The sequence below is a fragment of the Pseudoflavonifractor sp. BSD2780061688st1 E11 genome, from assembly GCF_005844125.1.
In the GTDB taxonomy this organism is placed as follows: domain Bacteria; phylum Bacillota; class Clostridia; order Lachnospirales; family Lachnospiraceae; genus Sellimonas; species Sellimonas catena.
On the sequence record NZ_SPHM01000004.1, the window covers coordinates 1 to 57,671 of the forward strand.

Here is a 57,671-nt window from a genome sequence, read left to right on the forward strand (position 1 = left end):
TAAAAATTTGACACAAAAAAAGCAGGTTTTATGCGGCCTGCAAGGTATTTTTCTATTATTCAACTGTCAAACTCCCGCGCTCCTTTATGGCATTGTATGCTGGGAAATTTTGTGAGAGTTTCACAAAGATCAGGGAAATGAAAAAAACCGGTGGACAAAACTCTTAAACCGGTCTATAATGCATATCACAAAACAAAATTCTTTTGTTTTATCCGGATCACCCGGAGTCTTATTTGAAAAGCGTCGGGAAAGCGCTTATCTATATCAGAGCCGAATCGGCTGTAATGATTCATGAACAGACAAATGATTATATGCGGAGAAGAGGAGTTGTATGTACTGCGGCTTGCAGATATGATTGCCGACAGGGAAGAGCTGGATCTTCAGGTACAGGTCTGCACCTCTTTTGAGCAGGAAGAAAGACTGGAGGAGTTTCAGGAAGCAGAACTTCTGCTGATCGGGGATGAGATTCCCTACGAGAAGAGGCAGACAAGCAGAGCTGCCAGAAGATTTGTGCTGACAAGTCAGGAAGGAGCAGAGGTGGGGGAAGAGGAGGTCCCGGTCTATAAATACCAGTCCGTCCATAAGATTTTTGCCAGGATCATGGAAGTATGCCTGGATCACGACCGTGCAGGCCTGTTTCAGGTGCCGCGCAGAGATAATCAGCGTCTGATTGTCGTTTATTCTCCTATTCACAGAATCGGGAAAACACGTTTTGCGAGGGCGCTCGGATATGAGCTGTCCAGAGATGAAGAGACACTTTATATTAATATGCAGGAATATCCCGGATGGGGAATGCACAGGGAAGAAAAGAGCGCATCTCTGGCGGATCTTCTCTATTATTCCCGCCAGGAGCAGAATCATCTGGGGCTGCGTCTGACATCTATGGTGCAGGATCAGGAAGGACTTGCTGTTCTGGATCCGATACCGGTGAGCCGGGATTTGAAAGAGGTGGCATGGGAGGACTGGAATTCTCTGATTCTTCAGATCCTGAAGAAAGGTCCGTATCAAAATATGATCCTCGATCTCAGTGAAAGTGTCCAGGGCCTGTTTGAAATTCTGAAGATGTGTGATGAGTGGTACCTTCCCTATATCGAAGACGAGGACGAAGAGCGGAAACTGGAGCAGTTTTTTGACACACTGGAACTGATGGGATGCAGGAAGCTGCGGCAGAAGGCGCGGATGACAGAGATGAAGGGGGAGCCGGAAATATGTGTAAAGAAGGCATTACAGTATGATAAGAACACTGCATATGGAAAAGCTGCAGGAGCAGGTCATGGCGAAGCTGGATCTGTCGAGAGAAATCGAAGATGGCGAACTGGTCGAATTGATTTATCAGGTGCTGGAAGAGTATACCAAAGACAAGTACATTCCGCTCCGGATGAAGATGGAATTTGGTAGAGATCTGTTTAATGCATTCAGAAAGCTGGATATTCTCCAGGAACTTCTGGAGGACGAGTCGATCACTGAGATCATGATTAATGGACTGGAAAATATTTTTGTGGAAAAGGGAGGAGAGATTTATCAGTATGAAAAAAGATTTGTATCCCGGAAAAAGCTGGAAGATATCGCGCAGCAGATTGCCTCCGGCTGCAACCGGACAGTCAATGAGGCGGAACCGATCGTGGACGCAAGGCTTCCGGACGGCTCCAGGGTCAACCTGGTGCTTCCACCGGTGGCGCTCAACGGTCCGATTATCACAATCCGGAAGTTCCCGAAAGAAGGAATTACGATGAAACGGCTGATTGCCTGGGGAAGTATCTCCAAAGAAGCTGCGGAATTTCTGGAAAAGCTTGTAAAGGCAAAGTACAACATGTTTATCAGCGGCGGCACCGGTTCCGGAAAGACGACATTTCTCAATGCCCTTTCCCAGTTTATACCGGAGGACGAGAGGATTATTACTATCGAGGACAACGCGGAACTGAAATTACAGTCTCTGCCCAATCTCGTAAGGCTGGAAGCCCGGAATGCCAACATGGAAGGAGAAGGAGAAATTGATATCCGTGAGTTGATCCGGACGGCACTTCGGATGCGTCCGGACCGCGTGATTGTAGGTGAGGTACGAAGCGCAGAGACGATCGATATGCTGCAGGCTATGAATACGGGGCATGACGGTTCCTTAAGTACCGGTCATGGAAACAGTCCGAAGGATATGATAGGAAGGCTGGAAACCATGGTGCTCATGGGGATGGAGATTCCGATCGAAGCGGTACAAAGACAGATAGCATCCGGGATTGATATTATCATCCATCTTGGAAGGATGCGGGACAAGACCCGGAAGGTCCTTGAGATTCTTGAAATTACTGGATATGAGGAAGGCAGAATACAGATGCATACACTGTATGAGTTTCAGGAGAAAGGAAGCAGCCACGGGAAAGTGAGGGGAAGTCTTGTTAAAAAAGAGGAATTACAGAAAAAAGAAAAACTGCTGGCGGCAGGATATTAGAAAGGGAGAATATCTGACAGGATGCCTTGGAGCCGTGGGAGCGGCCGGGCTGACAGCGCTTTTATTCTACCGGTCCACAGTGGCGGCACTGGTACTTCTGCTCCCGGTGGGAGGAACATTTCTGTATGTCTGGGAAAAGGAAAAATTAAGAAGAAAAGAAAGAGAATTTACAAGACAGTTTCTGGATGCGCTTCAGTCGGTGTCCGCCGCCTTAAATGTGGGATATTCTCTGGAAAATTCTCTGCTGGAAGCGGGAAAGGAAATGCGGATCATGTACCGGGAGCAGGACCGGATCTTAAAGGAATGGAATTATATGATCCGGCAGATGAAGATGAATATTGGAGTAGAGCGGATCCTGGAGGAGTTTTCCGAACGGATAGATCAGGAGGATGTCAGAAATTTTGTTACGGTCACTGCGACTGTAAAAAAGAGCGGGGGAAATATGGCAAGAGTGATCCGGCAGACAATTTCTCAGATTCAGGAGAAGGAGGAGCTGAATCAGGAAATCGAAACTGTAATCTCCGCCAAAAAGATGGAGTTTCTTGTCATGGCAGTAATTCCATTTGGAATGATCGCCTATATGATGCTCAGCTTTCCGGAATTTATGGAAGTTCTTTATCAGGGAGTCCCGGGCAGGGCGGTCATGACAGGATGTCTCGTTTTATATCTGGCAGCGTTTGGAACCGGGTTTCGTATGATACAGATTGAGGTGTGAGAGGATGGACATAAAAGCAATAGCAGTGACCGGAGCAGCATATTTAATTTTGCTGGTCCTGCTTTGGAAAACAGGAAAAGGGAAGATAAGAAACAGGGAAAAAAGAAAGCGGATCAGAAAGGGAATCTGGTTTTTCTTTCTTGTCAACACAATCAGCGTGGCCGTTTTTATATGGACGGGACAGGACAGGCCGGTGAAAGACGGGAAGATTGGAAGAAATCAGAAAGGCGGCGGAAGCCGGAATGAAACGGTGTTTGCGACGGTCGAGGGAGTGGATGAAGATATCCCGATTCAGATCCGGGTGGATGAGCAGGGATATACGAAAGAGGAGGCAGAAAAAATCCTTACGGACGAGGCAGAGAAGCTGGAAAAGAGAATTCTGGGAGAGAATCAGGATCTGGAGCATGTTACGTCAGATTTGAATCTGTTGACTTCTCTTCCGGATTATCCGGTATCCGTTCAATGGACGCTGGACGATTATCAGTACATAAGTATAGACGGAAGTCTTAAGGAGGAAATCCCGAAAGAAGGAATCGGGGTTCAGCTGACAGCTGTTTTAAGCTTTGATCAGGGAGCGGATGAAGCAGTAGAGCGGACGAGGGATATAACAGTGACGCTGTATCCGCCGAAGCTTCGGAATCCGGATGAGATCATAGAAGCTCTGGAGCAGTTGGTGGATTCAGAGAACGAAATCAGCAGGGAGGACGAAGCGCTGTATCTTCCGGATGAAATTGCGGGAAGAAAGGTTTCCTGGGGATACCGGTCAACCGTCAACGGGTATCAGGTGATGGGAATGGGAGTGCTGGTCTTTGTGGCGGCCGCTGCATGGAGAAGGCAGAAGGTAAATGATGCGGCAAGAGCCAGAAAAGAGCAGCTTCTCAGAGATTATCCGGAGATTCTGGAACAGTTTTCCCTGCTGATTGGTGCAGGGATGACTGTGAAAGGAGCATGGTACAAGATTGTGGAAAACTATCAGGAAAGACGGGAGACCGGGGGAAAACGGCCGGCTTATGAGGAGATGATGCGGACATGTTTTGAAATGCAGGGAGGTGTACCGGAAGGAGAAGGATATGAGAATTTCGGAAAACGGTGTCAGATACAGGAATATATGCGACTTGGACTTCTTCTTTCCCAGAATCTGAGAAAAGGAACGAGAGGCATTACAGAACTGCTCAGTCTGGAAGCAGTTCATGCCTTTGAGGACCGGAAAGCGCGGGCAAAGAGAAAGGGCGAGGAGACAGGAACGAAACTTCTCGTGCCGATGATCATGATGCTGGCAGTGGTACTGGTCATTGTTATTGTACCGGCCTTCTGGAGCATGGGAATTTGAAGGAATCCAAAGACAGGAAACAAAGGAGGTTGCAAAATGTTGTGGTTACAGATGAATGCAAGACGAATTTGGAACAGGATAGAAGAATGTCTGAAAGATGAAAGTGGAATTGGAGTGGTGGAAATCATATTGATTCTCGTTGTACTGATCGGACTTGTCATTATCTTCAAGACCCAGCTGACAGAGCTCGTTCAGACGATTTTCAATAAAATTACAAGTGAAAGCGGAAAGATTTAGAAACATGATTCCGGCCGGAAAAAAGAAAGAAGATGCACAGCTGACAGTGATGATGAGCCTTTTGATCCTGATTCTGCTGACGTTTACAGCCGGGATTTTAGAGAGTGCGTCCATTCAGACATCAAAGAATATCAGGCGGGCAGACACGGAGCGGGCGGTGGAATCATTGTTTGCGGAGTATCAGAAGGAACTTCTGGAAGAGTATGATCTTTTCGGACTGGACGGTACGTACGAGACAGGAAATTATTCGGAAGAAAGAGTATTGAACCGTATAACCGTATATGGAGCGGTTGCAGGAGAGAGTCAGGTGGAAGCCGTCCGCTTTTTGAGTGACGGAGAAGGCCGGGAGTTCGCGGATCAGGTCTGCAGATATATGGAGAACAGGTTCGGAATCGATATTATCAAGGATCTGATCGGGAAAGAAGATGAGGCGAAAAAACAGGAAGAAGAGGCCGAAAAGTATCAGCAGCAGGAAGAGGAGACAGAAAAGAAGATGGATGAGATTCTGGCATCTCACGGGACATCGGAAGGCTCTTCCGAAGGAAGCGGGGAGGAGACGGAAAATCCGCTGGGGATTTTGCAGAAGCTGAAAAGGAAGGTACTGACGGAGATTGTTCTGCCGAAAGACCGGACCATTTCACAGAAAAGTGTGGAAGGAACTCCGGGAATTTCCGGTCGGGAGAGACGGGAAGGCAAGGGAGATGTACCTGCCACAGAAGAAACGGGAAACGAAAAGTTGTATTTTATTGCCTATATTCCAGAGCATTTTGGAAGCTATATCAGTCCGGGAGAAAATCGTCCGCTGGAATACGAACAGGAATACCTGATCGGCGGAAATACAGATGACATGGAAAATCTGCAGGAAGTACTGGATAAAATCCGAAATCTCCGAATGGCACCGAATTATTTCTATCTTCAGACAGACGAGACGAAGAAGACGGAAGCAAAAGTGCTGGCCGGTGTAGTAAGTACCCTGATGGGAAATCCGGAACTGACGGATGTAGTCTGCCAGATCATCCTGATGGCCTGGGCATACGGGGAGAGCGTGATGGATCTTCGGACACTGACTGCCGGGGGAAAGGTGCCGGCGGCCAAGAGTAAAGAGACATGGAAGCTGAGTCTCTCAGGCCTGCTAAAGCTTGGGACAAAAGAAGACTCCGGAGCTAGTGAAGCCGGAGAAAGCGGATTCGGGTACGATGACTACATGAAGATGCTGTTTCTTCTGGAATCCAAAGAAACGCTGCGGCTCCGGATGCTGGATCTGATTGAATGGAATATGAAGATGCGGCTGGACTGTCCGTTTTTTCAGGCCGATGCCTGTATTACAAAACTCAGGATTCAAAGTACATGCAGACTCAGAAGAGGAATTACGTACCAATTTTCGACATATTATGCATATCAATAACAAATCTGTGAAAACAGTTCTTATTTCATATCTGACAGATCAGTCTGATATACAGAAAGGAGGTAAAGCGAGGTGCCTTTTTGTGACAACTCAGGTGATTTAAACTACATACAAACCATGGTCAACGAATTTTCAGACCCTAAAATATATAGAAAGGAGACAGATTCTGATTCGCTTCATAGATGGAAGCAGCTTTCCCCACGAAATAAGAAGTGTACCTTAAAGGCACCTGTCTTTACCTCCTTTTCTGGAGGAAGTATGACTGTGGAAGCAGCCTTTGTGGTTCCTCTTTTCCTGTTTGCGGTACTGGCCTTTTTATACTTGTTTGAGGTGATGGCAGTACAGACAAATATCCGGGCGGGGATGCAGTATGCGGGCAGAAAATATGCGGAACAGGCTTATCTGAATCCATTTGTCAGTACAGAAGAACTGGAGGAGGATATCCGGGAGGAAGTCAGCACAGAACGGCTGGAGCGTAGCATGGTAAAAGGAGGTGCTTCCGGGATTGACTGCAGCAGTTCCTACGTGGATCTTATGAATCAGATTTTGTATCTGAACACATCGTATACGGTGGAGATCCCTGTTCCGGTATTTGGAATCTTCAATGTAGAAAAAGAAGAGAGCATCCGGATAAAAGGGTGGTGTGGCTATGAATCGTCTATCCCTGTCCAGGCGGAGCAGAAGATTGTGTATGTGACAGAAAACGGGGTAGTGTATCATCAGGACTACCACTGCTCCTATCTGGATCTGTCGATCCATATGGTTCCGTCCTCCGGACTGGAGGAATTGCGAAATGCGTCGGGCGGGAAGTATTATCCTTGTGAAAGATGCGGACAAAATGTGGCAGGAATGGGAGTATATGTCACGGACTACGGCAGTAAATATCACACGTCCATGTCCTGCAGCGGTCTGAAGCGAAAGATTTACGCGGTTCCGGTTTCGGAGACAGCAGGGAAAGGAGCGTGCTCAAAGTGTGGGAAATAAAAATCTGCAATGCCTTGTTTTTAATTTTTCAGGCAGTTTGTTCGGCATATGATATCCGCATCCGTGCGGTTCCGAGATGGCTTCTGCTTTGCGGAAGCGCGCTGGCAGCGCTGACACGGCTTATAGGAATCGGAAGCGGAACCTGGATTTATGTCTGGGGTGCCCTGGCCGGCAGTGCATTTCTGATCGTCAGCAAATGTACAGATGAAGCGCTCGGGTTTGCAGACAGCTGGATGATTTTTGTACTGGGTGTGTATATGGGAATCTGGAAACTGGCAGCCGCTTTGAGCATTGCCTTTTTTGCGGCAGGGATTTGGAGTCTGGGAAAAGTAGTACTGCAAAATGGCGGATATAAAGATACATTCCCGTTTCTCCCCTTTTTGACAGCCGGATATTTGGGAGTGATCGGATGGTAGAAGAAAAATGGAGTGGTAGTTTTACTGTGGAAGCAGCAGTTCTTGTCTCGGCGGTCCTGCTTTTGACTTATGGGGTCATCATGGCGGTTTTCTACTACCATGATAAAAATATTCTAACAGGAACCGCTTATGAGACCGCGGTGATTGCGGGAAGAAAGCAGAAAAAAGAACCGCCTTTTCAGAAAGAAGAAATACAACAATTATGGAAAGAAAGAATTTCCGGAAAGATGATTCTTTTTCGGAAAGCAGAGGTAGAAGTAGAATGTCAGAAGGAGTATGTGTGGATTTCAGCTCAAGCATCGAGGAAAAGAATGAAGATTACAGTCGAAGCAAAAGCAGCACTTGTCGAGCCGGAGAGAAAGATCCGGGATATGAGGAAACTAAAAAAGGCAGCAGAAACAGGAACCTGAAAATCGGATACCGGAGAGATCTGAATACATCCTATTTTATTGTCGAATCAGACAGGTTTTATCAATCGGACTATCAGCTGAAAATGCTGGCAAATAATGAAATCTGCGGACTTCTGCAGGTGAAAGGGCGTGGAGTAAACGGAAGAAGCCGGTATGAGTATGAAATCCAGGGAAAACATTCACTGGAATTTCTGACGCAGAAAGGACCGGTTACCTACGAAATGATTATAGCGATTATCGAAGATCTGCTGGCGGTTATGGAAGAAATGAGAGACTATCTGTTAAGCCCGAATCAGTTGCTGCTGGACCCGAGAAGTATTTTCTGTGAGAAAGGCCGGTATTATTTTTGCTATTATCCGGCCAATGAACAGGGAATCGCGGAAAGCTTTCATGAACTGACAGAATTTTTTGTCAGAGAGACCGATTATCAGGATCGTTCCGGGATTTATATTTCCTATGCCCTCCATAAAATGACGCTCGCGGAAAATTATCAGATCTGCCAGGTGATTGAGGAAATTTTAAATAATCAGGAGGAAGAATACGAGGATCAAGAAGCGGAAGAGGAAGATTATGAAGAAGATCTTTATGAATATGGAGATGAATATGAAGATGATGAAGAAGAGGAGCAATATGATGACTGGGGACTGGAGGAGAAACCGGTCGGGGATGTAATAAAGGAGAAAATAGGAGGCTGGGGGTTTGTGAAACGTCTATTCGGACGTGGCATGGAAGCACCTCAGGATGATATATTGAGAGAGCAACGGAATGTTGACTGCAGAAAAAAGTATTGAAAGAGCCGGCAGGTTGCGCTAGACTTAATGTATATAACAAAAAACTGCCGACAACAGGTATGTGTTACGGGAATAAGAGAGTCGGTATACGGGACATGGATCAATGCCATGTCCCGTATCGGCACAATCACTTTGGATCTCCGGAAAGCCCGGGATGTACCGGAAGAGTGATCTCAAAAGTCGTTCCAAATCCGGGGCGGGAATCCACGGATACTGTTCCGTGATGTGCGAGAATGATATTCTGAACGACAGGAAGCCCCAGACCGGTTCCGGAAGATTTGGAAGTGAAAAACGGTGTAAAGATTTCCTTTAGCTGTTCTTCGGATATGCCGCAGCCGGTATCCTGAATCCGGATATGGATCCGGCTGTCATGGAACCAGGCTTTCAGATTGACGGACCCGGAACCGTGGATTGATTCCACGGCGTTTTTTAAAAGATTTAAAAGTGCCTGACGGAGTTTGACAGGATCTCCGGTGATGACAGGAAGATCTTCCAGCAGGGAAGTAAATTCAATCTCCGTATTGGCGCAGGACGCGGCGAAGGAGAGGACCAGTTTTTCCATAAAGCTCCGGAATGAAAAAGTTTCCGGATGAAGAGAGCTGCTGTTGTTAAACAGTGAAAACTCTTCCAGAAGATGCATCATGTATTCCAGATCCTGGCAAAGGGAGTCCCAGTACTCGAAGGAGCGGACCTCGGGATGCCGGGATTCGATCAGCTGCAGCGTGCCGGAAAGAAGAGTCAGGGGATTGCGGATTTCGTGGCAGATTTTGTGACGTTCCATATCCTGAGAATGGAGCAGTTTCTGAAACAGAGCAGACGCTTCAGCATCCTGATTTACATAGGATTGAAGACGCTGCATCTCATCGGATGTAAAAGACATAGGAATTTCCCACCTTTCTAAACAGTTCGATGCTTTCTAGTTTAGCACTGGTGGAGGCAATATTCAAATATCAATGTAAAGGAGTATGAGATATGAGAGACGATAATTGTATTTTCTGTAAACTTGCAAACGGAGATATTCCGACTGCGACGCTTTATGAAGATGAAGATTTCCGCGTGATTTTAGATGCAAGTCCGGCATCGAAAGGACATGCCCTGATTCTTCCGAAACAGCACTATGCAGACCTTTATGAGCTGGATGATGAGATTGCTGCAAAAGCACTTGTGCTTGCTAAAAAGATGGTGAAAAAGCTTACGCCGATTCTTGGATGCGATGGCTATAATATCGTACAGAACAATAAAGAGGCGGCAGGACAGACCGTATTCCATTTCCACATGCACCTGATTCCAAGATACAAAGGAGATAAAGTAGGTCTTGGCTGGAAAATGGGACAACTTGATGAGGAACAGAAGAATGAGATACTTTCCAGAATCAGCGAAGAGTAAAACAGGGAATAACAAGAGGGTAAGGCGTAAGAAGCTCATATGGATGAAATACTATTTAATGATATCTATGATAAATATGTAAATATTGTCTGGAGAACAGCAAAGTATTACTCGGAAAATGAGACGGATGCCGATGAGATTACCCAACTCACTTTTGTAAATTTACTGACCAGTTATGAAAAGATCAGAAACAAGAACGCGATTGAGTCATGGCTTCGCACAACCGCTTATCGTCTGGCCTGCAGCCAGATGAGAAGGCGGAAACTGGAGATGCTGTTGGATGATGAGGGATTGACGGCACAGATGGGCGAGGAAGTACCAGGTCCGGATGAGCTGATTTTCATGCGGGAACGCCGCAGAAAAGAAACAGAATTGACGAGTACGATGCTGGAAGAGCTGTATCAGCACAATCCAAGATGGTATGATGCAGTTGTCCGCGCGTTTGTGCTGGAAATTCCACAGAAAGAAATCGCAGAAGAGATGGGTATCCGTCTGGAGGCATTCCAGTCAATGCTGTTCAGAGCAAAGAAGTGGATGAAAACAAAATATGAGGCAGATTACAGAGAAATGAAATAATATAAAAAAACAGGTGCCGATTCGACACCTATTTTTTGATTTCAGAGTTTTTATGGAACATTATTTTTGCGAAGCCCGGACAATGAGATCAATAATTGTCTCGATCGAATTCTGCATGCCGGAATCGCTCATTGCCTTTGTATATGTATCACGATCCTGATACAGGCGGTGGACAGTATCCAGAAGAATTTCGTCTGTAAGTGATTCTTCTTCCAGGACAATGCTGAATCCCTGACGCTCAAAGGAACGGGCATTGAGGATCTGATCTCCGCGGCTGGCGTTTGCAGGAAGCGGGATCAGGATATTTGGTTTACGCAGAGCCAGAAGCTCACAGATTGCATTGGCACCGGCACGGGAAATGACAATGTCGGCCAGCGCAAAAAGATCTTTCAGTTCTTTTTGAATGTATTCAAACTGTGCATAACCTTCCACCCGGGTCAAAGACTCATCCAGCTTTCCTTTTCCACAGAGATGGATCACCTGAAAGCTTTCCAGAAGTTTTGGAAGAATGTTCCGTACAGCCTGATTAACTGCAGCAGCGCCGAGGCTTCCGCCGATCACGAGAATAACAGGCTTTTGGGAAGTGAAATGGCAGAATTTCCTTGCTGCCTCCTTATCGCCTGTAAGCAGTTCCTGCCGGATCGGTGAGCCTGTGAGCACCGCTTTGTCTGCCGGAAGATTCTTTAATGTCTCCGGGAAATTGCAGCAGATCTTTGTCGCCGACGGCATGGAAAGCTTGTTGGCGAGACCAGGTGTGATGTCTGACTCATGAATGATAGTCGGGACATGATTCCGCTTGCCGGCCATGACAACCGGTACGCTGACAAAACCGCCCTTGGAAAAGATCACATCCGGCTTCAATGTCTTGATTAACTTATTTGCCTCATAAAATCCTTTTAATACACGGAACGGATCCGTAAAATTTTTCATGCTGAAATAACGGCGCAGCTTGCCGGAAGAAATCCCGTGGTATGGAATATGAAAAGGTTCGATCAGATCTTTTTCAATTCCATTATAAGACCCGATATAGTGAATGTCATATTGAAGTTCTTTCAGGCGGGGAAGAAGGGCGATGTTTGGTGTAACATGCCCGGCAGTACCGCCGCCGGTTAAAATAATACGTTTCATGGCATGCCTCCGAAAATGCTTTTATGATTATTTATATTAAACAGAATTGAAATAAAGGTCAAGTCGGAGGAAAGAAAACGCAAAAAAGGGGGACGAAATGAAAAAAGAAGATGAACTCATGAAAGAGTTCCTGCAGGAAGAGCTGGAGAAAGAGTCAGCACGGATAAAAGAAGAAGTAGAGCAGGATCCACCTCTGACAGAATCAGGGCCGGATCCGGAACTGAAAAATAAAATATGGAAACAGGCAGAAGAAATCCGGCGGCAGAGAGAAGCATATGAAAATCTGTCAGAAGCAGATAAGGAAGCCCTGCGCCTCGGAAAAGAACTGCAGCTCCGCCGGGAAGAGAAGGCACGGGAAGAATTCTCCGAAGAACTCGCCCCGGAGTCACTGGAACTGGCGGCAGGCGCAGAAGAAAGGCAGCCTGAAAGTCAGCCCGAAATCCAAACCGCACAGGGAAGCCAGACCCCAAAAGTACGCGTGAGAAAACGAAGGAAAAAGACGATCGTTGCCCTGGCCGTGGCGCTTATCGCAGTGCTTGGGGTAGGGATGACGAGTTTTGGTGATGGGGGATTTGTGGCTGAGACGGTAGACAGAATATTAGGTGGAAGGAAAACAACAAATATAAATTCTGAAAGCGAAAACACGGATGTTACACAACAGGAAGAAATTGCAGAAGAGAAAGTATTTCAACAAATCAAAAATGAATTTGGATTTGATGCTGTAAGGTTGGATTATAAGCCTAAGAAAATGAAAATGGTTGATTCGATGGTTGATCAAACTTTATTAATTGCAAATATTTACTATGAATTAAATGATCAACAGATTACTTATACCATTATTCCGGTGTATAGAGATTCATCTTCTGGGTATGATGTAGAAGATGAAATAGTAAGTGAATATATTAAAGAGGTAAAAGGCACTCAAATTGAAGTCACAGAGTATAAAATTAAAGACTTAGAGCAACTAGAATTTTCTGCACACTTTCGGCATGAAGATGCGGAATATATTTTAACAGGAATCATCGAAAAAGAAGAATTTGAAAAAATTTTGGAAAATCTCCACTTTTTTTGAAAAAAAGCGAAAGATTTTGGAAGTTCGTGCGTCTATATATATAGAGGAGCAAAAATATGAAAAGAAAAAAGTTGTTATCAAAAGTAGCGGCAATGATGACAGCGGCGGTACTTGTATTTGGAGTATCCGGTCAGATGGTAAGCGCAGCGGAGGAGAGCGCTGAGCAGATTGGGTACATTACGGTACAGCCAAGAGGAGTGTATCTGCAGAGTGGATATTCTCAGATTAGTAAAGTAGGTGCTGGAAAAATCGCAGCAGGGGGTACTACTACAGCACAAAAGGTTGTTTCTGAGGTGAGCATTAATGTAAATGTAGAGAGAAAAGTAAATGGTTCTTGGGAACATTACACTTCATGGACTTCTACAAAAAAGAATGCTGCTGCAGTGACATCATCTAAGACGCTGACAGTGCCGAAAGGTTATTATTACCGTGTCAAATGCGTACATTACGCAAACTCAGATGTGAGCAGCTCAGCAACGGGCGGTCTTTACATCTAACAGGAAGAAGAAAATTGAATATGGAATGATTTGTTTACAGGCAGAAAAGATTAAATGGTCATCGGGAGAGTTATTGAGGTTACTGCTCCATACAAAAAATTAAAAAAAGGAAGCCCTACGGCTTTACTATCTTTTAGTCCTTACATTGAGAAAACCCAAACTACTGCCCGAAAGGGCAGGAAACACCAATGGAGCAGTAGCCCCAATAGCTCTTCCGTGTCATTTCTTAACCGGCTTTCTTCGGTTAGTGCTTATGATATAGGGAACCATGCGTTTCCTATATCATAGATCTTTTCGAAAATGAACAGTAATGTTTCTATGTAGGCAAAAGAAAAGATTCCGCATGACGGGAGTGTATCCCGAACAGCGGAATCTTTTTTTTGCCCTTATTTATTAGCTAGTCCGGCCTGAAGTGCGTGAGCAAGCTGATCCGGGCAGGAGGTGCTTTTAAAGCCGCACTTAATGCCCGAGAGGCGGCGGATCGCTTCGTCCGCTTCCATGCCTTCAACAAGGCTTGCGATTCCCTGCAGATTGCCGTTGCAGCCGCCGGTGAAAACAACGTTGTGAATACGATGCTGATCGTCAAGATCAAATTCAATTTCTTTTGAACATACGCCAGTTGGCCTGTACTTCATATTGATTCCTCCGTTTCTGTTTCCCTTCCGAAAAAGAATTATAACAAAGAAAGAAAAAATATGCTAGGTATACATACAAAAATTTGTTATACTGTGAGGAAAAGGAGGTCGAAAGCATGATTGGAATTATCGGAGCAATGGAAGATGAAGTTGCAGAATTAAAGAAAAGCATGGAAATAGAAGAGGTTGTTTCGGCGGCGTCTCTTTCTTTTTGCAGAGGAAAACTTTCGGGGAAAGAAGTTGTCGTAGTAAGGAGCGGGATTGGCAAGGTCAATGCCGCAGTGTGTGCGCAGATTCTTGTGGACCGGTTTGGAGTGGATGTGATTATCAATACAGGAATCGCGGGATCTCTGGATGCGGCGATTGATATCGGAGATATTGTGATTTCAACAGACGCAGTAGAGCATGACATGGATGCAAGCACATTTGGAGATCCGGTGGGTCAGATCCCGCAGATGGATACTTTCTCGTTTCCGGCAGATGAAAAGCTGGTGAAACTGGCAAAAGAGGTCAATGAAAAGGCAAATCCGGATATCCGTACATGGACAGGAAGGATTGTAAGCGGAGACCAGTTTGTTTCTTCAAGTGAGAAGAAAGAGCAGCTGATCAGTCTTTTTGACGCAAAATGCACGGAGATGGAGGGGGCTGCGATCGCGCATACGGCTTACCTTAACAAAATTTCGTGCGTCATCATTCGGGCAATTTCGGATAAAGCTGACAACAGTGCATCGGTAGACTATCCGGCCTTTGAAGCGGCGGCAATCCGCCATAGTGTAAGGCTGATTGAGGCGCTGGTGCCGGAAATCAAGAAATAATAGAGCGAAAAAACGTCAAAAACCGCCCGGTTTTGCAGGGCGGCATAAAAAATATGTAGAACGGTTACAGAGCCTTTTTCCGTAGTTTTCAGTTATACTTGGGATAAACAAAAAAACGGAGGAGGCTCTTTTTATGTTGGAAGCAGTATGGAAACATGGGGTGTTATTTTACGCAGTCGGAGTGATGTGTATACTGGGAATCTTCAGCAAGATCATTGTCAGTCTGACACTCAGGCGACTGGTGCGGGAGGCGGGAAGGATGGGAAAAAGCCTGCACCCGCTGATGAAGCTTGTCCGGGCCAAATTTGAACATGCATGTATGGTGAGTGATAAGGTGCAGAATATCCGGGCGTTTGTGGATAAATATATGTATGAATACAAAGTACTGTGGATAAAACTGCACAGCTGGCGGCAGATGGAAAAAGCGGCGGCATGGGGCTGCCTGGTATTTGGAGCGGCAGGGGCAGCGGCAGCATACACCCAGGATGCACCTTTGGAAAATGTGGGGCAGTATGCGGCAGCCGGTATTGCGGGAGCGCTGCTTTTGTTTGCGCTCAGGATGGTCACAGATGAAAGCTACCAGCTGGAAGCGGCAAAAAACTATATGATAGAGTTCCTGGAAAATACATATGCACGTAAATATGAAAAGATAACCCGGATGGAGGAAACAGAGGAAAATTTCCGGACGGAAGAGGAAGAAAGCGTGATGGAGGAAGAAAAGTCAGAAGAAAATGCTGTTGTGTTTTCTGCAAAAGAAGAGGAAGAGAAAGTGCCATTAGAGGAAAATCTGATGGAATTTGCTCCAGAGGAAACGGAAGTCGGGGAGGAAGGCAAAGGCGAGGAAATAGAGTCGGAGCTTGTTACTTTGATGAAGGAAGAGCAGGAGAAAGCGAAAGAGGAGGAGGAACGGAAAGAAAAGCGGCGGCAGGATGAGGAAATGATACGCCAGATCCTTGCCGAGTTTTTAACTTGATTAATAGAATGCCTTTTGCTAAAATATACCTAGTAATTTATACCTATATATAATGATAGAAAGGATGGGTAAAGTGATGGCAAAGGTAACATTTGACTATTCAAAAGCAGATCTGTTTATCAAGGAACATGAAATGGAGTCTATGAAAGACATTGCACTGGCGGCGAAGGACAAGCTGCTTGCGCGCACAGGAGCAGGAAATGACTTCCTTGGATGGATCGACCTTCCGGTAGATTATGATAAAGAAGAGTTTGACAGAATTTTGAAAGCGGCTGAGAAGATCAAAGGAGATTCCGATGTGCTTCTTGTAATCGGAATCGGCGGTTCCTATCTGGGAGCAAGAGCTGCGATCGAATTTTTAAGACATAGTTTCTATAATAATATTTCCAAAGAGGCACGTAAGACGCCTGAGATTTACTTTGTAGGAAACAGCATCAGCAGCACCTATCTTCATGATCTGATTGAAGTGATCGGAGACAGAGATTTTTCTGTAAATATTATTTCTAAATCCGGTACGACTACTGAGCCGGCGATCGCGTTCCGCATTTTCAAAGAGATGCTGGAAAAGAAATACGGAAAAGAGGAAGCAGCAAAGCGTATCTACGCTACGACAGACAAGGCAAGAGGAGCACTGAAAAATCTTGCTACAGAAGAAGGATATGAGTCCTTTGTAGTTCCGGATGATGTGGGAGGACGTTTCTCTGTTCTGACAGCGGTAGGACTTCTGCCGATCGCAGCAAGCGGAGCTGACATTACAAAGCTTATGGAAGGAGCAGCATCCGGAAGAAAGGCAGCGCTGGAGCTTCCGTTTGAGGAAAACGATGCACTTCAGTATGCAGCAGTTAGAAATATTCTTCACGCAAAAGGAAAAGCAGTGGAAGTACTTGCAAACTATGAGCCAAGTCTCCACTATGTATCCGAGTGGTGGAAACAGCTCTATGGAGAAAGCGAAGGAAAAGACCAGAAAGGTATCTTCCCGGCGTCTGTGGATCTGACAACAGATCTTCACTCCATGGGACAGTTCATCCAGGACGGAAGCCGCATCATGTACGAGACTGTACTGAATGTAGAGAAATCCAGAGAAGAAGTGATCATCGGAGAAGAACCGGTTGATCTTGACGGCCTGAACTACCTTGCAGGAAAGACCGTTGACTTTGTAAACAAGAGCGCAATGAACGGAACAGTACTTGCTCACACAGACGGTAATGTACCGAACCTGATGGTAAAGATTCCGGAGCAGAATGAATTCTACCTTGGAGAGCTGTTCTACTTCTTTGAATTTGCCTGCGGCGTCAGCGGATATATTCTTGGCGTAAATCCATTTAATCAGCCGGGCGTAGAGGCATACAAGAAAAATATGTTTGCCCTTCTCGGAAAACCGGGATACGAAAAAGAACGCGAAGAACTGATGAAGAGATTATAAGAATTAAAGACAGCCAGAACGGAGATGGAGTAAAAGCCTTCCGTTCTGGCTTTTCTTATTGGATTTTTCGTAACAGCTGTACCATTGGAATATTCATGTCAGGGACTCTGGCGATTTGTAAAATATATCATTCCTTATGCTTATGCATATGGTGCCAACGTCATTCCGGCTGGGGAATTGGAACCGGAACCGGTTTTTCTGGCATGATCTACGCTTTGATCGGACTTTTTGCGGCATATTGGAGATATATGAGAAAAGATATCTGCTAAATAGCAGTAAAAATTAACAAAAACCATAGTAAAAATATACAAAAAACTAACTTTTTATTATGGATTATTGTTGGATCGGATATTGACTTTTCAAATATGGAGGAGTAAAGTAAGCACGATATGAAAAAGAAAAGGAGGGAGCAAAACGGGTAGTTTATCAGAGAAATTAATGGAAGAACTGAACTGTAAAATTATGTTCACGATACCGGTCGGAGATGGGCTTCCGATCTATGAATCCGTCGTTGTGACATGGATTGTTATGGCGGTTCTTGTATTACTTTCTATTATTTTAGTGCGGAACTTAAAAGTGGAAAATCCGGGAAAAAAGCAGCTTGCTCTTGAGGCCGGATATTTATTTTTCCGCAATTTCTTTTATAATCTGCTGGGAGAGCACGGAGCACGCTATATTCCTTACATGATTACGATTGTCCTTTATATCGGACTTGCCAATATCATGGGGGTATTCGGGTTCGTCCCGCCGACAAAGGATATGGGCGTGACGATTGCGCTGGCGCTTATGAGTATCATCCTGATCGAATATTCCGGGATTCACCAGAAAGGGACAAAGGGGTGGCTGAAAAGTTTTGCTGAGCCGATTCCCATTATGCTTCCAATCAATATACTGGAGATTGGTATCCGGCCGCTTTCGCTTTGTATGCGGCTTTTCGGAAATGTATTAGGATCTTATGTGGTCATGAAGCTGGTCGAGATTATCTGTCCGATTTTGCTTCCGGTACCATTTAATCTGTATTTTGATTTTTTTGACGGATTCATTCAGGCATATGTATTTGTATTTTTAACATCCCTGTTTATCAGCGAAGCAGTTGAATAGGCAGACAGGGAACTGAGAAGAGAGAACAAGGAGGAAACAAAACGATGTCATCTTTAATTGCAATTGGAGCAGCAGTAGCAGTGTTTACAGGTATTGGTGCAGGTATCGGTATCGGCCTTGCAACAGGAAAGGCAGCTGAGTCTATCGCAAGACAGCCGGAGGCAGAGAGCAAAATCAGAAGTACACTTCTTTTAGGATGTGCGCTTGCCGAGGCAACAGCGATCTACGGTTTCGTAATCGGTCTGTTAATCATCATCTTATTAGGATAAGAGAAAGGCAGGTAGAGGCAGATGCTGACATTAAGTCCGGTTACAATCATCGGTACAATCATAAATCTGCTTGTTCTGTATTTCCTGCTGCAGCATTTCTTATTTAAGCCGATTCAGAAGATCATGGATCAAAGAGACGAGCTGATCCGCGGACAGTTAAAGGATGCGCAGGATCAGAAGGAGTCTGCCGGAAAGCTGAAAGCGCAGTATGAAGAAGCGCTTGCTTCAGCGAAAGAGGAATCCGGGCAGATCGTAGAAAGGGCCAAAACAGAGGCGGCGCTTCAGGCTGACGCAATCGTGAAGAATGCAAATGAAGAAGCGGGCCAGATTGTGGATAAGGCGAGAAAGACAATGGAAGTGGAAAGAGAGCAGGCTATGCGGGAGATGAAGTCCCAGATAGCCGATATTGCTTTGACAGCCGCTTCTAAAATTATGGGCGAGAAAAACAGCAGTGAAAGAGATTTGGCACTTTATGACCAGTTTTTAGAAGAAGCAGGTGATTCTGATGACACAGACAGCTAAAAATTATGCACAGGCATTATACGAACTTCATGTGGATGCAGAATCTGTAAAAACGGCAGAGACGATTTTAAAGGAAGTCCCTGAGGTGGGGGAAAGCCTTACAAATCCGACGATTGCTTTTCATGTAAAAGAGAAAATCATAGACCGTATTTTCCCGGAAGGGATCAGAAATTTTATCAAGGTCGTATGCAGAAATCAGAAATCGGGACTGCTTCTGGAAATGTTCGAGGCGTACCGGGAAATTGAAAGAAAAGCAAACGAGGGCCTTGAGGCCGTCTTGTTTTATGTGACGGCTCCGACAGTGGAGCAGCAGGAAAAGATGAAAACATTCCTGCGCCGGAAATTTCATGTAAAGGAAGTTGCGCTTTCTTTAAAAGAAGAGAAAAGCCTGATCGGAGGATTCATCCTTCAGGCAGGCGGACGGGAGTTCGACTGGAGTTTCAGAGGAAGATTCCGGGCGCTTTCCCGTGCTTTACAACATTAAAAGCGGAGGTGAAGTAATTGAGCACAATCAATTCAGACGAAATAATCTCCATATTGAAAGAAGAAATTCAGAATTATGATGAAATCAGCAAAGATAAGGAAGTCGGACAGGTAGTCAGTGTCGGAGACGGGATTGCCACGATTTACGGGATTGACCATGCGGCTTACGGTGAGATCGTTACATTTGAAAACGGACTGAAAGGGATGGTACAGGATATCCGCCAGAACAGCATCGGCTGTATTCTTTTCGGAGATGACCGTGAGATCGGTGAAGGAACGAAAGTATTCCGTACCGGGAAAAATGCAGGTGTTCCGGCCGGAGAAGGCTATATCGGACGTGTTGTCAACGCGCTGGGCGCGCCGATCGACGGCAAAGGGGACATTGAGGCCGGTGAATACAGACCGATCGAATATCCGGCACCGTCAATTGTTGACAGGAAATCGGTTACCGTACCGCTTGAGACAGGAATCCTTTCAATCGATTCAATGTTCCCGATCGGCCGGGGACAGCGTGAGCTGATCATCGGAGACCGTCAGACCGGAAAAACATCGATTGCGACAGACACGATTCTGAACCAGAAGGGAAAAGATGTGATCTGTATCTATGTCGCGATCGGACAGAAAGCGTCTACGATCGCAAAGCTGGTTTCCACTTTTGAGAAATATGGAGCCATGGACTATACAATGGTGGTTGCAGCGACAGCCAGTGACTGTGCGCCGCTCCAGTATATTGCGCCATATGCGGGCACAGCTCTTGCAGAATATTTTATGTATAAAGGGAAGGATGTGCTGATCGTATACGATGATCTGTCCAAGCACGCGGTAGCTTACCGTGCACTGTCACTCCTTCTGGAGAGACCGCCTGGACGTGAGGCATATCCGGGTGATGTCTTCTATTTACATTCCAGACTTCTGGAACGTTCCAGCCGTCTGAGCGATGAGGCTGGAGGCGGATCTATCACAGCGCTTCCAATCGTAGAGACACAGGCCGGAGATGTATCGGCATATATTCCGACCAATATCATTTCCATCACGGATGGACAGATTTTCCTGGAGAGCGACCTGTTCTTCTCCGGTATGCGTCCGGCTGTCAATGTCGGTCTTTCTGTATCCCGTGTTGGTGGTGCGGCACAGACGAAGGCGATGAAAAAGGCTGCCGGAAGTGTCCGTATTGATCTGGCACAGTACAGAGAGATGCAGGTATTCACCCAGTTCTCTTCTGATCTGGATGAATCTACAAAGGCACAGCTTGAATACGGAGCATGTCTGATGGAACTTTTAAAACAGCCGCTTTGCAGTCCGCTGTCCATGCAGGATCAGGTAATCACACTGTGCGCGGCTACGCATAAGAAGCTGATCGGAATTCCGCTGAAAGATTTGAAGAATTATCAGAAAGAGCTTCTTGAGTATATTGACAATGTCTATCCGGAAATCGGCCGCGAGCTTGCCGAAAAGAAGGTACTGACAGAGGAACTTGAAGAAAAGATTGTAAAAGCAGCAGAAGAATTCAGAGACAAGAGCAGGTGTTAGTATGGCAAATGCAAAAGAAATACAGGCACGTATGAAAAGTATCCAGGATACGATGAAGATCACGAATGCGATGTATATGATTTCTTCTTCCAAGATGAAGCGTGCAAAGCAGGTGCTTGCGGATACGGAGCCGTACTTTTATAATCTGCAGAACGCGGTTTCCAGAATTCTCCGCCACATGCCGGATGTGGAGCATGTGTTTTTTGATACGAGACCGGAGATACCGGCTGACGAGAGAAAGATCGGCTGCATTGTCGTGACGGCAGATAAGGGTCTTGCCGGCGCTTATAACCACAATGTCATCAAGATGACAGAAGAGATGGTTCAGGAAGAAGGTCATCACAAGCTGTATGTGCTCGGTATTGTGGGACAGCAGTATTTCCGCAAGAAAAATGTGGATATGGATGAGCAGTTCCATTACACGGTTCAGAAGCCGACCATGCACAGGGCAAGGGTGATCGCCAGAGAAGTCGTGGAAAAGTTTCTGGAGAGAGAGCTCGATGAAGTCGATATTATTTATACGGAGATGGAAAATGCAGTCAGCATGGAGACAAAGCGGGTACAGCTTCTCCCGCTGAAAAAGGCGGCATTCATGCCGAAACTTCCGGTCGATGTACAGCAGGAGATTATCCACATGGTGCCGTCCACCAAAGATGTTCTGGATCAGGTCGTACCGAACTACATTACAGGAAATATATACGGCTGTCTGGTTGAATCTTATGCCAGTGAGAATAATGCCAGAATGACTGCGATGCAGTCTTCCACGGACAATGCAAAGGAGATGCTCCGGGAGTTGTCCATTCAGTATAACCGTGCAAGGCAGGCCGCAATTACTCAGGAAATCACAGAGGTAATCGGCGGTGCGAGGGCACAAAAAAGGAAGTGATAACGATGAATAAAGGAAAGATTGTACAGGTCATGGGACCTGTTGTAGATGTTATTTTTAAAAATGGTGAGCTTCCAGCTATCAAAGATGCACTTGCCGTAGAGAACAATGGAAAGAAAAGTGTGATGGAGGTATCACAGCATATCGGAAATGATACAGTCCGCTGTATCATGCTTTCCGCAAGTGAAGGCCTCTGCCGTGACATGGAAGTGACCGCGACCGGTGCAGGGATCAAGGTTCCGGTCGGCGACAAGACACTTGGACGTCTCTTCAACGTTCTTGGCGATACGATTGACGGAGGTGAATCCCTGGAAGATGAGGAACACTGGGAAATCCACAGAAATCCTCCGACATTTGAAGAACAGAGTCCGGTTGTCGAGATTCTTGAGACCGGAATCAAAGTCATTGATCTTCTTGCACCTTATGCAAAGGGAGGAAAGATCGGTCTGTTCGGAGGAGCCGGTGTCGGCAAAACCGTGTTGATTCAGGAACTGATTCAGAATATCGCTACAGAGCACGGCGGATATTCCATATTTACCGGTGTCGGAGAACGTTCCCGTGAGGGAAATGATCTCTGGACAGAAATGAGAGAATCCGGTGTTTTAAATAAGACCGCCCTTGTGTTCGGACAGATGAACGAGCCGCCTGGATCCCGTATGCGTGTGGCGGAGACAGGTCTTACAATGGCAGAGTATTTCCGTGACAGAGAGCATCAGAACGTGCTTCTGTTTATTGATAATATTTTCCGTTTTGTGCAGGCCGGTTCTGAGGTATCCGCGCTGCTTGGCCGTATGCCGTCAGCCGTAGGATATCAGCCGACACTTGCAAACGAGATGGGTGCGCTTCAGGAACGGATCGCTTCCACAAAGAACGGTTCTGTTACATCCGTACAGGCGGTTTACGTGCCGGCGGACGACCTGACAGACCCGGCTCCGGCGACGACATTCGCCCATCTGGATGCCCAGACTGTTCTTTCCAGAAAGATTGTAGAGCAGGGAATTTATCCGGCGGTAGATCCGCTGGAATCCAGCTCCCGTATTCTGGAGGCAGATGTAGTCGGAGAGGAACATTACGAAGTGGCAAGAAAAGTTCAGGAGATCCTTCAGAAATACAAAGAACTTCAGGACATTATTGCCATCCTCGGTATGGAAGAACTCTCAGAAGAAGATAAAAAGACCGTTTTCCGCGCAAGAAAGATCCAGAGATTCCTTTCTCAGCCATTCCATGTAGCGGAAAACTTTACCGGTATTCCGGGTAAATACGTTCCGTTAAAAGAGACAATCCGCGGATTTAAGATGATTGTCAACGGCGAGATGGATGATTATCCGGAAAACGCGTTTTTCAATGTAGGTACGATCGATGATGTGATCGAGAAGGCAAAAAAGGAAGCATCCTCAGAAGAGTAAAGGAGTGGGCATATGGGCCAGCATAATACATTCGGACTGGAAATCTATGCAAGCAACCGTCAGTTTTATGTCGGAAGAGGTCAGAGCATTACCTTTCCGGTGGAAGACGGAGAAATGCAGGTATTGCCGCACCATGAGGACATGATCGCGGCAATTGTGCCGGGAGAGATGGTATTTGTAGACCCGGAGGGCAATAAGACAACTGTTGCAGTGAGCGCCGGATTTATTGAAGTGTTCAACAACCGTGTCAAGGTATTCGCCCTGACCGTAGAGCGCCCGGAGGAGATCGATATCCGCCGTGCCGAAGAGGCGAAAGAACGGGCAGAAGAGCAGCTCCGCCAGAAGAAAAGCCTGGAAGAATATAACGCCAACCAGATGGCGCTTGCAAGGGCCATGTCCAGACTTCGGGTTACATCCAGAAAGAAAATATAAGAAAAACAAAAAAGCATGCCGGGAGAGATTCTGCGGCATGCTTTTTTGTCTGCCGGAGAAAAAGGGTTTCTTGCCCGGAATACTTTCTCGTGATAAACTGGTAAAAGAAAAGAGCGGGGGACTACTTATTATTATGAAGGAACAGAGAAAAAAGCATTTATTTACAAACAGACAGCTGGCGGCGCTTTTGATTCCGCTTGCGCTGGATCAGCTGCTGAATTCGTTTATGGGAACTGTTGATACGCTTATTGTCAGCAACATCGGATCCGCGGCCATATCAGCGGTATCCCTTGTGGACGCGATCAACATACTGATTGTGGAAGCCTTTTTTGCCCTTGCGGCCGGAGGTACCGTGATCTGTTCGCAGTATCTTGGGAGCAAAGACGTGGAAAAGGCAAATGAGGCGGCAGGCCAGCTTGTGTTCGTCACCTTCTTCCTTTCGCTGATTATGGCTGTAGTCTGCATTATTTTTCATGAACCGGTTCTTCAGCTGATTTTCGGGGAAGTCGAAAAAGAGGTTATGGATAACGCCAAAATCTATTTCCTGTTTTCGGCGGTGGCGTTCCCGTTTATTGCTCTTTATGATGACGGTGCGTCCATTCTGAGGGCGCAGGAAAACAGCCGGCTTCCGATGCAGATATCTGTCCTTGCCAATGTTTTAAATGTTGTTTTAAATCTGCTGTTCGTCTGGGGCTTTCACCTGGGAGTAGGGGGTTCCGCCTGCGCAACGATGCTTGCAAGAGCGTTTGCCATGATTGCCGTTCTTTATGAGCTGCGGAAGCCGGTCTGGGAGATTCACCTGAAACGGTACTTTTCGATCCGGCCGGACTGGGGACAGATTAAAAGAATTCTGAAGATCGGCATACCCTCCGGGATTGAAAACAGCATGTTCCAGTTCGGAAAGCTTGCCATCCAGTCCACCGTCTCCATGATGGGAACAGCCGCGATTGCGGCGCAGGGAATGACCAACACGATTGAAAATCTGAACGGGATTATGGCAATCGGAGTCGGGATCGGACTGATGACTGTGGTAGGAGAGTGCATGGGAGCCGGACGCAAGGATGAGGCGGTTTATTATGTGAAAAAACTTTCCGTGATAGGAGAAGTTGTTGTCGTAATCTCCTGCCTGCTTTTATTTGCGCTTGTGCATCCGATTACTTATTTCGGCGGGATGGAGCCTGCCAGTGCATCGATGTGTATTTTTATGGTGACCTGCATTACGATTGTCAAACCGGTGGTATGGACGCTGGCGTTTATCCCGGCATACGGGTTCCGGGCGGCGGGAGACGTCCGTTTTTCCATGGTGGTCTCCATTCTTTCCATGTGGGTTTTCAGGGTATCCCTTGTCATGGTTCTGGCAAGAGTCTTTGGAATGGGACCGATTGCGGTATGGATTGGAATGTTTACGGACTGGACGGTGCGGGCCATCGTCTTTACCGTACGTCTGAGAAGCCGAAAATGGCTGGAACACAGGGTGATCTGATGGAATTACAACAGTAATATAAAGTAGAGTGAAAAGTGAGTATTTTTGGTAATACTCACTTTTTTTCTGTAAAAAAATAAACAAATTTTATGAAAAATTACATAGAAAATGCTGGGAATTTTGAAAATATTTGTGTGAATGTTGACTTTCGCATTTTACTGTGATAAATTCTTAATATAATTTTTATAATTTGAATTCCAAAGGATTTGGGAGGTGACATCTATGGAGAAACTAGAGATACGAAATCAAATGACAACTGAAGAGAGAAAGCTTGCTTTGGAAGCGGCCCTTCTGTTAGGATTTCAGACAGAAGCGGCAGCTTTTCCGGTTGCGGGAGTGAAAGGAGAAATTCCTGCTCCGAAAACGGAAGAGGAACTGCAGGCATTGTATCAGCTGTCAGAGCCGGAAGTCCCGGATGGCTATAAAACGGCAGAAGGGCATCCGGAACCAATGTTTGACCTGGATTTCCGAAAGGAAAAAGGACTGGAAACAATATTTGGAAAAGGACCGTTTCTGAAGGATGAAGATTATGATTTTCTTCCGGACAGACTCGATGTGAAAATTAAGCTGCCTGAAGACGCGGATGCATCCATGATGATTGCAGCCTGCAACATTGCTTTCCGTCTCGGTATGGAGACAACGGGGTATGAAGGCGGCATCACGGCAGAAGAAGGTTACGGCGGAAATGCCATCATTCTGGAAGAAGCAGACCAGGCGGAAATGACGATGGAAGAGTCCGATGGGGTTATGAAGGTTTACCTCAGGGGAAGAGGGAAAGAGCTGGAGGAGCTTTCTTCGTTGATTTGTGAGAATTTTCCGGGAACAGGCGGATGGAAAACATTCCGTGATGTTCTGATGGATATGTGCGATGACGCGGTTCTGCGGAATGGGGATGGACAGATCGCGGCGCTTCAGATGCTGAAGCAGAAAGAGAGCGGCAGCTGCACGGTATACGGTTCGCCGGAACTTCGTGAAGATCAGAAGGCACTGTTTACAGATGTTACTTTTGAAAATTATAAAGCAGGAAAGAAAGCATATGAAAAGGTCTATGAGCTTCCGTGGGAAGTAGAGACGTTTGAGGAAATACTGGAAAAAGAGGTTTATCCGTTGATTAAAAACGGAGACAGTATCCGGATAGAGGGTGCGGTCAGTGAAGATCAGACTGTCCGCAGCCGGATGAGAACACGGATGGAAGAAAAAGCAAAAAGCCTTGGAGCAGCGGAAGTCCGGACAGAGCTGATCTGTGCATACAAGCAGGGATTTTCCTGGATCGATGAGATCGTAATTCCTGCAGTAAAGGAAAAGAAACCGGACAAAATCGAGATTTATTTCAAGCCGTTTCTGCCGGAAGGGGAAACAGAATGGCTGGATGAAAACGGGGCGACACCATCCTACCACAATCTTCAGGCGGACAACCCGGACAAATGGTATGATCTGCCGATCCGGTATCTGCAGGAGCTGTATCCGATTGAAGATGTACTTGTAAGAGAACTGGGAGTGGAAAGAGATGCGGTTGTATTTCTTCCATATGAAGGCGCGGAAGATCTTACCTACCTTTGCAAAGTATATCAGGATGAGACGCTCTGCTATGAAAATACATATAAAGCACAGTGTTCGGAACGCCCGTATCTGGATGAATATCCGCAGATGGGCAAGGTACATCCGGCAACCGGATATATCCGCGTGTGGATTAATGAGCAGGAGATGCTTTTCAGGAAGATCCGGACTGATCTGGAGGAAGTATGGGATACGTTCCAGGCAAAAGTCCTTCCGGAGTGTAAGCAGTATATTGAGGAAAAGACCGGCGGAACAGTCACAGCGGAGCAGCAGCCGTTTTTCCAGGAGCTTCTTCTGGATGTGACAGTCAGCGAACCGGATTACCGTGTAGGATGCAGAGAAGACCTGATTTCGTCGCTGGATGCTCTGCATGAGGATATGTATTTTACCGGAAGCGACTATTTTAAGAACTACGGAGTTCAGAATATCGGCGTCATGCTGGACGCGCCGGGACTGATTCTTCCATCTATTCATCAGAAAGAAGGAAGACCGGTATTCAAGGTAACCGTATTTGAAAAAGCGAAAGAAAAGCCGTGTATTGAAAAAGACGGCAAGGCAGTTGTAAGCCAGAGGATGCGTGAGGAAGTTTCCTTCAAAGTAACCGGACTTTCCGCAAAAGACGGAAAACTTTGTGTGGACATCCGGACGGCAGGTGTTTCGGATGAATTCCTGAAAGCCTACGCAGATCTTATGGAGAAGGGTGTGCTGGAAATTACCGAAGGCTGGTATAATATTTCAGCTGTCCGTTTCCTTACAGAAAGCGGCAGCGTGATTGAGGCGGCAGTTCCGGCACAGGAGCCGCCGGTCAAGGATAAATGTATTATGGACATCGATCTCCATGAGAAAGAGCTGATCGGATATGAACAGTGTATGGCGATCATAGAAGAACTGAAACATGTTCCTGGAATCGAGGTATTCAGAACCGCAAGGTCCTACACAGGAAGAGAGCTCTATGCGATCTGGCTGAAACCGGAGCGGGAAGGATATCTTTCCATGACGAAACGTCTGACAAAGTGTCCGTCTGAAATTATCAACGCAAGGCATCATGCAAATGAGGTATCCAGCACGAACGCATCGTTCATTCTGTTAAAGAAGCTGCTGACCGATGAGACATACAGGGATCTTCCGGAGAAGCTGAATCTGATCCTTGTCCCGATGGAAAATGTAGACGGAGCGGCAATTCATTATGAGCTTCAGAAAGAGCATCCGTACTGGAAGTTCCATGTGGCAAGATTCAATGCCCTTGGTAAGGAATTCTTCCACGAACACTTCCATCAGGATACGATACATTCCGAAGCGATGGGACTGAGCAGGCTGTATGAACGGTACGCGCCGGATATGATTGTGGACAATCACGGAGTGCCAAGCCATGAATGGGAGCAGCAGTTCTCGGGATATACATCCCCTTCCTACAAAGGATTCTGGCTTCCAAGATCACTTCTTTACGGATATTTCTGGTATGTGACGGATGAGGCGTACAAAGATAACTATCCGGTCAACAAGAAAATGGAAGATGTGATTGCGGACAAGATCGCAGAGGACGAGGAGATGACGGCACTCAACAAAGAGTGGAGCGCTCAGTTTGAGAAATATGCACATGCATGGATGCCGAAGCTTTTCCCGGCCAACTACTATAAAAATATGATTAACTACTGGATTCCATATGCGGCAGATCCGGCACACAAATATCCGTCGATCCGCTTCCCGTGGATTACAACCGTATCATATACAAGTGAAGTAGCTGATGAGACTGCGCAGGATGAATATCTGAATCTGTGCGCAAGAGCTCATGTGGCACATGATGAGGTGACGATTCAGATGCTGATGGAAGCAGAACTTCTTCATGAATGCAGCATGAGATGTGAAGACGGCAGTATATCTGCACGATATCGGAGACGTCGGCCGATGATCGTATACAAGTAAAAGACTCAAAAGAAAGAAGGAGGAAAATCTATGGAGTATATTAAACTGATTGGTGTCCTGATTGTAGTGCTCGGATTTGCGCTGAAACTGGATTCCATCCTTATTATCTTTTTAGCGGCAGTGACGACCGCTCTTGCAGGAGGTCTTGGAATTGACGGACTTCTTGAAACACTTGGAACAAACTTTGTAGCGAACCGAAGCATGGCAATTTTTATTATGATCCTGCTTGTAACAGGTGTACTGGAGGCGAACGGTCTGCGTGAAGCGGCTGCGGATCTGATGAGAAAAGTAAAAAGCGCTACGGCCGGAAGGCTCGTATGCGCGTATGGTATCCTCAGAGGATTCTTTGGTGCGTTTAACGTAGGATTCGGCGGTGTTGCCGGATTTATCCGTCCGGTACTTCTTCCGATGACAGAAGGTGCCATCGAGAGCCACGGACATGAGCCGAATGAGGAACATATGGAAGATATCAAAGGAATGGCATCCGGTATGGAAAATATTACATGGTTCTTCTTCCAGGTACTCTTCGTTGGAGGTGCCGGCGGTATCCTTGTACAGACGACACTGGCGTCTCTTGGATACGAGGTAGAACTTGTGGAACTGGCAATCGCGGAACTTCCGATTGCGATCATCGCACTTGTTGTGGCAAGTATCTACTACATCACAAAAGACAAGAAACTGATGAAAAAATACTATGGTTCCAGTGCGGCGAAACCGGAGAAGAAGAAATAAAGGGGGTACAGATACATGGATCTTAAGTTTATACAGATAGGTGCCGGCCCTGCCAATGTTCTTGGCGAAGCGGTGTGGATCATCATTGGTCTGATTACAATTTTTGCAGGTATCAAAAATCTGCTCGACAAAGAAAATCCGTCCAGAATCGGTACTGCGGTATTCTGGTGTTCATTTGGTATTGTTTGTGCATTCGGAACATGGCTTCCGGCGAAGGTATCCGGAGCGCTTGTTATCGTAATGTGTATGCCGCCGATTTTCAAACGTGTAAAAGTCGGAAAGACAAATGCCCCGACAAAAGAATACACAAAAGGACAGTACCAGAAGATCGGTATGAAGATCTTCATCCCTGCCCTTACTGTAGCGGTATGTTCTCTCTTATTCGCGTTATTTACAAACATCAGCTCCATGGTAGGTGTTACGGTAGGTGTTATCATCTCCATGATTATTCTGAGAGCCTACTCTTCGGATAATAAACCGCAAGTATTCCTGGAAGGATCTGAACGTTTTCTGTCCATGATGGGACCTCTGTGTATGCTTCCTCAGCTCCTTGGAGCTCTGGGCGGTATCTTCACGGAGGCCGGAGTCGGCGAAGTAATCGCCGGTATCGTAGAAAATGTAGTACCAAAAGGAAATGTCAACCTTGGTATCATCATTTTCGCAATCGGAATGGTGCTCTTCACCATGATCATGGGAAATGCTTTCGCGGCTATCACGGTTATTACCGTTGGTATCGGCGGACCATTCGTACTTGCGTACGGTGCGGATCCGGTTATCATCGGAATGCTTGCTCTGACATGCGGTTACTGTGGTACACTCTGTACACCAATGGCTGCGAACTTCAACATCGTTCCGGTGGCTATTCTGAATATGAAAGACCGCTGGGGTGTTATTAAGAATCAGGTTGTTGTGGCAGCAATCATGCTTGTAGTACAGATCTGCTACATGATTATGTTTAAATAGGTAATATAAGGACGGCACAGGGGGATGCGTGACATTGAGCGGGGAGCCCGTATTATTATTGAAAACTGGGTAAGAATAAAACCCTGGGACAAACTTTTGATTGTGACAAGCAAAGAGTACAGGGCAGAAGCGCAGGAACTCAGAAAGCAGGCAGTCAAAAGGGCCAGATCGGTGAATACACTTCTGGTAGAGAATAAAGGACGGTATGTAGGGGTGTTTTTTGACGAAAATGAAGAAATTTTTGATCCTTACACTGCGATCATCGCGGCAACGGAATATTCGCTTGTGACAACCAAAGCTGCGAAGCGCGCAATCAGCCGTCATAAGAAATTTTTGTCCCTGCCCCTTTCGACAAACAATGGAAAATCCATGCTGGAATTTGATTTCCTCATGATGGATACAAAGAAAAGCCGGCTGATGGCGGAGGTTATTATGAAATACCTCCGTCATTCGTCACGGATTCACGTAACCACTCCTGCGGGTACCGACCTGCAGATGGGGAAAAAGGGCAGAAATCCGGGGTTTTTCAACGGTGTGGTCAAAGACGGCAAAGGATATTCCTCGGCCAGTATCGAGGTTTATGTACCGATTGAGGAGACGAAGACGGAAGGCATCATGATGCTGGACGGATCACTTGGGTACATTGGGAAAGCAGAAGAAGTTACGAGAATAGAATTCCGGGAAGGGCGCATTGTAAAAATCGAAGAGACGCCGACCGGAATCCGGCTGAAAAACTATATGGAAGCTTACAAGGACAGCAGGATCTATATTGGCGGTGAATTCGGCATCGGCCTGAATTCGTACTCCCGGTGTGTGGGAGACTGCTATATCGAGGACGAGTCAGCCTATGGAACATTCCATATCGGACTCGGCCGGAATCTTGCCCTTGGAGGTGTACAGAATGCCAAAGGGCATTTTGATCTTGTATGCCTGGAACCGGATATCTATGCGGACAACAGGCAGCTGATGCAGGAAGGCAAGATTATCTTGCCGGAACCAAATGTATATTAAGGTATAAGGAGGTCAGTACAATGAAAGTATTAGTGACAGGATTCGATCCATTTGGGGGAGAAAAAGTAAATCCGGCATATGAGGCAGTGAAACTGCTTCCGGATACAATCGCAGGAGCTGAAATTATCAAAATTGAAATTCCGACCGTATTCACAAGAAGTGCAGAGGTTGTAGAAGAGGCAATTAAAAAATACGAGCCGGACATGGTACTGGATGTCGGACAGGCAGGCGGACGCTCCTGTATGACAGTAGAAAGGGTTGCGATCAACCTGAAAGAAGCAAGGATCCCGGATAACGACGGAGAACAGCCATTTGACGAACCAATCCGCGAAGACGGCGAGACTGCATACTTTTCCACACTTCCGGTAAAAGCAATGGTGGAAAATATGAGAGCCCATGGAATTCCGGCACACATTTCCTATACAGCAGGAACCTATGTATGCAATTGCATTATGTACAATGTGCTTTATCTTGCGGCGAAAAAATATCCTGGAATCCGAGCCGGATTTGTACATGTACCATTTGAAAGCGGACAGGTTGTGGACAAGGCAAACGGCACACCGTTTATGTCCCTGGAAATGATAGCAAAAGCTCTGGAATACGGCATCGAAGCCGCAGTGACAAACAAAGAAGATGTGCAGAAAGCAATGGGCGAAACACACTAAATAAAAAAGATTTCATTGGGGACGTGTTCCGGTGCGCAGGAACCCGTCCCTTATAAATTGGTAAAAAATTAATATTAGAACATATTGTAGACAAATTTTGGTGCGGTGGACAGATTGGCGTACATGAGATACAGGTAGAGTATCATGAGCATTGCATAAAATACAGCCGTCCACCCTGCGAATGCGGCAAATTTATTTTTCTTCAGTTTTCTGATAAAATCTGTAAATGCTTTCATTGATCATCACCCATCCTTTCTTACCTATATGGACTCCGTCTTCGAAGAAGTATTTTGTGTATTCCTGATCGGAGAAATCTGCTATGGAGGCATTGTACTCGGCGGCCACGGAGCGGATTTTCTGGTAGTAGTCTTCCCTTGCTTCTTTTGGGAAGCCGGTATAATCGTACCAGTATCCGTTAACCGGCATCATGACGAGCAGAGGACGGATTCCAAGATCCTGACAGACATCAAGAAAACATCTGAGATCGTCATATTCCGGCGAGGTGCTGTAACTTCCATTCAGACTCTGGTTTTTCTTTTTTTTCATGAATGGACGGACTTTCCATTTGTAGGAACTGTTGTCCATATAAAACGGATTTCCCTGATTCTGTGCCTCTCCATCTTTAATGGACTGTTTTAACAGGGAAGCAAAATCCGGATCCTGATCCGTTTTTTCTTTGGACGATGCTTTTGGAACATTGTCCTTTACCATCTGCATGACAGCGGTCTGCAGTTCTTTTTCTTTCAGGAACCTCGTGTAGATCCGGTAGTTGACACGGTCGGACATGGAAGCGTCCTGAGTGTAGAGTACACGGTTATAAAGGTCTGCACGTTCCCGGGCAGCAGGATCGACCCGAAGCAGTTCATGGGAGCGTTTGATCATGTAGTCCTTGACATTTTTGCGCAGATGGTTGTTTTTGAGCATTGCGATGTAATGGGACTCTGAAAAACGGGAGGTGAAAGCCTCCGGCTGTACACCTGCCTTCCGGAACCACTGCGGGGAAAGGAAAAGAACCGCTTCCTTTGTCTTTGCATGTTCTCCCAGCGATGCTAGTGTGATGGCATGGCTGAGAGACTGGTAATAGCCGGCACCGATCAGCATCATATGAAATTTTGTGTCTTTGAAAATCTTTCCCGGATGATAAGGTGTTTTCACGCCGTACTGAAACTCGGAAGAGCCGAATGTCAGAACTGTATTTTCATCCAGGTTTTTTAAAATAGCTTCCCTGGCCGGAAATTTTCCGTCTCCGGACCAGGAGGCGAATGCATTTCCGTCGGCATATACCCTGCGCTCTGCCAGAAAATGCAGCCCGGCTGCCGAAGTCAGTGTAAGGGCAGCGGCAAGGAAAAATGCCAGTAACCGTTTCATGATGCACTCCTTGTTTCCAGATAGGTAAGGATCCGGTTTGGTGTGTTAAAGGTACTGCGGTCTACCTCGGACGGGGCGATCAGGATACCGAGTTCGTCCTCAATATCTGCAAGCAGTTCTGCAAATCCAAGCGAATCCATCAGATCGGTTTCAAACAGATCAATGTCCGGGTTGCTTTTTACAATATCATCTTCACAGATTCTTTCCAAAATTTCAAACAGTGTTTCTTTCATAGTATATTCCCTCCAAAATTATGATAATCCGAGCAGCCATACAAACTTGCCCGAAAAGATATAAAAACCAAAAATTACGAGCTGAAGTGTGATCAGCCACGACAGGAAACGGTACCACCGTTTCTGACGGTGATTTTTGTAAAAGGTTGATTTTTTCTTGTACCATTCCGTAGCGGCCAGTAGAACGCCATGATAAAATCCGTACAGGATATAGGATGGCGTCACGCCGTGCCACAGACCCATGACAAGCATGTTGACAAGAAAACCTGCACAGGCTGCATTGAGCCTGTTTTTAAAACGCTTTTTCCGGATCGACTGAATCATAAACCGGGAAAAGAGAAAATCCCGGAACCAGTGGGACAGTGTAATATGCCAGCGGTCCCAGAACTCCTGAATGTCAATACTTTGAAACGGCCGCCGGAAATTGTCCGGAGTCCGGATGCCAAGAAGATAGCTGGTGCCGACTGCCATCAGACTGTACCCGGCAAAGTCGAAAAACAGGTAAAATCCATAGCAGTACGCATAGAAAATCACATAGTACCATGTGCGGGCACCGTCAACCATTCCCATGCCTTTAAAGAACACAGAGGCAAGAATCAGCTTGTAAATCAGTCCAAGCAGAATTTTAAATATGCCTTCTCCGGCAAGCGCCAGGTACTCTCTGCGGGGCCGGATACTGTTCAGGTCCTCCAGAAACCGCCGGCTCCGGTCGATAGGACCTGAACTAAGAGACGGAAAGAACAGCACGAAGGCTGTAAAATCAAAGACAGACATTTCGGTAATCAATCCGTCATAGGTCTCGATAATGATCTGGGCACACCGGAATGTCAAATAGGAAATTCCAAGGAACGCAAAGATGGATTCTCCCCACAGTCCGGCCAGTTTACTGAGAATCAATGGCAGAATACTCAAAAACAGTGCCAGCCTGTACACCCGGACATTCCGGTCTCTGGAAACACGCAAGGCCATGTACCCTTTTACAACAGTCAGTTCGATTATAAAAAACAGAATCAGGTAAGCTGCCTGCTCCGGTTTTGAAAAAAAGGCCAGAGCGGTAAATAAAATGGTTGCGGCAGTAGAGTACCATTTCAGCGGCTGCTCCAGAATACCGAGCAGTAATGCCGGAAGAAGAATGAGAATAAGGACACAGAAAAACTGATAATTGTCAAAAAAACTCATGAAAGCATCCCTCCCAGAGCTTTCCGGTCAGCTTTTCCGTTGGCCGTCATCGGGAGCTGGTCAAGGAAGATCACTTTTTTGGGAATCATGTAATCCGGAAGGTATTCTTTCAAATCCTGTCTGATGCGCAGCGATTCTGCAAACTCATCTTCCGGGACATCTTCCTTGACAAGGAAAGCGGTAATACTTTTTGCTTTTCCATCCCGCATATTCGCGACAGCGGCAGCGTTTTTAATACCGGGAAGCTTCAAAAGATTGCTTTCGATATCTCCGAGTTCAATCCGGTATCCGTGCAGTTTGATCTGAAGATCAATGCGTCCGCAGTAGTAAAGCATGCCATCCTTTATATAACCCTCATCTCCTGTCCGGTATCCGCGGACTGTATTTCCGTTTTTGGAGACGGTGAAAAAGACAGGTTCTGAGAGGTCCGGCCGCCGGAAATATCCCGGACTGACCGTGTTTCCGAGAATAACAATCTCGCCCCTTTCTCCATCGGTCAGACGCGCCCCTTCCGGGGAATGGATTTCAATCCATGTTCCCGGTTTTGGACGCCCGACAGGAAGCGGAATTTCCGTTTCTGTAAGTTCCGGTGTGACCTGAACTTCCGTCACTGCTACCGTGGATTCTGTCGGCCCATATGTATTCATGATGACAGCATCCGGAAACCGTCCGGCCAGCTTTTGTGCGGTCCGGTTTGTCAGCGTTTCTCCGCAGAATAAAAACAGGCTGATCTGCGGAAGCAGTGAACTGTCAAAATTCGGATCCCGAAGGCACATATCTGCGAAAGACGGCGTAGAAACCCACACGGAGGCCCGGGATGCGGCCAGTGCCGGAAGAAGGAGACGAAAATCGGACTGCTGCGATTTTGTAAGAGGATACAATGTTCCGCCGCAGGCCAGGCACGTGTACAGATCCATGACTGAAAGATCAAAAGAAAACGGTGCCTGGTTTAAAAAGATGTGTCCTTCTTTATCTTTTTTTGAGGTACCAAGGCCGACAGACCACTCCAGATAATGATTCAGACAGTCAGAAGTGATCTGAACGCCTTTCGGGCTTCCGGTACTCCCGGAAGTGAAAATCATATAAAAAAGATCTTCGCCGGAAACCGGGGACAATTGTAATTGCTCCTCCGGATATTCTTCCTGCATCAGATGTTGAATTTCTTCTTTCCTGATAAAGGAAACGGTGCTGGAACTATCCTCCGGATCTTCGCAGGCCAGTACAAAAGGCGGCTGAATGCTTTCGATGATCTGCATGGTACGGGACCATGGTACAGAAACATCGACCGGACAGTATCCTCTTCCTGATTTTACACATGCAAGAAAGCAGATGAGCATCAGCGGGCTTTTATGTCCGTAGACAGGAATCGGAGTCCTGTCATCTTTACAGAGCCTTTGAAGAGCCGCGGCAAGAAGATCAGAATATTTCCAGAGATCTCCGTAGCTTAAACGTTCTTCACCGGATATCATTGCAGCGCGGTCCGGAAAACGGACGGCTGTCTGATTGATTTCGTATAAAATGTTCATAACTTTTCCCTCCTGTAGTGCTTTACCAGTATCATAAAGAACCGCCCTGAAAAGTCAATATGATTTCGCGAACAGTAAGAAAACATTCAACAAATCTTAATAATCCTCATTTACTTTTCCACTTTTTTTGATATAATTATTCCAATGAATGGAGGAAAACATCATGTTGTCAAATCAGGTACTGCAAAGAACAATATCAGAAATAGAAAATATAGCAGGGGGTTCCTGTTCTGTGTGGGCAATGGACGGACATCGCATTATACAGGCAGGGACAGAGAGTATGAATGCGGGCGAGAGGATTCAGGCATTTCTCGAAGAGATAAAAAAAGAAGAGATCTTTCAGGGACTCGAAGAGATCCGCACAGGATACGCCCTCTTCCTTGTGTGTGATGAGGAGAAACCTGCTTACATATTAAATATAGAAAACATGAGCGGAGAAAAGGCGGAAATTGTAGGGCGCCTCGGCGTTAAACAGATGGAGGGGCTGATACGTGCCTATAAAGAAAAGATTGACAAGAACCGTTTTCTTCAGAATCTTCTTCTTGATAATATGCTTCTTGTGGATGTTTACAACCAGGCAAAGAAGCTTCATATCGAAAACGATCAGAAGAGAGTGGTCTATCTTGTAGAGGCCAGGGCCAAAGATAATCAGATGCTTCTTGAAACGATGAAAGGAATGTACGCGTCCGGCATGAAAGATTTTGTAACTGCGGTGGATGAGGGAAGTGTGATTCTTGTCAAGGCGCTGGAAGAGACAGATGGATACCGGGAAGTGTTTGAAAGCGCCAAGAGCATCGCGGATACGGTATCTGCTGAGGCAATGGTTAATATCCGGGTGTCTTACGGTACGATGATCCACGAGTTGAAGGATGTATCAAAATCCTACAAAGAGGCCGGCATGGCACTGGATGTGGGGCGGATTTTCTATCCGGACAGGAATATTCTTGCTTATAACGAACTGGGAATAGGACGGCTGATCCATCAGCTTCCGCTCTCTCTGTGCGAGATGTTTTTGAAAGAGGTTTTCGGGGACAGGGATGTATCCGAGTTTGAGGAAGAAACACTTTCCACGGTTTACAAATTCTTCGAAAACAATCTGAATATCTCCGAGACGGCCAGACAACTCTATATCCACAGAAATACGCTCGTGTACCGGCTGGAAAAGATTCAGAAGCTGACAGGTCTGGATGTGCGGGTGTTTGAGGACGCTCTGACATTTAAAATCGCGATGATGGTATCAGAGCATATGAAATTTATGAATCAATAAAGTTTATAAACAGGGAAAACACAGAGACAGGTATTACAGCTTGTCTCTGTTATTTTAATGTGCTAAAATGAGAAAAGTACAAAATGAAGGAGGTACTTGCCTGTATGATAAAGTTATTTAAAAATGGAGTCTACTTACTGAATGGTAAAGATATCATAGAAGACGGACCGGAAGCTGCCGAGGCGCTGAAAGCAAAGACGGGACGTGTGGTTACAAAAGAAGAGGCGGCGGCGCAGACGATCGCCTATGAAATTCTGAAAGCCCACAATGTTTCAGGAAATATGAAAAATCTGAATATCAAGTTTGACAAACTGACGTCACATGACATTACGTTTGTCGGAATCATCCAGACAGCAAGAGCGTCCGGACTTGAGCGGTTCCCGATTCCGTACGTGCTTACCAACTGCCACAACAGCCTCTGTGCTGTAGGCGGCACGATCAATGAGGATGACCATATGTTTGGACTGACCTGTGCCAAAAAATACGGCGGCGTCTATGTACCGCCTCATCAGGCTGTCATCCACCAGTATGCGAGAGAAATGCTTGCCGGAGGCGGTCAGATGATCCTGGGATCTGACAGTCATACCCGATACGGCGCTCTTGGAACAATGGCAGTAGGGGAAGGCGGACCGGAGCTTGTAAAGCAGCTTCTCAGCAAGACATATGATATCCGGATGCCGGAAGTGATTGCAGTTTATCTGGACGGAGAGCCGGTTAAAGGAGTCGGCCCGCAGGATGTTGCTCTGGCGATTATCAAAGCGGTGTTCCAGAATGGTTATGTGAATAATAAAGTGATGGAGTTTGTGGGACCTGGCGTTGAAAAGCTGAGTGCGGATTTCCGTATCGGCATTGATGTTATGACGACAGAGACGACCTGCCTCTCTTCGATCTGGAAGACGGATGACACCATCCGGGAGTTCTATGAGATCCACGGAAGAAGTGGAGACTATAAAGAGCTGAATCCTGGAGAAGCCGCTTATTATGACGGAATGGTCTATGTAGACCTTGGAAGCATCCGCCCGATGATCGCAATGCCGTTTCATCCGAGCAACGCCTACACGATCGAAGAAGTTAATGCAAACTTAAAGGATATTCTTCATGATGTGGAAGAAAAAGCGAAGGTAAGCCTTGACAATGCGGTGGAATATTCACTGCAGGATAAAATACGAAACGGAAAACTCTACGTGGAGCAGGGAATCATTGCAGGATGTGCCGGAGGCGGATTTGAGAATATCTGTGCCGCGGCGGACATTATCCGCGGGAAGAACATCGGCTCCGATGCCTTTACATTCAGTGTGTATCCGGCAAGTACTCCGATTTACATGGAACTGGTGAAAAACGGTGCTGTCGCAGATCTCCTTGCGGCAGGAACGGTTGTTAAGACAGCATTCTGCGGACCTTGCTTTGGCGCGGGGGATACTCCGGCAAATAATGCGTTCAGTATCCGTCATACGACAAGAAACTTCCCGAACAGAGAAGGATCCAAGCTTCAGAACGGTCAGATTTCTTCTGTGGCGCTGATGGATGCAAGATCCATTGCAGCAACAGCCGCCAATAAAGGATATCTGACACCGGCGACCGATCTCGATGTGGAATATAAAAATCCGACCTATCATTTTGATGCCTCCATTTATGCGAACCGTGTCTTTGACAGCCACGGAAAAGCAGATCCGGACGCAGCGATCCAGTTTGGTCCAAACATCAAGGACTGGCCGCAGATGCCGGCGCTTCCGGAAAACTTATTGTTAAAGGTTGTTTCAGAGATCCATGATCCGGTAACGACGACAGATGAGCTGATTCCGTCAGGAGAGACTTCCTCTTACCGGTCCAATCCGCTTGGACTTGCGGAGTTTGCGCTTTCCAGAAAGGATCCGGCATATGTCGGGCGTGCAAAAGAGGTGCAGAAGGCCCAGAAAGCAATCGAGGCACACACTTGTCCGCTGGAAGTACTGGAAGAACTCAAACCTGTGATGGCAAAAGTGAGAGAACAGTTCCAGAATGTGGGAGAAGGAAACCTTGGTATCGGAAGCACGATCTTTGCAGTGAAGCCGGGAGACGGATCTGCAAGAGAACAGGCGGCATCATGCCAGAAGGTGCTTGGAGGATGGGCGAACATCGCAAGCGAATATGCGACGAAGCGTTACCGCTCCAACCTGATCAACTGGGGAATGCTTCCATTTATTACAAAGGAAGACCACAAAGCCCTTCCGTTTAAAAACGGCGACTATATCTTTGTTCCGGAAATCCGCAAAGTGATTGAAAGCAAAGCAGAAGAAGTAAAAGCCTATGTTGTGGACGGCGGCCTGAAAGAGATCACGCTTCATCTTGGCGCGCTGACAGATACAGAACGGGAAATCATTATGAAAGGATGTCTCATCAATTATTATAGAGGCTGGTAAGCAGCAGAAAACCCCGTCCGGGAGCCGGACGGGGTTCATTTTTACTTTATTCTTCTCCGTTGAAGCAGTACGTACAGAGCTTGCAGGAGTCGATTCCGATGGATTCGATCAGGTCATCCAGACGGTGGTAACGAAGAGAGGTGAAATTCTGCTGACGGCAGATTTCATCCAGCATCTTCTGGTACCGGTCACTGTTCGGGTCTGCGTATTCAGCCAGGATTTCCGGGGAAGCATCTCCTTCCCAGTCGCGGATAATCCGGCGTGTAATCAGATCCAGTTCGGATTTGGATCTTGAGAAGTTCAGATACTTACATCCATATAACAACGGAGGACATGCAGGGCGTACATGCACTTCCTTGGCACCGCTCTGATAAAGGAATTCAGTAGTCTCACGCAGCTGTGTTCCACGGACAATGGAATCATCGATCAGAAGCAGCTTTCTGTCTTCGATTAAAGCCTGCACCGGAATCAATTTCATGCGGGCGATCAGATTTCTCTGACTTTGAGTGGTCGGCATGAAAGAGCGCGGCCAGGTAGGTGTATATTTAATGAACGGGCGGGCATATGGGATACCGGATTCATTTGCGTAACCGATGGCATGTGCCACTCCGGAATCCGGGACGCCTGCAACGATGTCAGGAGTAACGGTTCCGGCATCTCTTTTTGCAAGAAGGCTTCCGCATTTGTAGCGCATCTCCTCTACATTGACTCCCTCATAGGAAGAAGTAGGGTATCCATAATAAACCCAGAGGAAGGAACAGATCTTCATTTTTTCAAAAGGCTGTCCGACTGTTTCCACGCTTTCAGGTGTTACATAGACGATCTCACCAGGTCCCAGTTCCTTATAATCGGTATATCCGAGATTGATATATGCGAAACTCTCAAAAGAAACACAGTATGCATCATCTTTCTTTCCGACGACAACCGGAGTGCGTCCGTAACGGTCACGTGCCGCATAGATACCTTCCGGAGTCATGACAAGCAGAGTCATGGAACCGTCCACGATCGACTGTACATAACGGATTCCTTCTACAATCGAATCCTTTTTGCAGATCAGGGAAGCAACCAGTTCTGTGGCATTAATCTGCCCGGTGCTCATCTCCTGAAAATGAGAATGTCCATCATTATAAATCATGTTCAAAAGTGAATCAAGATTATTGATCTTGCCGACTGTAGTGATAGCAAAGCTGCCAAGATGTGACTGGATCAGCAGAGGCTGCGGTTCGAAGTCGGAAATACAGCCAATACCCAGATTTCCCTTCAGCTCCTCCAGATCTTTGTCAAATTTGGTACGAAACGGGGAATTTTCAATATTATGGATTGCGCGGCTGAATCCATTCTCTCCGTGAGTTGCCATACCGCCTCTTCGTGTTCCGAGGTGAGAATGATAATCTACCCCGTAAAATAAATCAAGTACACATTCATTTTTTGAAGCTACGCCAAAAAATCCGCCCATAGTGTGTATTTCTCCTTTCCCATTCTAAAACAATCTTACATTGACAATACTAATTTAGTTTAGCACGGATGGACCGGTAAATGAAGAGGAAATTAAAAATAGATAAATGAATGAAAAATATAAATAAATCAGACAATAAGCACAATTAGAATCAAAGAATGAAATAAAATAAAAAATATAAAAGAAAAGTATTGACAAAATGGAGGCGGGATGCTATAGTGTAATCAATCCAAAAGAAAAGAAACCTGACGAGAAAGGGATTCTTGAAAACTGGAAGTTGTTTCACTTTCAGAATTGGAAATTTAGAAAAGGAGGGCTTTTACCATTGGACAATACGGAATTCAAAACTCAATATGTTAGTGGTGTTACAGATGAAGGTTCCCATGATGAAAGCCTTTATCAATAAATCAATCCAGTAAATAGTTGAGTATACAAAGTATATCGGAGTTGTTAGAAACTGGAATTTGTGATTGAAAGATCTGTAAGACATATTGAGGATGATACCACATCAGTCAATAGTTCAAAGAGTTAGAAGATGTGTAAAGAAACATCGCATAACCATCAGAAATTTTATTAACCATTTATTTTATATTTAATATGAGTTGATGAATGAAGACGTAGTATGCGGATAGTAACAGGGGAGGAAGCCAAGGAGCAGAACCCATAAGAAGATTGAAATAAGAAAGAGAGTTTCTCTAAGTTATATGAATCTGATATATTGGCAGAAGATCCGAAAAGTCAACAAAATTAAATACATTATAAAAGGAAGTAGAAGATCTGAGATCAAAGATTACATTAGCGGAAAATTAATCAGAGACTTTGAGTTATATATCGAATATAAAATAAAAAAGGCTTTTGGGAACCGGTAGATCAAAAGAAAGATTCCTCCGGTAAGAGAATATAGAATATGAAAAAATTGAATAGTTAGAGTAGCCATTATAAGAAAAAACGTTATAATGGCTACTTTTTTTGCGTAATAGTTTTGTAATAATTAAGAAAAAAACACTCCCATTTTTTTGACATTGACAGGTTGGTATGATACACTAAGAAAATGAAAAGATATATCATTCTTGCGTATAGAAGGCTGGTAAGGAATCGCTGCAAAAGCAAGTAATTAATGAGGTGAATGACATTGGATAAATACGAGTATCGTGAAAAAACGGAACAAATGATGAAGTACGTCCAGACAAGATCCTACGACAAGGCAAAGGAGATCGCAGATACGATCGACTGGAAGCGAGTAAAAAATGCGTCAATGCTTTGTACTGTAAGTGAAATTTACGAATATACCGGGGAGTATCAGAAGAGCAGAGAGATCCTTTTTATTGCATATGACAGAAGTCCGGGGAGCAGGAAGATTGTATACCGCCTGGGGACTCTGGCGCTTCGGCTGGGGGAGACGGAGGAAGCGCTGGACTGCTATGACGAATTTGTGAGTATGGCTCCGAAGGATCCGAACCAGTACATATTGAAGTATAAGATTTTAAAGGCGCAGAACGCCCCGATTAAAGAACAGATTCATGTGCTGGAAGAATTTAAAAAAGCGGAATATATTGAAAAATGGGCATATGAGCTTGCAGAGCTTTACGATCAGGCGGGAATGACAACCGAGTGCCTCGAAGAGTGTGACGATCTGATTCTGTGGTTCAGTGACGGAGCTTTTGTACAAAAGGCGATGGAACTGAAAATGAAATATAAACCTCTGACGCCGCAGCAACAAAAGAAATATCGAAAAGCGGGGAATGAGGAAGAATCCGGAAACCTGACTGCCGCTGTGGAAGAAGCACAGACAAGGAAGCCGGAAAAAGAAGAGCAGGTAAAGGTTGAGGAGATTCCGGCGGAAAATCAGAAAGAGGTTCAGGGAGAACCGGAAAAGACAGTAGATTTTGAGCAGGTGATTTCGATGCTTCAGGACCAGGGGAAAAGAGAAACACTGATTCTGAAAGCAGATTCTTCAAAAGCGCTGACAGGAGCCTTTCTGCTTGGAATGGCTGTCGGAGGAAATAAGACGATAACAGAAGTGAAGCAGATGTTCGAAAAAGGAGAGGGAGACGTGTACGAAACAGGCCAGATGAAAATAGAAGAGATCCTTCGTCAATGGGAAGAAAGACAAAGGAAAAATGCAGCCGTTATTGAAGAAAAACGGCGCGAAGCAGAGGCAAAAGCAGAGGAAGAAAAAGCAAAGCAGGAAACAGTTTCCAAGGATACAGCGACGATACTTTCAGAAGATATTCAAAGACTTCTCAGCGAGATGGAAGCGGAAGAAAAAGAAAGAGAAGAGGCTGTCGGCGGCACGACAGAGTCTCTTGCAAGACTTTCCGAGTCGATGAAAGATCAGACAGAAGAAGAGACAGAAACTGAAACAGAACCGGATGAATCTGTCGAAGAAGAAAGTCCTGAGGACGAGTACGCCGAAGAAGAGCACGACGAAGACGAGTACGCTGAGGAGGAGTATGACGAGGACGAGTACGCCGAAGAGGAGTATGATGAGGACGAGTACACCGAAGAGGAGTATGACGAGGACGAGTACGCCGAAGAGGAGTATGACGAGGACGAGTATACCGAAGAGGAGTATGACGAGGACGAGTACGCCGAAGAAGAGTACGACGAGGACGAGTACGCCGAAGAAGAGTATGACGAGGACGAGTACGCTGAAGAGGAGTACGACGAGGACGAGTACGCTGAAGAGGAGTATGACGAGGACGAGTACGCTGAAGAGGAGTACGACGAGGACGAGTACGCTGAAGAGGAGTCCATGGAAGAGGAGTATGAGGACGAAGAATCCGATTTTGAAGAGGATGATTCTGACTATGAAGAAGAGGTAGAAGAGTCAGATCAGGAAGAAGAGGAAGAGGAAGCGGCGGAACAGGAGCCGGAAAAAGAAGAGGTTCTGGAAATCGAGGAACCGGATGAAGACGAAGACTCCAGATCTTCCGGCGGATCTTCCTTTGATACAGGATTTATTGTTCAGGGAAGATATGACTTGAGCGCAACAAGTGAAATCGGTCTGAAGCTTGGTTTGACAGAGGAGCAGAAAAAACTGTTCTCCTATTTTGTACCGATCCGTGGAATGAGTGAGCAGCTTGTCGATGTTCTCGAGCAGGATAGAAACTGCAGAAAGCGGTATGGAACTTCCAGAACAGGAAATATTCTTGTAATCGGACACAAAGGATCCGGTAAGACTGTACTTGCGGTTGATATTGTAAAAGCGATTCAGAAGCAGCGCAGGATGAAGCAGGGCAAGGTTGCGATTATCACCGGAGACGCACTGAATAAGAAGAACCTGATCAGTATTATCCAGAAGCTCAGCGGTGGTGCGCTGATTATTGAAAAAGCAAGTAAAATGAATGATAAAACCATTGATGAATTGACAGGATTAATGGAAGAGCAGACCGGAGAGATGCTGTTTATTCTGGAAGATGAGAGACGTCCGATGGAGAAGATGCTTTCTGAGTATCCGGACTTCCGCAGAAAATTTACTTCCCGTGTGGAACTTCCGATCTTTATCAATGATGAGCTTGTTACGTTCGGCCAGACATATGCAAAAGAAAACGGATACCGGATTGATGAAATGGGAATTCTTGCTCTTTACAGCCGTATTGATGTACTTCAGAAAGAAGACCACTTTGTGACAGTAGCTGAAGTGAAGGAGATCATGGATGACGCGATTGCCCATTCCCAGAAAGCGAATGTAAAACATCTGATGAAGAGGGTATTTGGAAAGAGCACAGATGAAACTGACAGAATTATTCTGAAAGAGGATGATTTCAAACATTAAAGATAATCGACAATAATTGTATAAAATGACGAAAAGAGTTTTGATAAAGTGAAAAACTTTGTTAAAACTCTTTCTTTTTATCCATCCCTAAAGTATAATAAACTTAGATTTTTTGTGAGAAGGTGGATAGTATGGCGAGAACAAAAAAGAAAAAACCATATGAGATAGGAGAACTGGATCAGTACTTATTTGGACAAGGAACTCATTATGATTTATATAAAAAAATGGGATCCCATCTTGTTACGGATGGACGCAGAAAAGGTGCGTATTTTGCAGTCTGGGCGCCGAATGCGAAGGCAGTTTCGGTTGTAGGTGATTTTAACAACTGGGACAAGGATAAAAATCCGATGGTAAGAGAAGAGCCGCTTGGGATCTATACCTGCTTTATTCAGGGGATCGAAGAGGATATGATCTATAAGTACTGTATTGAGACGAAGACCGGAGACTTCCTCTACAAGGCTGATCCGTTCGCGAATTATGCGGAAGTAAGGCCTGGAACCGCTTCGAAAGTGCATGACATATCAAATCTGAAATGGAGCGACAGTGCGTGGATGGAAAAGAGGACTACCTGGAACATGGATGAGAGTCCGATGTCTATCTATGAAGCGCACATTGGTTCCTGGAAACAGCATCCGGGAGAAGAAGAGGAGCGCTTTTACAACTACCGTGAGTTTGCAGTGGAAGCTGTGAAATATATGAAAGAGATGGGATATACCCACATTGAATTGATGGGAATCGCAGAGCACCCGTATGACGGCTCCTGGGGATACCAGGTAACAGGATATTTTGCGCCGACTTCCAGATATGGAACCCCGGAAGATTTTGCGTATATGATCAACTACTTCCACAAAAATAAAATCGGGGTTATTCTGGACTGGGTACCGGCTCATTTTCCAAGAGACGCGCACGGACTTGCGGATTTTGACGGTACAGCGGTTTATGAATATGCGGATCCGAGAAAAGGTGAGCACCCTGACTGGGGTACGAAGATTTTTGACTACGGCAAGTCTGAGGTAAAAAATTTCCTGATCAGCAATGCGTTGTTCTGGATGGAACATTTCCATGTGGACGGGCTTCGTGTCGACGCAGTTGCATCGATGCTGTACCTGGATTATGGAAAGCAGGACGGTCAGTGGGTTGCCAACAAATATGGAGGTAATCAGAATCTGGAGGCGATCGAGTTTTTCAAGCATTTAAATTCGGTTGTTCTTGGACGAAATCCGGGAGCGGTCATGATTGCGGAAGAGTCTACCGCATGGCCTAAAGTGACAGGAAAACCGGAAGACGATGGACTGGGATTCAGCCTGAAATGGAACATGGGCTGGATGCACGATTTTCTGGAATATATGAAGCTGGATCCTTATTTCCGGAAAGAGCACCACAATCAGATGACATTTGCGATGACCTATGCTTACAGTGAGAAATATGTTCTTGTACTTTCACATGATGAGGTCGTCCATTTGAAGTGTTCGATGCTCAATAAGATGCCGGGACTCGGATTTGATAAATATGCGAATCTGAAAGTCGGATACGCATTTATGATGGGGCATCCGGGGAAGAAGCTTCTGTTTATGGGACAGGATTTCGCGCAGCTTAGAGAGTGGAGTGAGGAAAGAGAGCTTGACTGGTATCTGCTGGAAGAGCCGGAGCATCAGTATCTGCAGGCGTTTACAAGAGATCTTCTGAAGCTTTACAAAAAGAATAAAGCCATGTATGAGCAGGACACTGTCGGATATGGTTTTGAGTGGGTAAATGCGAACGACGGATACAGAAGTATTTTCAGCTTTATCCGTCATTCCAGAAATAATAAAAAGAATCTGCTTTTTGTCTGCAACTTCACGCCGATGGAATGGGCGGACTACCGCGTAGGTGTGCCGCGCAGAAAGCAGTACAAGCTGATATTAAACAGTGATGAAAAACAGTATGGAGGAAAGGGCGAGGAACGGCCGCTTGTTTATAAGGCTGTGAAGCAGGAGTGCGATGGAAGACCGTATTCCTTTGCATATAAACTTCCACCATACGGTGTGGCAGTATTTGAGTTCTGATTACTGCAGTTGACAGGAAAAATGATCAGGCCCGTCTGGAAGGTGCATGAAGGCTTTGCAGGCGAGCCTGATTTTGTGTGGTTTAAAAATGGAGGATCGATATGGAAAATTACCAGATTACACAGTGGTGCCACCGGTTTATCGAAGAACAGGTTAAGGATGGGGACTACTGTATTGATGCCACCTGTGGAAATGGACATGATACGTTGCTTTTATGCAGGCTGGCAGGCAGTGATGGACTGACAGCGGGATTTGACATCCAGGAACAGGCGGTAGAGAAGACAAAAGAACGGCTGAGGGAGGCCGGCGTGGAAGAAAAGGTCAGAATTTTCTGCTGCGGACATGAAAAGATGAGAGAACAGCTGGCAGAGGACCCGGACTGCCGAAAAATGCTGGAGAAGACGCAGGACGGTTATGGAAGTGTCTCCTGTGTTGTGTTTAACTTTGGCTATCTTCCGGGAGGGGCACATGATCTTGCCACAAAAGCGCAGACAAGTCTGGAGGCAGTTGAACAGAGTCTGGAGCTTCTGAAAAAGGGAGGAATTATCAGTCTTTGTATCTACAGCGGGAAAGACAGTGGATTTGAGGAGAAGGAAGCTTTGATGGAATATCTGAAAGGTCTTGACAGCAAAAAATATCTGGTTATAATGAGCTCATATTACAATCGTCCGAATCATCCACCGGTTCCGGGACTGATTATCCGGCTTTGATGTAGCAGAATGTGGATGATATCATATACTAACTGACAGGAGGGATGAAGATATGCAGCTTGCAGCAGGACTGTTGTTACCGTTTATAGGGACCACGCTTGGTTCGGCGTGTGTTTTTTTTATGAAAGGCCAGATGAAACCGCTTATTCAGAAGATACTTCTTGGATTTGCGTCCGGAGTGATGGTGGCGGCATCGGTATGGTCACTGTTGATTCCATCGATGGAAATGTCGGAAAACATGGGAAAATACGCGTTTATTCCGGCGGCAGCCGGATTTCTGCTTGGGATTTTCTTTCTGCTTATGATGGATCAGGCGGTACCGCACCTTCACATGGGGGCGGAGAAGTCAGAGGGACCGAAATGTTCTTTAAAAAAAACAACCATGCTTGTCCTTGCCGTCACACTTCATAATATTCCGGAAGGAATGGCGGTCGGCGTGGTTTTCGCGGGGATGCTCTCGCGGAACACAGAAATTACAATGGCAGGTGCGTTTGCGCTGTCGATCGGCATTGCGATCCAGAACTTCCCGGAGGGAGCAATTATTTCCATGCCGTTAAAAAGTGAAGGAACGGGAAAGGGAAAGGCATTTTTGTACGGGATGCTTTCCGGGGCAGTGGAACCGGTGGCGGCCGGAATTACCATTCTGCTTGCGGGATTTATTACACCGGTGCTTCCGTATCTGCTGTCTTTTGCGGCCGGAGCAATGCTTTATGTTGTGGTGGAAGAATTGATCCCGGAGGCAAGCGAAGGGGAACACAGTAATATCGGAACGATCGGATTTGCAGCCGGCTTTGTGCTGATGATGATCCTGGACGTTGCGCTGGGATAATGAAAGTCCAGATGAGATCAGGAGAGAGGAGAGAAAAGGATGAGACTTCGGAATATACCGGGGGCAAGAGACGTGATTGCCGGACATGAAGCGGTGATAAAGAATGAGAAGGAACAGAAAGGACACTGGGAAGAGGTCTTTGGAAATGACCATCCGGTACGTGTGGAGATCGGTATGGGGAAAGGCAGGTTCCTGATGACGATGGCGCTGGAACACCCGGAAATAAATTATATTGGAATCGAGCGATACTCCAGTGTGCTTCTGCGGGCGCTGGAGCGGATGGATGCCATGGAGGAACCGCCTTCTAACATCCGGTTTGTATGCATGGATGCGGCTGAAATAGAAGAAGTATTTGAACCGGGGGAAGTGGACCGGATCTATCTGAATTTTTCGGATCCGTGGCCAAAGGCACGTCATGCAAGGAGAAGACTGACGTCAGCCGCGTACTGGGAGAGATATGATCATATTCTGAAGCAGGACGGGGTTGTGGAGTTTAAAACGGACAATAAAGAACTGTTTGAATTTTCTCTTGAGCAGGTTCAGGAGGCCGGCTGGGAACTGAAGGCACATACTTTCGACCTGCACCATAACGAAGACCTGAACCGGGGGAATATTATGACGGAATATGAGGCAAAGTTTTCCGCCAAAGGAAATCCGATCTGCAAGCTGATTGCAGAAAGAAAAAAATAGGGGGAACGCGTAACAGAATCCTTCATCCGGCATATGATGATAGAAAAAGCAGGCAGGTGGAAAATGGGAAAAAGATGCGGAAGAAAGGTCTGCCATACGTGCGGAAGATTCTGCTACGATAATATCTGGCTGAATAAAAAGATCCGGATTCTTCAAAAATCCTGTGCAGAACTATACAGGGTATTTAATCCTGGCTGCAGGTCAGGGCGGTGTGACAAATGCAGGAGTTGACAGAGCAGAATTTCCGGAAGGAAGTACTGGAGGAGAAAAAGCCTGTACTGGTAGAGTTTTATGCAGTCTGGTGCGGGAAGTGTTCGATGATGGAAGACATATTCGGAATGGTTGCGGAAGAATTTGACGGGAAAATCAAGGCGGGGAGAGTGGAAACGGAGAGCAATCCGCTTCTTGCCGCAAGATACCGTATCCGGGCAATTCCGGCATTTCTTTTGTTTTCGGACGGGGAAGAAGTTCTGCGGATGACAGGGATGATGGAGCCTGAGGAGATGGCCGGAAGATTGAACGCTGCTGAAAATATGTTGAACAGCCGGAAGAGAAAGAGATAACCGTATCACCCGGGCGCCCTGAATTTCAGGCGTTTCACAAAAAATAAAAAAAATTTTAAATTTTGCTTGCATTTTCCTGAATAATGTAATATAATTTTTCTTGCGTTAAACAAATGGAAAATGCAAAATGTGCCATTAGCTCAGTTGGTAGAGCACCTGACTCTTAATCAGGGTGTCCAGGGTTCGAGCCCCTGATGGCGCACTTTAAATCACTGTTTTTGGAGAGGGAGATCTCTGGGGGCGGTGATTTTTTTTGTGCCCAAAGGGCGAAAGTTTGATTTGGAATAGATAGATTAGTGATGGAAAGGGAGCACGTATGAGGCAGGATGTACAAAAGATAATTCTTCAGATCAGAAGAAGGTGGAAAAAGAGAAAAACAAAAGTAATCAGCATTTTGCTTGCGATCATCTGGCTGGCTGTCATGGTTGTGCTTTTGACAAACTGGAGAATGTTTGGCAGGACGGCAAATGGAGATTCGATAAAAGGAATCGTGCAGTGGGTACTTCTCTGGCTGTTTGGTGTTGCGGGAGCAATTCTATGGCAGTTTTACTGCCTCTTTCTCAGAAAAAAGAGGAAAATCAAACGGCTCGGGGTTGGAAGCATCGTGGTACTGGCGATTGCAATGGGGACAGGAATGTTCTGGATCATGGAGTGGATTTATAATCCACAGATGTTTACGATTCCGTACCAGTTTGTATCTCTCAGTATCTGTGTTTCAGCCGTTGTGTTCCTGATTTTTCTGCTGTTGTGCAATTCTCTTCGTCTTGCGGTGCTTTTGTGCAGTGCCATGTATTTTATTTGGACGATTGCCAGCTATTTTGTTTACGAATTCCGGGGCCTTCCGCTGCAGATTGTGGATCTTCTGGATGTCGGGACGGCGACAACGGTAGCGGGTGATTATGAATATTCCATGACACTGCATATGCTGATTGTGGGTGTGATTATAGTCAGCATTGTTACTTCTTTATATACGGGGAACAAATACAAACTTGTAAAAGGAAAGAAGGCCAAAGTTCTGATCCGTGTGGCGGGTATACTCCTGCTTGTCGGAGGAATTCGCTATCTTGGATGGTCCGATCAGCCGGACAGCTGGAACGTGGTTCTGAATGGGAACCGGCCGGGAGACAGTTTTTATAATTATGGAATGCAGATGTGTGTGATCCGCGGTGCCAGAGATTCGATTGTAAAGGAACCGGAAGGATACTCGGTTGAAGAGCTGCAGCAGGTATCGGACGAGATTGAATCAGGAAATGCGGGAAGCAGCAAAAAGCCGAATATCATTGCTGTCATGGATGAAACATTTTCTGATCTGACCTGGATCAGAGATTTCCCGGTATCAGAAGAAATTATTCCATTTTATAACAGTCTGACAGAAAATACAATTAAAGGGAAGCTGCTGGTTCCGGTGCTGGGCGGAGGAACAGGAAAGACGGAGTTTGAATTCCTGACCGGAACGTCGATGCGGATGTTCAACTCGACGCCTTATGTAGTACTCGGGAAAAAACTGGATGCCTCAATGGTGGAGCCGCTCGAAAGTCAGGGATACAAAACAGCCGCGATACATCCGTTTATTCCGACAAATTATAATCGGGAAGTTGCGTATGAAGCGATGGGATTTGACCGGTTCCTGAGCTTTGATGATTTTCAGGGAGAAAGAATGGTACGGGATTTTATCTCGGACGAGGCATGTTTTGACCGGATTGAGGAAATGATAAAGGACGAGGAAGATCCACTGTTTACATTCTGCGTCACGATGCAGAATCATTCCCCGTATACAAAAGAATATGAAAATTCGATTGAACTGCTGGAGTATACCGATTCACAGGTGGAACAGTATATGTCACTGATTCATGAATCCGACCGGGCACTGCAGAAACTGATCGAAGATCTGGAAAAGTCCGATGAGCCGACGGTAGTTGTGTTTTTTGGAGATCATCTTCCGACATTGTCCGAAGATTTTTACGAGTATGTATTTGGAAAGACAGATGAGGAAATGACGTTTGAAGAAAACCAGAATTATTATCTGACCCCGTTTTTGATCTGGGCAAATTATGATATTGAGGAGCAGCAGGATGTTGTCACAATCAGTAATTATCTCGGAGCTATGACACTGGAGACGGCGGGGGTAGAGCTTACAAAATATCAGCAGTATCTTCTTGACTTAAGAGAAAAGGTGTCGGCTTTCAGCGGAACAGCCTACTATGGACATGACGGCAGATTTCACGAGTACGGATCCGGAGGCCGGGAGGAGGAGTATATGCCGCTTGATGACTGTATTAATTACAACAAGATTTTTGGAGAAGAGAGTCGGCTGGACGAGTTCTTTTTCCTGAAAAACGATGAATAAGGCACAGGTTTTGTATTTTTTCCTATACAATCGCTAGGATTTGCCGAAAAGCAGGAATTGTTCCTGAAATAGTACATGAAACGCATTGACACAGATTTCACGAATCAGCTATAATAGCCACATGAAACAGAAACAGTTGTTTCGAAACAGTATAGGGTTTATATTTGAAGGAGGATTATCAACATGAGAAAAGAATGGGAATCTTTTCGCGGAGGCATCTGGGAAAAAGAAATCAATGTAAGAGATTTCATCCAGAAAAACTACACACCGTATTTAGGTGATGACAGCTTTCTTGCAGGACCGACAGAGGATACAAAGGCACTGTGGGAGCAGGTTATGGATCTGTCCGCGCAGGAGCGCGAAAAAGGCGGAGTCCTTGATATGGACACGAAAATTATTTCTACCATTACGTCCCATGGACCGGGATATCTTGACAAAAGCAAGGAAAAGATCGTAGGCTTCCAGACAGACAAGCCGTTCAAGCGTTCCCTGCAGCCATATGGCGGTATCCGCATGGCAATCAAGGCATGCGAAGAAAATGGATACCATGTGGACCCGGCAATCGTTGAATTCTTCACTAAACATAGAAAGACACACAATGACGGAGTATTTGATGCTTATACACCGGAGATGAGAGCGTGCCGTTCCAGCCACATCATCACAGGACTTCCGGATGCATACGGACGCGGACGTATCATCGGCGACTACAGAAGAGTTGCTCTTTACGGTGTGGACAGACTGATCGAGGACAAGCAGCATCAGAAAGATACGACAAGAACAATCATGTACTCTGATGTTACAAGAGAAAGAGAAGAGCTCTCCGAACAGATTAAAGCATTAAAAGAGTTAAAAGAACTGGGACAGATCTACGGATTTGACATTTCCAGACCGGCTGAAAATGTACAGGAAGCGATCCAGTGGCTGTATTTCGGATACCTTGCTGCAATCAAGGAGCAGAACGGTGCGGCAATGTCCCTTGGACGTACTTCCACATTCCTCGATATCTATGCTGAGCGTGACCTTGCAAACGGCACATTCACAGAGGAGCAGATTCAGGAATTCATCGACCACTTCATTATGAAGCTGCGTCTTGTAAAATTTGCGAGAACACCGGAATACAATGCACTGTTCTCCGGAGACCCGACATGGGTAACAGAGTCGATCGGAGGTATGGGAATCGACGGACGTCCGATGGTTACAAAGATGTCCTACCGTTACCTTCATACACTGGAGAACCTTGGAACAGCACCGGAACCGAACCTGACCGTACTGTGGTCCACAAGACTTCCGGAAAACTTCAAGCGTTTCTGTGCGAAGACATCCATCGAGTCTTCTTCCATCCAGTATGAGAACGATGACCTGATGAGAGTGACACATGGTGATGACTACGCAATCGCATGCTGCGTATCCTCTATGCGCGTAGGTAAGGAAATGCAGTTCTTCGGAGCCCGCGCAAACCTTGCAAAATGTCTGCTTTACGCAATCAACGGTGGTGTGGACGAAATTTCCAAGAAACAGGTGGGACCGAAGTACCGTCCGATCACATCCGAATATCTGGATTACGATGAAGTAAAGAGTAAATTCAGTGACATGATGAAATGGCTTGCACAGGTATATGTCAATGCACTGAACATCATCCACTACATGCATGACAAATACTGCTACGAAAGAATTCAGATGGCTCTTCATGACAAGAAGGTAACACGCTGGTTCGCGACAGGTATTGCAGGACTTTCTGTTGTAGCTGACTCCCTGTCAGCGATTAAATACGCGAAAGTAAAAACAGTCCGTGACGAGAATGGTATTGTAGTAGATTACGAAATTGAAGGAGATTTCCCGAAATACGGAAATGATGATGACCGTGCAGATGAGATCGCATACGATATCGTGCATGAGTTTATGTCCTATGTAAAAGGAAATCACACATACCGTGGAGGTATCCCGACAACATCCATCCTTACGATCACATCCAACGTTGTATACGGAAAGAATACAGGATCTACACCGGATGGAAGAAAGGGCGGCGAGCCGTTCGCTCCGGGAGCGAACCCGATGCACCACAGAGACAGCCATGGTGCGGTAGCTTCCTTAAGTTCTGTAGCAAAACTGCCGTTTAAAGATGCTCAGGATGGTATTTCCAATACCTTCTCCATCATCCCGGGAGCACTCGGAAAAGATGACGCCATTCTTTTTGACGACATTGCTTTCGAGCTGGAGCCGGACTGCGCATGCTGCGAGCCAAATGCAACATTAGACGACGAAGAATAATAATATAAAATAAGGAGGACAATCATATGAAAATCAGTGAGGCTCAGATTGACAATCTTGTAAGTTTATTAGATGGATACGCTGAAAAAGGCGGACATCATCTGAATGTAAATGTATTCACAAAAGATACACTTCTGGATGCACAGGCTCATCCGGAAAAGTATCCGCAGCTTACTGTACGTGTGTCCGGATACGCAGTAAACTTCAATAAGCTGACAAAAGAGCAGCAGGATGAGGTTATCTCCAGAACATTCCATGACGAAATGTAATCAGGGCTATATTCATTCGACAGAGAGTTTCGGGACCGTGGACGGTCCCGGAATTCGTTTTGTCATCTTTTTCCAGGGGTGTCCGATGCGATGCAAGTACTGTCATAATCCGGACACCTGGCAGCCGAACCAGGGAAATCTCATGACAGTGGAGGAACTTCTGGAAACATATCGTCATAATGAGAAGTTCTACAGAAAGGGCGGGATTACCGCGACGGGCGGTGAGCCGCTTTTACAGCTTGAGTTTCTGACAGAGCTTTTCAGGCAGGCGAAAGAGACCGGGATCCATACATGCCTGGATACATCCGGTATTGTATACAGAGAATCAAGAAAAGAAGAGTTTGAGAAGCTGTTTGCGGTTACGGATCTGGTTCTGCTGGATATTAAACACAGCCTTCCGGAAGGACACAGGGAACTGACAGGACAGGATCAGGCTCCGGTGCTGGAGTTTGCCAGAGCACTGGAGACGGCGGGGGTACCGATGATTATACGCCACGTTGTAGTTCCTGGTATTACCGACGGGAAAGAAGAGCTGGAGACACTGGGACATCTGATCTCCGGTTTCCGAAATCTGAAAGGGCTGGAAGTGCTTCCATATCATACGATGGGGACGAAAAAGTACGAACAGCTCGGAATGAAATATCCGCTGGAAGGCGTGGAAGCCATGGATAAGACAAAAGCCCATGAAGCGAGAGAATTCCTGCTGAAAATCATAATGGAAGACAGAAAGAAAAGGACTGCAAAATAAGCCCTTTATATCAGAAAACGCCAGCTCCGGCAAGACCAGAACTGGCATTTTTTAATTAGGACCTATTTGAAATTCTGCATAGACATATTCGGTTGAAGAAGGAATTACGTTTTCGTCCGAACAAAGTTCTAATAATACTGCCGGATTCGTTTCGCCATTATCGATGTGGGCTTTATTCGACGCACACCCATTGCATCCCAGCAAAATTACAGCCAATAAAATAAAAATCTTCATATATCCTCCTATATAAGCTCCTCGTTCTGTTCTGTCTCTGCTATCAGCGAAGAAATGATCTCTACCGCTTCCTCTTCTGTGTAGAAAAGGTCTTTATCCAGATGTTCACAGAAATCGCAGAATCCGTGGAGCAGTCCCGGTTCTGTGATGTCCAGGCAGATCAGCCGTTCCGGATTGGAAGACGGGAACATCAGGTAACCGTTCCGGTGGTTGACATACATGAACAGTTCGTTATCAAGGTCGCCGATGCTGCATTTAAGCATCCGGATCCCTCCGGCCGGACAGATCTGGAGGAACTGTCTGATCAGAGTAATACGGTCGGCAGGCTCAAACGGACGGTATACTTCCGGCGGATATTCCGGGATACGCCCTGTATCCAGAAAACGCCGAAGCCCTTCTTCTGAGAAAATGAACAGCATCCGGTGGCATGTAAAGCGTTCTCTGAGATCATGTACATAATCCTTCAGCATGGAAATCAGATAATCGCGGTTTGGAAGCTCCGGATAAATATATTTCTCAAAAAAGCAATCCGGAATACAGTAGGTCAGACACGGGAGCATCTGAAAACAGTAGTTCTGATCGACGTCTGCCTTGAGGTTATGAAAATAATCAAGCTGAGTCGGCAGATCACTCATGGTAACACCAAAGGAAGAGGTCTGCTCCAGATACTGATCATAAATCTGATGAAAGAACTGCAGGCTCTTCTCTGTCTGGAACAGGATTCCGGAACGCATATCTCTGGAAAGAAGGAATGCGTGTCTGGATGTAAGCACAAGATAAGGGAAGAGAAGAAGCTCATTTGATGAATGAACCAGTTCCCCGTAGTAATAATAAACATTGTATTTACATGCACAGCAGTAGACCGGGAGAATCTTCTTCAGGCAGGTCAGATTATAGTTTTTCTTGTTAATTGTCAGCTGATCGCTGGAATTAAAACAGATAATATGGCTGATTGACAGGTTTTTGTTTTCATATCCCAGAGTCGGAAGAAGATTCATCAGAAAATCCGAGTCCGGCTGGATCAGAAGACGGATCTGGGGATCGTTTGTCCGGGATTCCAGAAAAAGAATATAAAACAGCTGATGGTTAATTTCATTCTGCCCGGTTATGGTAGATACACCCGGAGTATCCGGGAAACAGGATAAAGGCGCAGGGGTCGGGGTGGAATAAATTTCAGAGTATTTTTTAAAATTTTCAAATAATTCAAGAATGCTTTTCCTGCGGTAGTAGTTTTCCAGCCCGTCAACGGAAATTTTGTAGGATTCGATAAAATCATTCCGTTCGGAAGGGGTGAGCCGCAGATACTCGGCCATCAGAAGAACGGTGTCCATGTTTGCCACATGCCGTGTCCCCTTGATAATTTTATACATAAAGGAGCGCTCAATTCCGCAGAACTGCGCCATTTCATTTGATTTTATGGCTTTTGCAGCGATATGCTTCCCTAATAAATCCGAAAATATTGACATAGATTTTTCTCCTGATTTTAAAATAATGTTCTGTTATGGAACGTGTGTTAGAATTATTATAAAGAAAAGAGGATAAAAAAACCAGATGTAAATGGAA

General features: G+C 45.9%; 53 protein-coding genes and 1 tRNA gene. 44 read left to right on the top strand and 10 right to left on the bottom strand.

Annotated features, from left to right (window positions below):
• The first annotated feature begins 291 nt into the window (after nt 1-291).
• From FGQ85_RS18685 to FGQ85_RS18690, 10 genes are all read left to right on the top strand, one after another.
• Nucleotides 292-1,398 (top strand): hypothetical protein, encoded by a 1,107-nt coding sequence (locus tag FGQ85_RS18685; RefSeq protein ID WP_242958839.1) that lies wholly within the window; start codon nt 292-294, stop codon nt 1,396-1,398.
• Nucleotides 1,301-2,443: a CpaF family protein gene (locus FGQ85_RS02595; protein WP_242960062.1), complete on the top strand. Its 1,143-nt coding sequence runs from the start codon at nt 1,301-1,303 to the stop codon at nt 2,441-2,443. The genes FGQ85_RS18685 and FGQ85_RS02595 overlap by 98 nt, the downstream gene beginning before the upstream one ends.
• On the top strand, nt 2,388-3,158 hold the full coding sequence (locus FGQ85_RS02600; protein ID WP_087166562.1) for a type II secretion system F family protein: 771 nt from the start codon (nt 2,388-2,390) through the stop codon (nt 3,156-3,158). The genes FGQ85_RS02595 and FGQ85_RS02600 overlap by 56 nt, the downstream gene beginning before the upstream one ends.
• A gap of 4 nt (nt 3,159-3,162) precedes the next feature.
• On the top strand, nt 3,163-4,488 hold the full coding sequence (locus FGQ85_RS02605) for a type II secretion system F family protein (RefSeq protein ID WP_138372586.1): 1,326 nt from the start codon (nt 3,163-3,165) through the stop codon (nt 4,486-4,488).
• A 36-nt stretch (nt 4,489-4,524) separates the two neighbouring features.
• Entirely contained in the window at nt 4,525-4,725 is a 201-nt protein-coding gene (locus FGQ85_RS02610; RefSeq protein WP_330616860.1) for a Flp1 family type IVb pilin, read from the top strand.
• Nucleotides 4,726-4,729: 4 nt separating this feature from the next.
• Nucleotides 4,730-6,130 (top strand): DUF5702 domain-containing protein, encoded by a 1,401-nt coding sequence (locus tag FGQ85_RS02615; protein ID WP_138372587.1) that lies wholly within the window; start codon nt 4,730-4,732, stop codon nt 6,128-6,130.
• A gap of 258 nt (nt 6,131-6,388) precedes the next feature.
• Nucleotides 6,389-7,114: a hypothetical protein gene (locus tag FGQ85_RS02620; RefSeq protein ID WP_087166565.1), complete on the top strand. Its 726-nt coding sequence runs from the start codon at nt 6,389-6,391 to the stop codon at nt 7,112-7,114.
• Complete coding sequence (locus FGQ85_RS02625; RefSeq protein ID WP_162610109.1) at nt 7,102-7,530, top strand: A24 family peptidase; 429 nt, start codon at nt 7,102-7,104, stop codon at nt 7,528-7,530. Before FGQ85_RS02620 ends, FGQ85_RS02625 begins: the two co-directional genes overlap by 13 nt.
• Nucleotides 7,524-7,940 (top strand): TadE family protein, encoded by a 417-nt coding sequence (locus tag FGQ85_RS02630; RefSeq protein WP_087251874.1) that lies wholly within the window; start codon nt 7,524-7,526, stop codon nt 7,938-7,940. The genes FGQ85_RS02625 and FGQ85_RS02630 overlap by 7 nt, the downstream gene beginning before the upstream one ends.
• Nucleotides 7,941-7,960: 20 nt before the next feature.
• Nucleotides 7,961-8,731: a DUF6382 domain-containing protein gene (locus FGQ85_RS18690; RefSeq protein ID WP_243272961.1), complete on the top strand. Its 771-nt coding sequence runs from the start codon at nt 7,961-7,963 to the stop codon at nt 8,729-8,731.
• A gap of 127 nt (nt 8,732-8,858) precedes the next feature.
• Here FGQ85_RS18690 and FGQ85_RS02635 read toward each other — a convergent pair whose 3' ends face one another.
• Nucleotides 8,859-9,611 carry a HAMP domain-containing sensor histidine kinase gene (locus FGQ85_RS02635; RefSeq protein ID WP_087166569.1) on the bottom strand — a complete coding sequence of 251 codons (753 nt, stop codon included), beginning with the start codon at nt 9,609-9,611 and terminating at the stop codon, nt 8,859-8,861.
• Between the two features lie 92 nt (nt 9,612-9,703).
• Here FGQ85_RS02635 and FGQ85_RS02640 point away from each other — a divergent pair, with 92 nt between their 5' ends.
• On the top strand, nt 9,704-10,117 hold the full coding sequence (locus tag FGQ85_RS02640; protein WP_087166570.1) for an HIT family protein: 414 nt from the start codon (nt 9,704-9,706) through the stop codon (nt 10,115-10,117).
• Nucleotides 10,118-10,156: 39 nt separating this feature from the next.
• Complete coding sequence (locus FGQ85_RS02645) at nt 10,157-10,693, top strand: RNA polymerase sigma factor (RefSeq protein ID WP_138372588.1); 537 nt, start codon at nt 10,157-10,159, stop codon at nt 10,691-10,693.
• A 60-nt stretch (nt 10,694-10,753) separates the two neighbouring features.
• On the opposite strand, the gene FGQ85_RS02650 is transcribed toward FGQ85_RS02645, so the two are convergent.
• On the bottom strand, nt 10,754-11,821 hold the full coding sequence (locus FGQ85_RS02650; protein ID WP_087166572.1) for an undecaprenyldiphospho-muramoylpentapeptide beta-N-acetylglucosaminyltransferase: 1,068 nt from the start codon (nt 11,819-11,821) through the stop codon (nt 10,754-10,756).
• Between the two features lie 97 nt (nt 11,822-11,918).
• Here FGQ85_RS02650 and FGQ85_RS02655 point away from each other — a divergent pair, with 97 nt between their 5' ends.
• On the top strand, nt 11,919-12,893 hold the full coding sequence (locus FGQ85_RS02655) for a DUF4367 domain-containing protein (protein WP_138372589.1): 975 nt from the start codon (nt 11,919-11,921) through the stop codon (nt 12,891-12,893).
• 56 nt (nt 12,894-12,949) lie between these two features.
• Nucleotides 12,950-13,390 (top strand): DUF6147 family protein, encoded by a 441-nt coding sequence (locus tag FGQ85_RS02660; RefSeq protein WP_138372590.1) that lies wholly within the window; start codon nt 12,950-12,952, stop codon nt 13,388-13,390.
• Nucleotides 13,391-13,776: 386 nt separating this feature from the next.
• Here FGQ85_RS02660 and FGQ85_RS02665 read toward each other — a convergent pair whose 3' ends face one another.
• Nucleotides 13,777-14,025, bottom strand: coding sequence for a TIGR03905 family TSCPD domain-containing protein (locus tag FGQ85_RS02665; RefSeq protein WP_087166574.1), 249 nt, complete (start codon nt 14,023-14,025; stop codon nt 13,777-13,779).
• Between the two features lie 116 nt (nt 14,026-14,141).
• On the opposite strand from FGQ85_RS02665, the gene FGQ85_RS02670 reads away from it, so the two are divergent.
• From FGQ85_RS02670 to pcp, 17 genes are all read left to right on the top strand, one after another.
• Entirely contained in the window at nt 14,142-14,840 is a 699-nt protein-coding gene (locus tag FGQ85_RS02670; protein WP_118637151.1) for a 5'-methylthioadenosine/adenosylhomocysteine nucleosidase, read from the top strand.
• Between the two features lie 133 nt (nt 14,841-14,973).
• Nucleotides 14,974-15,813 (top strand): hypothetical protein, encoded by an 840-nt coding sequence (locus tag FGQ85_RS02675; RefSeq protein WP_087166576.1) that lies wholly within the window; start codon nt 14,974-14,976, stop codon nt 15,811-15,813.
• Nucleotides 15,814-15,877: 64 nt separating this feature from the next.
• Nucleotides 15,878-17,236: a glucose-6-phosphate isomerase gene (locus FGQ85_RS02680; protein WP_118637149.1), complete on the top strand. Its 1,359-nt coding sequence runs from the start codon at nt 15,878-15,880 to the stop codon at nt 17,234-17,236.
• 438 nt (nt 17,237-17,674) lie between these two features.
• Nucleotides 17,675-18,337: a F0F1 ATP synthase subunit A gene (locus FGQ85_RS02685; protein ID WP_087166578.1), complete on the top strand. Its 663-nt coding sequence runs from the start codon at nt 17,675-17,677 to the stop codon at nt 18,335-18,337.
• A 44-nt stretch (nt 18,338-18,381) separates the two neighbouring features.
• The gene (gene atpE, locus FGQ85_RS02690; protein WP_087166579.1) at nt 18,382-18,606 is read left to right on the top strand and encodes an ATP synthase F0 subunit C; all 225 of its coding nucleotides are present in this window, start codon (nt 18,382-18,384) and stop codon (nt 18,604-18,606) included.
• Between the two features lie 21 nt (nt 18,607-18,627).
• Nucleotides 18,628-19,128 carry a F0F1 ATP synthase subunit B gene (gene atpF / locus FGQ85_RS02695; protein ID WP_087166580.1) on the top strand — a complete coding sequence of 167 codons (501 nt, stop codon included), beginning with the start codon at nt 18,628-18,630 and terminating at the stop codon, nt 19,126-19,128.
• Nucleotides 19,112-19,612 carry an ATP synthase F1 subunit delta gene (atpH, locus tag FGQ85_RS02700; RefSeq protein ID WP_118637147.1) on the top strand — a complete coding sequence of 167 codons (501 nt, stop codon included), beginning with the start codon at nt 19,112-19,114 and terminating at the stop codon, nt 19,610-19,612. Before atpF ends, atpH begins: the two co-directional genes overlap by 17 nt.
• 17 nt (nt 19,613-19,629) lie before the next feature.
• Complete coding sequence (gene atpA, locus FGQ85_RS02705; protein WP_087166582.1) at nt 19,630-21,141, top strand: F0F1 ATP synthase subunit alpha; 1,512 nt, start codon at nt 19,630-19,632, stop codon at nt 21,139-21,141.
• A gap of 1 nt (nt 21,142) precedes the next feature.
• Nucleotides 21,143-22,027, top strand: a complete 885-nt coding sequence (gene atpG, locus FGQ85_RS02710; RefSeq protein WP_087166583.1) for an ATP synthase F1 subunit gamma — start codon at nt 21,143-21,145, stop codon at nt 22,025-22,027.
• Between the two features lie 5 nt (nt 22,028-22,032).
• A complete protein-coding gene (atpD, locus tag FGQ85_RS02715) occupies nt 22,033-23,433 on the top strand; it encodes a F0F1 ATP synthase subunit beta (RefSeq protein WP_138372591.1) in 1,401 nt (466 codons plus the stop codon).
• Between the two features lie 12 nt (nt 23,434-23,445).
• On the top strand, nt 23,446-23,865 hold the full coding sequence (atpC, locus tag FGQ85_RS02720) for an ATP synthase F1 subunit epsilon (RefSeq protein WP_087166585.1): 420 nt from the start codon (nt 23,446-23,448) through the stop codon (nt 23,863-23,865).
• A gap of 133 nt (nt 23,866-23,998) precedes the next feature.
• The gene (locus FGQ85_RS02725) at nt 23,999-25,348 is read left to right on the top strand and encodes an MATE family efflux transporter (protein ID WP_087166586.1); all 1,350 of its coding nucleotides are present in this window, start codon (nt 23,999-24,001) and stop codon (nt 25,346-25,348) included.
• 222 nt (nt 25,349-25,570) lie between these two features.
• Nucleotides 25,571-28,828, top strand: a complete 3,258-nt coding sequence (locus FGQ85_RS02730) for a M14 family metallopeptidase (protein ID WP_243128468.1) — start codon at nt 25,571-25,573, stop codon at nt 28,826-28,828.
• A 30-nt stretch (nt 28,829-28,858) separates the two neighbouring features.
• Complete coding sequence (locus FGQ85_RS02735) at nt 28,859-29,560, top strand: DUF969 domain-containing protein (protein WP_087166587.1); 702 nt, start codon at nt 28,859-28,861, stop codon at nt 29,558-29,560.
• Between the two features lie 15 nt (nt 29,561-29,575).
• Nucleotides 29,576-30,523 carry a DUF979 domain-containing protein gene (locus FGQ85_RS02740; RefSeq protein WP_138372592.1) on the top strand — a complete coding sequence of 316 codons (948 nt, stop codon included), beginning with the start codon at nt 29,576-29,578 and terminating at the stop codon, nt 30,521-30,523.
• A gap of 24 nt (nt 30,524-30,547) precedes the next feature.
• Nucleotides 30,548-31,534: a peptidase gene (locus FGQ85_RS02745; protein WP_087166589.1), complete on the top strand. Its 987-nt coding sequence runs from the start codon at nt 30,548-30,550 to the stop codon at nt 31,532-31,534.
• Between the two features lie 20 nt (nt 31,535-31,554).
• Nucleotides 31,555-32,199 carry a pyroglutamyl-peptidase I gene (gene pcp / locus FGQ85_RS02750; protein ID WP_087166590.1) on the top strand — a complete coding sequence of 215 codons (645 nt, stop codon included), beginning with the start codon at nt 31,555-31,557 and terminating at the stop codon, nt 32,197-32,199.
• Between the two features lie 192 nt (nt 32,200-32,391).
• Here the strand turns inward: pcp and dltD are convergent, their stop codons facing one another.
• Genes dltD through dltA form a run of 4 tightly spaced genes read right to left on the bottom strand, consistent with a single transcriptional unit; the run spans nt 32,392 to nt 36,505 of the window.
• A complete protein-coding gene (gene dltD / locus FGQ85_RS02755) occupies nt 32,392-33,567 on the bottom strand; it encodes a D-alanyl-lipoteichoic acid biosynthesis protein DltD (RefSeq protein WP_138372593.1) in 1,176 nt (391 codons plus the stop codon).
• A complete protein-coding gene (gene dltC / locus FGQ85_RS02760; protein ID WP_087166592.1) occupies nt 33,564-33,800 on the bottom strand; it encodes a D-alanine--poly(phosphoribitol) ligase subunit DltC in 237 nt (78 codons plus the stop codon). Before dltC ends, dltD begins: the two co-directional genes overlap by 4 nt.
• An 18-nt stretch (nt 33,801-33,818) precedes the next feature.
• Nucleotides 33,819-34,979 carry a D-alanyl-lipoteichoic acid biosynthesis protein DltB gene (gene dltB / locus FGQ85_RS02765; RefSeq protein WP_087251864.1) on the bottom strand — a complete coding sequence of 387 codons (1,161 nt, stop codon included), beginning with the start codon at nt 34,977-34,979 and terminating at the stop codon, nt 33,819-33,821.
• Nucleotides 34,976-36,505 carry a D-alanine--poly(phosphoribitol) ligase subunit DltA gene (dltA, locus tag FGQ85_RS02770; RefSeq protein WP_138372594.1) on the bottom strand — a complete coding sequence of 510 codons (1,530 nt, stop codon included), beginning with the start codon at nt 36,503-36,505 and terminating at the stop codon, nt 34,976-34,978. The genes dltB and dltA overlap by 4 nt, the downstream gene beginning before the upstream one ends.
• Nucleotides 36,506-36,668: 163 nt before the next feature.
• Here dltA and FGQ85_RS02775 point away from each other — a divergent pair, with 163 nt between their 5' ends.
• Nucleotides 36,669-37,772 (top strand): helix-turn-helix domain-containing protein, encoded by a 1,104-nt coding sequence (locus FGQ85_RS02775; RefSeq protein WP_138372595.1) that lies wholly within the window; start codon nt 36,669-36,671, stop codon nt 37,770-37,772.
• A gap of 104 nt (nt 37,773-37,876) precedes the next feature.
• Nucleotides 37,877-40,171, top strand: coding sequence for a hydratase (locus FGQ85_RS02780; RefSeq protein WP_087166596.1), 2,295 nt, complete (start codon nt 37,877-37,879; stop codon nt 40,169-40,171).
• Between the two features lie 46 nt (nt 40,172-40,217).
• On the opposite strand, the gene FGQ85_RS02785 is transcribed toward FGQ85_RS02780, so the two are convergent.
• On the bottom strand, nt 40,218-41,627 hold the full coding sequence (locus FGQ85_RS02785) for an amidophosphoribosyltransferase (protein ID WP_087166597.1): 1,410 nt from the start codon (nt 41,625-41,627) through the stop codon (nt 40,218-40,220).
• 1,126 nt (nt 41,628-42,753) lie between these two features.
• On the opposite strand from FGQ85_RS02785, the gene FGQ85_RS02790 reads away from it, so the two are divergent.
• From FGQ85_RS02790 to pflA, 11 genes are all read left to right on the top strand, one after another.
• Nucleotides 42,754-45,405: a hypothetical protein gene (locus FGQ85_RS02790; protein ID WP_243128469.1), complete on the top strand. Its 2,652-nt coding sequence runs from the start codon at nt 42,754-42,756 to the stop codon at nt 45,403-45,405.
• Nucleotides 45,406-45,536: 131 nt separating this feature from the next.
• The gene (gene glgB, locus FGQ85_RS02795; protein WP_138372596.1) at nt 45,537-47,450 is read left to right on the top strand and encodes a 1,4-alpha-glucan branching protein GlgB; all 1,914 of its coding nucleotides are present in this window, start codon (nt 45,537-45,539) and stop codon (nt 47,448-47,450) included.
• A 101-nt stretch (nt 47,451-47,551) separates the two neighbouring features.
• The gene (locus FGQ85_RS02800) at nt 47,552-48,160 is read left to right on the top strand and encodes a class I SAM-dependent methyltransferase (RefSeq protein WP_138372597.1); all 609 of its coding nucleotides are present in this window, start codon (nt 47,552-47,554) and stop codon (nt 48,158-48,160) included.
• 52 nt (nt 48,161-48,212) lie between these two features.
• Nucleotides 48,213-48,989, top strand: a complete 777-nt coding sequence (locus FGQ85_RS02805) for a ZIP family metal transporter (protein WP_087166602.1) — start codon at nt 48,213-48,215, stop codon at nt 48,987-48,989.
• A 39-nt stretch (nt 48,990-49,028) separates the two neighbouring features.
• Complete coding sequence (trmB, locus tag FGQ85_RS02810; protein ID WP_138372598.1) at nt 49,029-49,679, top strand: tRNA (guanosine(46)-N7)-methyltransferase TrmB; 651 nt, start codon at nt 49,029-49,031, stop codon at nt 49,677-49,679.
• Nucleotides 49,680-49,897: 218 nt separating this feature from the next.
• Nucleotides 49,898-50,242 (top strand): thioredoxin domain-containing protein, encoded by a 345-nt coding sequence (locus FGQ85_RS02815; protein WP_087166605.1) that lies wholly within the window; start codon nt 49,898-49,900, stop codon nt 50,240-50,242.
• A gap of 129 nt (nt 50,243-50,371) precedes the next feature.
• Nucleotides 50,372-50,444: transfer RNA gene (locus tag FGQ85_RS02820), tRNA-Lys, on the top strand.
• Between the two features lie 114 nt (nt 50,445-50,558).
• A complete protein-coding gene (locus FGQ85_RS02825) occupies nt 50,559-52,589 on the top strand; it encodes a sulfatase-like hydrolase/transferase (RefSeq protein ID WP_138372599.1) in 2,031 nt (676 codons plus the stop codon).
• A gap of 183 nt (nt 52,590-52,772) precedes the next feature.
• Entirely contained in the window at nt 52,773-54,857 is a 2,085-nt protein-coding gene (gene pflB / locus FGQ85_RS02830; protein ID WP_138372600.1) for a formate C-acetyltransferase, read from the top strand.
• 26 nt (nt 54,858-54,883) lie between these two features.
• Nucleotides 54,884-55,126, top strand: a complete 243-nt coding sequence (grcA3, locus tag FGQ85_RS18990; RefSeq protein WP_138372601.1) for an autonomous glycyl radical cofactor GrcA3 — start codon at nt 54,884-54,886, stop codon at nt 55,124-55,126.
• Nucleotides 55,089-55,874: a pyruvate formate-lyase-activating protein gene (pflA, locus tag FGQ85_RS02840; RefSeq protein ID WP_243128470.1), complete on the top strand. Its 786-nt coding sequence runs from the start codon at nt 55,089-55,091 to the stop codon at nt 55,872-55,874. The genes grcA3 and pflA overlap by 38 nt, the downstream gene beginning before the upstream one ends.
• Nucleotides 55,875-55,925: 51 nt before the next feature.
• Here the strand turns inward: pflA and FGQ85_RS02845 are convergent, their stop codons facing one another.
• Both FGQ85_RS02845 and FGQ85_RS02850 read right to left on the bottom strand, forming a co-directional pair.
• Nucleotides 55,926-56,108 (bottom strand): hypothetical protein, encoded by a 183-nt coding sequence (locus FGQ85_RS02845; protein WP_138372602.1) that lies wholly within the window; start codon nt 56,106-56,108, stop codon nt 55,926-55,928.
• Between the two features lie 8 nt (nt 56,109-56,116).
• Complete coding sequence (locus tag FGQ85_RS02850; RefSeq protein WP_138372603.1) at nt 56,117-57,574, bottom strand: helix-turn-helix transcriptional regulator; 1,458 nt, start codon at nt 57,572-57,574, stop codon at nt 56,117-56,119.
• Nucleotides 57,575-57,671 lie beyond the last annotated feature (97 nt).

Excerpts from the sequence above, each read along its gene's own strand:
- FGQ85_RS02790 (WP_243128469.1), top strand. The coding sequence starts at position 42,754 with ATGACATTGGATAAATACGAGTATCGTGAAAAAACGGAACAAATGATG.
- glgB (WP_138372596.1), top strand. The coding sequence starts at position 45,537 with ATGGCGAGAACAAAAAAGAAAAAACCATATGAGATAGGAGAACTGGAT.
- FGQ85_RS02635 (WP_087166569.1), bottom strand. The coding sequence starts at position 9,611 with ATGTCTTTTACATCCGATGAGATGCAGCGTCTTCAATCCTATGTAAAT.
- FGQ85_RS02630 (WP_087251874.1), top strand. The coding sequence starts at position 7,524 with ATGGTAGAAGAAAAATGGAGTGGTAGTTTTACTGTGGAAGCAGCAGTT.
- FGQ85_RS02745 (WP_087166589.1), top strand. The coding sequence starts at position 30,548 with ATGCGTGACATTGAGCGGGGAGCCCGTATTATTATTGAAAACTGGGTA.
- FGQ85_RS02650 (WP_087166572.1), bottom strand. The coding sequence starts at position 11,821 with ATGAAACGTATTATTTTAACCGGCGGCGGTACTGCCGGGCATGTTACA.
- FGQ85_RS02825 (WP_138372599.1), top strand. The coding sequence starts at position 50,559 with ATGAGGCAGGATGTACAAAAGATAATTCTTCAGATCAGAAGAAGGTGG.
- grcA3 (WP_138372601.1), top strand. The coding sequence starts at position 54,884 with ATGAAAATCAGTGAGGCTCAGATTGACAATCTTGTAAGTTTATTAGAT.
- FGQ85_RS02845 (WP_138372602.1), bottom strand. The coding sequence starts at position 56,108 with ATGAAGATTTTTATTTTATTGGCTGTAATTTTGCTGGGATGCAATGGG.
- FGQ85_RS02800 (WP_138372597.1), top strand. The coding sequence starts at position 47,552 with ATGGAAAATTACCAGATTACACAGTGGTGCCACCGGTTTATCGAAGAA.
- atpE (WP_087166579.1), top strand. The coding sequence starts at position 18,382 with ATGTCATCTTTAATTGCAATTGGAGCAGCAGTAGCAGTGTTTACAGGT.
- FGQ85_RS02815 (WP_087166605.1), top strand. The coding sequence starts at position 49,898 with ATGCAGGAGTTGACAGAGCAGAATTTCCGGAAGGAAGTACTGGAGGAG.
- dltB (WP_087251864.1), bottom strand. The coding sequence starts at position 34,979 with ATGAGTTTTTTTGACAATTATCAGTTTTTCTGTGTCCTTATTCTCATT.
- FGQ85_RS02780 (WP_087166596.1), top strand. The coding sequence starts at position 37,877 with ATGATAAAGTTATTTAAAAATGGAGTCTACTTACTGAATGGTAAAGAT.
- atpD (WP_138372591.1), top strand. The coding sequence starts at position 22,033 with ATGAATAAAGGAAAGATTGTACAGGTCATGGGACCTGTTGTAGATGTT.
- atpF (WP_087166580.1), top strand. The coding sequence starts at position 18,628 with ATGCTGACATTAAGTCCGGTTACAATCATCGGTACAATCATAAATCTG.
- atpC (WP_087166585.1), top strand. The coding sequence starts at position 23,446 with ATGGGCCAGCATAATACATTCGGACTGGAAATCTATGCAAGCAACCGT.
- atpG (WP_087166583.1), top strand. The coding sequence starts at position 21,143 with ATGGCAAATGCAAAAGAAATACAGGCACGTATGAAAAGTATCCAGGAT.
- FGQ85_RS18685 (WP_242958839.1), top strand. The coding sequence starts at position 292 with ATGAACAGACAAATGATTATATGCGGAGAAGAGGAGTTGTATGTACTG.
- FGQ85_RS02660 (WP_138372590.1), top strand. The coding sequence starts at position 12,950 with ATGAAAAGAAAAAAGTTGTTATCAAAAGTAGCGGCAATGATGACAGCG.
- dltC (WP_087166592.1), bottom strand. The coding sequence starts at position 33,800 with ATGAAAGAAACACTGTTTGAAATTTTGGAAAGAATCTGTGAAGATGAT.
- FGQ85_RS02620 (WP_087166565.1), top strand. The coding sequence starts at position 6,389 with ATGACTGTGGAAGCAGCCTTTGTGGTTCCTCTTTTCCTGTTTGCGGTA.
- FGQ85_RS02680 (WP_118637149.1), top strand. The coding sequence starts at position 15,878 with ATGGGTAAAGTGATGGCAAAGGTAACATTTGACTATTCAAAAGCAGAT.
- FGQ85_RS02735 (WP_087166587.1), top strand. The coding sequence starts at position 28,859 with ATGGAGTATATTAAACTGATTGGTGTCCTGATTGTAGTGCTCGGATTT.
- atpH (WP_118637147.1), top strand. The coding sequence starts at position 19,112 with ATGACACAGACAGCTAAAAATTATGCACAGGCATTATACGAACTTCAT.
- FGQ85_RS02805 (WP_087166602.1), top strand. The coding sequence starts at position 48,213 with ATGCAGCTTGCAGCAGGACTGTTGTTACCGTTTATAGGGACCACGCTT.
- FGQ85_RS02610 (WP_330616860.1), top strand. The coding sequence starts at position 4,525 with ATGTTGTGGTTACAGATGAATGCAAGACGAATTTGGAACAGGATAGAA.
- FGQ85_RS02675 (WP_087166576.1), top strand. The coding sequence starts at position 14,974 with ATGTTGGAAGCAGTATGGAAACATGGGGTGTTATTTTACGCAGTCGGA.
- FGQ85_RS02740 (WP_138372592.1), top strand. The coding sequence starts at position 29,576 with ATGGATCTTAAGTTTATACAGATAGGTGCCGGCCCTGCCAATGTTCTT.
- FGQ85_RS02725 (WP_087166586.1), top strand. The coding sequence starts at position 23,999 with ATGAAGGAACAGAGAAAAAAGCATTTATTTACAAACAGACAGCTGGCG.
- FGQ85_RS02645 (WP_138372588.1), top strand. The coding sequence starts at position 10,157 with ATGGATGAAATACTATTTAATGATATCTATGATAAATATGTAAATATT.
- FGQ85_RS02685 (WP_087166578.1), top strand. The coding sequence starts at position 17,675 with ATGGAAGAACTGAACTGTAAAATTATGTTCACGATACCGGTCGGAGAT.
- dltD (WP_138372593.1), bottom strand. The coding sequence starts at position 33,567 with ATGAAACGGTTACTGGCATTTTTCCTTGCCGCTGCCCTTACACTGACT.
- pflB (WP_138372600.1), top strand. The coding sequence starts at position 52,773 with ATGAGAAAAGAATGGGAATCTTTTCGCGGAGGCATCTGGGAAAAAGAA.
- FGQ85_RS02670 (WP_118637151.1), top strand. The coding sequence starts at position 14,142 with ATGATTGGAATTATCGGAGCAATGGAAGATGAAGTTGCAGAATTAAAG.
- FGQ85_RS02785 (WP_087166597.1), bottom strand. The coding sequence starts at position 41,627 with ATGGGCGGATTTTTTGGCGTAGCTTCAAAAAATGAATGTGTACTTGAT.
- FGQ85_RS02850 (WP_138372603.1), bottom strand. The coding sequence starts at position 57,574 with ATGTCAATATTTTCGGATTTATTAGGGAAGCATATCGCTGCAAAAGCC.
- trmB (WP_138372598.1), top strand. The coding sequence starts at position 49,029 with ATGAGACTTCGGAATATACCGGGGGCAAGAGACGTGATTGCCGGACAT.
- FGQ85_RS02640 (WP_087166570.1), top strand. The coding sequence starts at position 9,704 with ATGAGAGACGATAATTGTATTTTCTGTAAACTTGCAAACGGAGATATT.
- pcp (WP_087166590.1), top strand. The coding sequence starts at position 31,555 with ATGAAAGTATTAGTGACAGGATTCGATCCATTTGGGGGAGAAAAAGTA.
- dltA (WP_138372594.1), bottom strand. The coding sequence starts at position 36,505 with ATGAACATTTTATACGAAATCAATCAGACAGCCGTCCGTTTTCCGGAC.
- FGQ85_RS02615 (WP_138372587.1), top strand. The coding sequence starts at position 4,730 with ATGATTCCGGCCGGAAAAAAGAAAGAAGATGCACAGCTGACAGTGATG.
- pflA (WP_243128470.1), top strand. The coding sequence starts at position 55,089 with ATGAGGTTATCTCCAGAACATTCCATGACGAAATGTAATCAGGGCTAT.
- FGQ85_RS02605 (WP_138372586.1), top strand. The coding sequence starts at position 3,163 with ATGGACATAAAAGCAATAGCAGTGACCGGAGCAGCATATTTAATTTTG.
- FGQ85_RS02665 (WP_087166574.1), bottom strand. The coding sequence starts at position 14,025 with ATGAAGTACAGGCCAACTGGCGTATGTTCAAAAGAAATTGAATTTGAT.
- FGQ85_RS02775 (WP_138372595.1), top strand. The coding sequence starts at position 36,669 with ATGTTGTCAAATCAGGTACTGCAAAGAACAATATCAGAAATAGAAAAT.
- FGQ85_RS02730 (WP_243128468.1), top strand. The coding sequence starts at position 25,571 with ATGGAGAAACTAGAGATACGAAATCAAATGACAACTGAAGAGAGAAAG.
- FGQ85_RS02655 (WP_138372589.1), top strand. The coding sequence starts at position 11,919 with ATGAAAAAAGAAGATGAACTCATGAAAGAGTTCCTGCAGGAAGAGCTG.